This window comes from Pseudoalteromonas sp. Z1A2, assembly GCF_011378755.1.
Taxonomy (GTDB): Bacteria; Pseudomonadota; Gammaproteobacteria; order Enterobacterales; family Alteromonadaceae; genus Pseudoalteromonas; species Pseudoalteromonas distincta.
In genome coordinates this window covers 57,672-115,342 of record NZ_WTKX01000014.1, presented here as the reverse complement: position 1 = coordinate 115,342, position 57,671 = coordinate 57,672, and the positions used below count along the sequence as shown (strand labels likewise).

Below are 57,671 nucleotides of genomic sequence, written 5' to 3'. Positions count from 1 at the left end.
GGATGATGTTATTCAAAAGTACGCCATACCGACCCAAAGTTGCGTGCTCACCCATGTTACTAACACCATTGAATGTATAGAAGCTGGCGCACCAGTTGATTTGGTATTTCAGTCGATTGGTGGCACAGAGGCGACTAATTCAAGTTTTGGTTTTAATTTAAATACCTTGGCTGAAGCGCAAGATGCCGCTTTGAGTTTAAAGCGTGGCACTGTTGGCAATAATGTAATGTATTTTGAAACTGGGCAAGGCAGTTCGCTTTCAGCAAATGCGCATCATGAGCTTGATCAGCAAACGTGTGAAGCTCGCGCTTATGCCGTTGCTCGTAAGTTTAACCCGTTACTGGTTAATACCGTGGTGGGGTTTATTGGCCCTGAATATTTGTTTGATGGTAAAGAAATTACCCGAGCAGGACTTGAGGATCATTTTTGCGCTAAGTTACTAGGTATACCGATGGGATGCGATGTGTGTTACACCAATCATGCAGAGGCTGATCAAAACGATATGGATAACTTGCTTACGCTATTAGGTGTTGCTGGTTGCTCGTTTGTAATGGGAATACCTGGCTCTGACGATATTATGCTTAATTACCAAACTACGTCGTTTCATGATGCATTATATGTTCGCCGTGTACTTGGCTCTAGACCTGCCCCTGAGTTTGAAGCATGGCTAAGCAAAATGAAAATAATGCAAAGCACTGCCGATATTACACTTTCAGATACCTTGCCTCCCGCTTTTGCTAAACCTCTGGGTGCAATTACTGGAGGTGGCTCATGAAATCACGTTTAAAACAGAGCACTCCTTTAGATGACTCAGTAAACAAGCATAAAAATAACGGTAATGTAGTGCACAATCCTTGGAGTGATTTACGCCGTTTTACCGACGCCCGTATTGGGCTTGGGCGTGCGGGTATAAGTTTGCCAACCTCAGAAATGCTGGCTTTTCAGCTATCTCATGCACAAGCGCGCGATGCAGTGAGTTTTCCGCTTGATATTAACGAAATGACTGAGCAACTAGGCAGTATTAGCGTATTAAAAGATGTTGCCCCTCCCCTGCATTTACACAGCCAAGCTGTTGACAGGGTTACTTACCTTCAGCGACCCGATTTAGGCCGCAAGCTTGATGAAAATGGTAGGCAAATACTTCTCAGCTATATGAATAAACAAAAGCACACTACACAGGCTAAATACGATTTAGCGATTGTAGTGGTTGATGGACTCTCCTCGTTAGCGGTACAAAAAAATGCATGCCCATTTATAACAGAGCTATTAGCGCACCTTACAACAGACAAGCAATTTAAAATTGCCCCCATTACTTTGGTTGAACAAGGTCGAGTAGCAATTGGCGACGATATAGGTGAGTTGCTAAATGCGCAGGTGGTTATGGTGTTAATAGGAGAGCGCCCAGGACTTAGTTCGCCAGATAGCCTTGGCTTGTATTTAACATGGGAGCCTAAAACAGGACTTAACGATGCATGTCGTAATTGCATATCGAATATTCGCCCAGCAGGCCTACCTTATACAGAAGCGGCTAGGCGTGCGCTGTACTTATTACGTGAAGCTAAAAAACTAAAACTAACTGGGGTTAATTTAAAAGACCGTACACAAGACGATGTAATTGAGCATCAGGTTTCAACCACTAACTTTTTAATTGCTGAGTAATTTTAATTAAAAACACATGAAATAAAACAATAAAAACTAAACATCAACGGAGAAGGGTTATGTCTACTAATAATACAGAGTACCTTGCTAAAAGACAGTTAAAACGAGGTACTGCGGGGTGGTTATTACTCGCAGGTTTGGGTGTGTCGTATGTAATATCGGGTGACTTTGCAGGTTGGAACTTTGGTATTGCCGAAGCGGGTTGGGGTGGCTTTGCCATTGCTGCAGTGTTAATGGCAGTTATGTATTTAGCGCTGGTATTGTCGCTTGCTGAAATGTCAGCTGCAATACCTGCAGCAGGCGGTGGTTATAGTTTTGCGCGCCAAGCTATGGGGCCTGCGGGAGGCTATTTAACCGGGCTTGCGGTATTAATTGAATACGCCTTAGCACCCGCTGCTATTGTTATTTTTATAGGCTCTGCAGTTGAAGCCCTCACCGGATTTAATGGCCCATGGGTATATGCATTATTTTACTTACTATTTGTGGGCATTCATTTAGCAGGCGTAGGAGAAGCACTTAAAGTAATGATGGTAATAAGTGGTTTAGCAGTATTAGCTATTATTGCAACGGCTTTTGTTTTAATTACAAATTTTGATGCATCACGCTTATTTGACGTCCCCGTAACCGATGCAGTGGGAGCCAGTGAGTTTTTACCTTTAGGTTGGTACGGGGTTTGGGCTGCATTACCGTTTGCCATGTGGTTATTTTTAGCGGTTGAAGGTGTACCGCTTGCTGCAGAAGAGGCAAAAGATCCCGCTAAAGATGTGCCAAAAGGCATTATTGGTGCAATGATCTTTTTGTTATTTACTGCTTTTTTAGTTGTTGTTTTAGTGCCTGGCGCTGGCGGTGCTGCTGCAATGGGCGCAAGTGCTGTACCTTTGGTTGATGCATTAAATGCATCGGGTAGTGAGGGCTTAGCAACCGTTGTAAATATATTAGGGCTTGCGGGGTTAGTCGCTTCGTTTTTCTCTATTATTTATGGTTATAGTCGCTTAGTGTTTGCTTTATCTAGAGCCGGTTATTTACCGCGTTCGTTGTCTATTACTACTAATCGCAAAGTGCCAGCACGTGCGTTGATTGTACCTGCCGTATTTGGTTTTTTAGTATCACTTAGTGGCGAGGGTGATTTAATACTTGCAATGGCTGTAGTGGGAGCAACGGTATCGTATGCATTAATGGCGCTGAGCCATATTTTGCTACGCGTTAAACAACCTGATTTACCTCGCCCGTATAAAACCCCAGGGGGCGTAGTAACGTCAAGTATCGCTTTAGTGCTTTCGCTTATAGCATTAACCGGTGTGTATGCGTTCGACCCTCGTGCATTTTTATACACTATAATGCTGTTTATTGTGGGCGCCGTATATTACTTTGGCTACAGCTCAAAACACTTAGTTGCTAAAAGCGCTGATGAAGAGTTTGCAATGTTGGCAGATGCAGAATCTGATTTAGAGATGGCTAAGTAAATATTAATAGTTATTATAAGTGAGGCTAACCCTCACTTATATTTTTATACAAGCAATACGGTGTAAAAATAGTGCATGCATGTAAATATCAAGCCCCTTATCTACTTTATTAATATCATTTAAAGCTAAAACTTTATGCTGCCGCGTAGCGCTTTGTTTTGCCCATGCTTGGTCTTTTTGTCCATGCGCTTTCGCTGTGAATTACGGCTGGGCTTGGTGGCTCGACGCGCTTTATTAACTACCGTAGCACTAAGGATTAAATCCTTTAAACGCTTAAGGGCATCTTCTCTGTTTAGCTCTTGGGTACGGTGGCTTTGCGCTTTAATGATTAAGACGCCGTCTTTGGTAATTCTTGTATCATTTAATGCAAGTAAGCGTTCTTTGTAGAAGTCAGGTAATTTAGAGCGGTTAATGTCAAAACGTAAATGAATTGCACTTGCTACTTTATTAACATTTTGACCACCGGCACCTTGCGAACGAATAGCTGTGAGCTCTAGTTCCCATTCATCGATAGTGACAGTATTTGAAATTGTTAACATTGTGTTCAGCTCTATTTGTCAAAAATACATTATATCATCAGTACATTAGCTTGTGGTGAATCAACTAAATTCTTAGAACTTAAATAAATTCTCATAAATTGTACTATAAATCAGCCAATATTTTATTTTGTGTTGGCAAGTGTTGCTTATTAGTTTCTAATTGGCACTACTTTAATACTAGGAAATGCTCAATGAAAAAAATACTTGTATCACTTAGCTTATTAGCGATGAGTTTCTCAAGCCTTGCAGAGGATATTAACGAAGGTCAACTTCAAAGCTATATGAAAGCACTGCCAGCTGTGACTAGCTGGGCAAGCAGCCAAGAGTCGTTAAAAGACTTAGATTTAGCAAGTATGCTAGGTGGTTCTGCAGATCAAAGTGTTGGCGAACAAAGCTCTTTAGCTAACAGTGCATTAAGCATGATTAAAGAACAAGACCTATACAAAAGCTTTGCGAGTGTTACAAACCGTTACGGTTTTACGCCAGAGCAGCTAGTAACTGTAGGTTCTGAAGTATCAATGGCTTATATCGAAAATCTTAAGTCGGGCCTTTCTGCTGATAATCAAGAAACTGCTAATAAAGTAATGGGCGGTTTTCAAAGTATGAAAAGTGCTAAAGATAAAGGCGCTAGCTCATTAATGGGTTCGTTTGGTAAATCGTCAAGCGCAGCTGAGGAGTCTACAGAATCTTTAGTAAGCGAAAACAACCTTGAACTTGTGAGCGAATATATGCCACAACTACAAAAGCTTTTTGCACTTTTATAAGTTTTATTGCTTTAAAAAAAGCGGGCTTATCTAGCCGTGAAATTAAAACGCATAAAAAACGGGGGAGTATCCAATACTCCCCCGTTTTTATTTAGCGTACAGATTATTTAAGATCGAACCTGTCTGCGTTCATTACTTTTACCCATGCATTTACAAAGTCATGTACAAAACGTTCTTTATTATCGTCTTGTGCATAAAACTCACTTAGGGCACGTAAAATAGAGTTTGAACCAAACACTAAATCTACGCGTGTGGCAGTCCATTTAATGGTGCCTGTTTTGCGCTCAACAATATTATATATACCTGGCTCTAGTGGCTTCCAGTTGTTAGCCATGTCGGTTAGGTTTACAAAAAAGTCGGTAGATAGCGTACCTACATTATCAGTAAATACACCATGTTTAGTGCCTGCGTAGTTTGTGCCTAGTACACGCATGCCGCCCATAAGTGCAGTCATTTCTGGTGCTGTTAAGCCCATTAATTGGCTGCGCTCTAACAATAGCTCTTCTGAGGATACGCTAAAGTCATTTTTAAGGTAGTTTCTAAATCCATCATGAACAGGCTCAAGCGGATCGAACGATTCTGCATCAGTCATTTCGTCTGTTGCGTCTCCTCGTCCTGGTGCAAATGGTACTGTTACATTAACACCGGCTTGTTTTGCAGCTTGCTCTACAGCCGCTGTGCCACCTAATACGATTAAATCAGCCATGCTTACTGGCTTAGATAAACCCGCTTGTACTTTTTCAAGGGCACTAAGTACACTTGCTAAACGCGCAGGTTCGTTACCTTGCCAATCTTTTTGTGGTGCTAAACGAATACGTGCGCCATTTGCGCCACCGCGTTTATCAGAACCACGATACGTACGTGCACTATCCCACGCTGTATTTATTAAATCACTTGCGCTTACACCGCAATCAAGTAGCTGTGCTTTTAAGCTTGTGATTTCATCGTCTGATAATGTGTAATCAACTGCTGGAATAGGATCTTGCCAAATTAGGTCTTCGCTTGGTACATCTTTACCTAAGTAACATGCTTTAGGACCTAAATCGCGGTGAGTTAGCTTAAACCATGCGCGTGCAAATACATCAGAGAAGTATTCAAAGTCGTTATAAAAACGCTCAATAATTTTACGGTACGCAGGGTCCACTTTCATGGCCATATCGGCATCGGTCATCATTGGGTTTAAACGAATTGATGAATCTTCTACGTCTACTGGTTTGTCTTCTTCTTTAATATTTACAGGTTCCCACTGATGAGCGCCAGCTGGGCTTTTTGTTAATTCCCATTCGTAATTTAAAAGTAAGTGGCAGTATCCGTTATCCCATGTTGTTGGGTGTGTGGTCCATGCGCCTTCAAGGCCTGAAGTTACAGTATTACGACCAAAGCCGCCTTCTTTGGTGCTGTTCCAACCTAAACCTTGCTCGTGTACGTCTGCTGCTTCTGGCTCTGGGCCTAAATGCTCTGCTTTACCATTACCATGAGTTTTACCCACTGTATGGCCGCCCACTGTTAATGCTGCTGTTTCTTCGTCATCCATTGCCATGCGAGCAAATGTTTCACGTACATGAGCCGCTGTTTTAAGAGGATCTGGTATACCATTAACACCTTCAGGATTAACGTAAATTAGGCCCATTTGTACTGCGGCTAATGGGTTTTCCATGGTGTCTGGTTTTTCTACATTGTCGTAGCGTTCATCACTAGGTGCTAACCATTCTTTTTCTGCACCCCAGTAAATATCTTTTTCTGGATGCCAAATGTCTTCACGGCCGCCCGCAAAGCCATAAATTTTTAACCCCATTGATTCGTATGCCATGTTACCTGCAAGAATAAATAAATCGGCCCATGAAAGTTTGTTACCGTATTTTTTCTTAAGTGGCCATAAAAGTCTGCGTGCTTTATCTAAGCTTGCGTTATCTGGCCATGAATTTAAAGGCGAGAAACGTTGGTTACCGGTACTTGCGCCACCACGACCATCAGATAAACGGTAGGTACCCGCTGAGTGCCATGCCATACGAATCATTAAACCACCGTAATGGCCCCAATCGGCAGGCCACCAATCTTGGCTGTCGGTCATAAAGGTTTTTAAGTCGGCTTTTACTTCGTCTAAATCTAGAGATTTAAATTCTTCTGCGTAGTTAAAATTAGTGCCGTATGGATTTGATTTAGTATCGTGTTGATGAAGAATGTCTAAGTTGAGTGTGTTTGGCCACCAATCGGTGTTTACTTTAGAAACAACTGAATTACTACCGTGCATAACAGGGCATTTACCCGCTGTTGGCTTGCTCATTGTGAAATCCTTAAAATAGAAAAATAAAATACTTAATCAATCAGTATTATTGCTTATACGTTTATAACTTTTTAAAAAGTAACGGTTATTTTTATTTAATAGGCTTACTTTTTACTCAGCGTGCCTACCTAAGTGCTTACGTATCCTTAATATAGGCGTATAAATTATGCTACGCCAGCCTCAACATACTATTTAAAACGATTGCTCCAATTTATATTTTTGATTGCCCTTACGTTAATGATGTATTTAACAATAGGCTTAAAGTGGCGTTTAAAATAATAGTAAAAAAGTCAGATGGCGCTCATATAAAGTATTACGCAAAATAAAAATTTAAAAATCGGTGAATTAACCTTAATCTTTTTACTAGACCTGTGATCGAATTGAAAAATTTCGGCGTAATGGTATGTGAAGGGTTTGAAAGTGGCTTTAGTTTACTAAAGCGCACATTGGAATACCCCCCTTCACCATGAAATTGTAGTTAGATAGTTATAATGATAAAGGTGCATTACTTAAGCCCAATGCACCTTTACTTTATAAACCGAATACTTTGAGTATTCTTATATTTTTAACTAGTTGAATTGAATTAAGTATTTGTTCATAAAGATTCAGTTAGTATGAAGTTGTTCTCCTGTGAATCCCTACGACATATTGTTGTTTTAAGCAGTTTTTGCCAGCTCACCTTGAGCTGGTTTTTTTTTGCCTATTTTTACTCAAATTACCTGAGCATGGGTAATATGCTCACGCTGTACCCTATTATTGCTAAGCTCACTAGGCTAAATAAATTTTACAACTATTGCTCCTATCTAAATTAGGTCAATTTTAATCCACAAAGAACAACACGCCCTAGTGCCATTAAGCCCTGCATGTTAAAGTTATTACAGTAATTAATTTAATTAGGCGTACCAATGCGTTATTACCTATCTGTACTTTTTGTTTGTTTAACTTTGTTTTCAGGCATAGTGAACTCTGCTGAAAAGCAACCAGCTTCACCTACAGCACAACAAGAGCAACAAGCTCTTCAACAACTCAAAGAGCCTATGTATAAGCCGCTAATGGAGCGCTACATATTAGATGAGCTAAAAGCAGTTAGGCAAGATCAGCAAAAGCTTCGTGAAGATGTAACTAAGCAGGTTACTCATGCGCAGCTTGATACTGCCGATCGCGCATTAACGTACACTACAGATACCATTAATAATGTGTTTTTTATAATTACCGCTACGGCGTCGATTTTAGTTTTAGTGGGTTGGAACTCGTTGCGCGATGTTAAAAACAAAGTAGAAGATATTGTAAATACGCGTGTGAGTGTAATTACAGACGAGTATGAAGACCGATTAAAAATTCTTGAAGAAAAACTACGCGTTCGCTCAGAAGAAATACTCAGCAACCAAGAGCGCATATCGGTGACTAACGAAGTTCATTCGTTGTGGATGCGCGCAAACCTAGAAAGTGATTTTGCAAATAAAATTGAAATTTTTGATGAAATACTCAATCGCAAACCTGAAGATGTTGAAGCCATTGCTTATAAAGCCGATGCACTACTAGAAATTAATGAAACAGCACAAGCCATTGAGCTGTGTAATCAAGCTATTGATATAGATAGTGACTATGGTTATGCCTATTGGCAACGAGCATGTGCTTATGCACTAACACATAAGCATGCTGATGCATTAGCCGATATTAAAATGGCACTTGAATACTCTCCAAACTTACGTAATGAATTATTACACGAGAGCGCATTTGCAAGCCTGCATGACAACGACAGCTTTAATACGATAGTGGCTGGTGAAGTTGTTTAAGCACTCAGAATTTGGCCTGTATGATTAGGCGCAACACCATAAAAAAGGGCCTTGGCCCTTTTTTTGTTTTTAAAGGTAAAGTTTGTTGTGTAATTAGAAGCTTAACTGCGCTCTACAAACTCAGCTCTAGCGTAGAGCTAAGATCAAAAGTGATTAATTCACAAAGAGGTTTAAAGACGCTGCGCTTTTAGAGAAGAGCTTAGAAGTTAAAATAATAAAAACAATCAGAAACTGTGCTTCTAACATGAGCAACAAGTCATACTCTAAACTTGGTATAAACACAGCTATTCGCGCAGGTTACAAGCTTTTAAAGCAACGCTTGTACTTTTATAATGCCGAGTCAGCATTGGTTTTGCTCTTCTCATTTGCTCCTCCTTTTCTTCTCTGCGTGCATATTGTTTTTTAGGGCTGTTATACACAAATAGGTTTAGAGATGCTGCGCTTTTAGAGTAGTTAGCTTAAGTGCTTCTCGCGCGAGCAAGCTTAGTGCCTACCTGAGAAACTTACACTCAGCAGTTTAATTTACCTGTAGACGCGCTGCTTGCAGGCGTTTAAAAACGTAGTTTTTAGGATGGTTGAATTAAATGCTACCCATTTTCTTCAGGCATAAAAAAAGCCGCATAAAATGCGGCTTTGGAGGTTAGTCTCACTTCACTTTGGGCGTGTCTCCAAAACTTAGTGAATACGTTACCAAGGAACTGTTATGTATTATTTAAGCTATTGACTCTAATGCAATTTTAACCATTTCGTTAAACGTGCTTTGACGCTCATCAGCAGGTGTTGCTTCACCGGTGATTACGTGGTCACTTACTGTAAATAATGCCATTGCATTTGCGCCGTATTCAGCTGCAACGCCATATAAACCGGCTGTTTCCATATCTACTGCTAGCATGCCTAACTTGTCTAAGTCTTTGTAGAACGAGTCGTCTGCTTGGTAGAAAGTGTCGGTTGTAAATACGTTACCTACTTTTGCTTCTATTCCTAGCTCTTTAGCGGCGTTTACACCGTTTAAAAGTAGGTCAAAGTTAGCAATAGCAGAAAAATCGTAGCCACGAACACGTGCACGGTTTACGTTTGAATCTGTGCTTGCACCTTGTGCAAAAATTACGTCACGGATTTTGATATCTGTGCCAATACCACCACACGTACCAATACGTATAATATTTTTAACGCCAAAGCTTACAATTAGCTCACGTGCATAAATAGACATTGATGGAATGCCCATGCCTGAACCCATGATGCTTACTGGCTTACCTTTGTAAGTACCAGTGAAACCGTACATGTTACGAACACCTGTAACTTGTACTGCATCATCTAAAAAGTTTTCAGCAATATATTGCGCACGTAGCGGATCGCCTGGCATTAATACTGTTTCGGCGAAATCACCAACGTTTGCACTGATATGCGGAGTACTCATTAATTGTTTTCCTTTTTATTTGGCGTTGTTAGCTCATTTAAAAAGCTGTCGCCGTAATCAAGCGCAGATAAGTTAAACCACTGTGCCAGTGTTTGACCGATATCTGCAAAGCTGTTGCGTTCACCTAGTGGTGTGTTACTCATACCTGGTTTATATGCAATAACCGGTACGTATTCGCGAGTGTGCTCAGAACCTGGAAAGGTTGGGTCACAACCGTGATCTGCAGTGATCATTAATATATCATCTGCGTTTAACTGTTTTAGTATAGTTGGTAAATAGTCATCAAATTCTTTTAATGCTTTTGCATAACCTACTGGGTTACGGCGATGACCAAATTTTTCATCAAAATCAACTAGGTTAGTAAAGATTAAGCTATGATCTGGTGCGCTTTTCATTACTTCGCTGGTTTTTTCTAGCAAGTTCATAAGCCCAGGTGCTTTATGCTTTTGGGTTATGCCCTGATGCGCGTAAATATCTGAAATTTTACCAATACTAATTACTTCGCCGCCGTCTTTTGCTAACACATCTAGCAATGTTGGTGCTGGCGGAAGCACTGAATAGTCGCGACGATTACCTGTGCGGGCAAAGTCTTGGCTATTTGAACCCAAAAATGGCCGCGCAATCACTCGTCCTATATTCATTTCATCAAGTAGCGCCCGTGCGATTTCGCAAACTTGATAAAGCTTCTCTAGGCCGAATGACTCTTCATGCGCGGCTATTTGAAACACGCTATCAGCTGAGGTGTAACAGATTGGTTTACCTGTTTTTACGTGCTCTTCACCTAGCTGTTCTAAAATGGTTGTTCCCGATGCATGGCAGTTGCCTAAAATGCCAGGAATACCAGTACGAGCTATAAACTCGTCTATAAATTCTTGTGGGAAACTTGGCTGTGTTTTTGGGAAATATCCCCAATCAAATAACACAGGTACTCCTGCCATTTCCCAATGACCTGATGGCGTGTCTTTTCCGCTAGATAATTCTTTAGCGTAACCCCATGCCCCTTGAGAAGCTTGGCGGTCTGAAATTAAACACGGTTCTCCACCGGCAGCTTCACATGCATCCACTAACCCAAGTTTTGATAGGTTAGGAAGCGATAATGCAGCGCCTGTTTCGTCGTAATATGCTTTTAGTAAGTGAGCGAATGTATTAGCCCCAAGATCGCCGAATTTATCTGCATCTGGTGCTGCACCGATTCCTAGGCTATCTGCCATTAAGATAATTGCTCTTGCCATTTTGACCTCACTTTGATTCTAGGTGGTTACTTTATCCGCTGATCGATTTTTCCGTACAGGACAAAAGTCCTGTTTCATAAAACCTAAACATTATAAATTTGCATTCTTAAGCGAAGCAAAAGAGATTAATCGTGTCTTTTTTGCTATTGTGATCTACCAACAATATATCCTTCTGTGTGGGTGAGAACTTTAGTGACACGAACTACTATTATAGCTATTGCAGGCGCGTCTGCGTCGGGCAAATCTCTTTTTAGCCAAACTATATACAATGAATTGGTTAATGAACTTGAACCAGGCGCTATCGCCATTATTGAAGAAGATGCTTACTACAAGGATCAGTCGCATTTACCGATGGCGCATCGTACGCAAACGAATTACGACCATCCTGATGCATTTGAACATGCGTTAATGCTTGAGCATTTAACACAGCTTCGTAGTGGAAATTCAGTTGAAGTACCAACGTATGATTATGCACAGCATACACGTAGCGAGAAAACTCGCCGAGTGCCTGCTGCTAAGATACTCATTGTTGAAGGTATTTTATTATTGAGTGACAAAGCGCTTAATAAAGAATTTGATATTAAGGTGTTTATAGATACGCCTTTAGATATTTGCTTAATGCGTCGTATGCAACGTGATATGGAGCAACGAGGCAGAACATTACAATCTGTTGTTGAGCAGTATCAAGCAACTGTTAGACCGATGTTTTATCAATTTATTGAGCCTTCTAAGCATAATGCAGATTTAGTTGTGACTCGAGGCGGTATGAACCGCGTTGCGATTGATATAATAAAAAGTAAGATAAAATATTTACTACAAGAATAACAACGGGAAACATTTGTATGACAACATTTATGAGCTTAGTGGGCATGTGTGTGCTACTAAGCATTGCCTTTGCGGCATCAACTAATCGCAAGGCAATTAATTTAAGAACCGTTGGTATAGCATTTGCGATGCAAGTAGTTATTGGCGGTTTTGTCCTGTTTTTTGAAGCAGGAAAAAATGTGTTAACGAGCATGTCAGCAGCCGTATCGTCGGTTATTGGTTATGCAAACGACGGTATTGGGTTTTTGTTTGGCCCACTTGCCTCACAAGACACATTAGGTTTTATTTTTGCGATTCAAGTTTTGCCCGTTATCGTGTTTTTCTCAGCACTTGTTGCTGTGTTGTATCACCTTGGCATCATGGATTGGATAATTAGGATTTTAGGCGGCGGTTTACAAAAATTATTGAAAACCTCTCGCACAGAATCGCTTTCAGCGACAGCAAATATTTTTGTTGGCCAAACTGAAGCACCGCTAATAGTTAAGCCATTTATAGCAACAATGACTAAATCGGAATTGTTTGCAGTGATGGTAGGTGGCTTAGCCACTGTGGCAGGCTCTGTAATGGCCGGTTACGTTATTATTGGCGTAGATCTTAAGTATTTAATAGCAGCGAGCTTTATGGCTGCTCCAGGTGGTTTTTTAATGGCCAAGATGATTGTGCCAGAAACTGAAACGCCTAAAGATAACTTAGCTGATTTAGATTTAGATGACGAAGATAAGCCTGTAAATGTAATTGATGCAGCTGCATCAGGTGCAGCAAACGGTATGCATTTAGCACTTAATGTAGGTGCAATGTTACTTGCTTTTGTAGCGCTAATTGCACTACTAAACGGTTTATTAGGTGGTATTGGTGGGTGGTTTGATTACCCAACATTAACGCTTCAAGAAATATTAGGTTATGTATTTGCTCCTGTTGCATGGTTACTAGGTGTGCCATGGGATGAAGCAATTATAGCCGGCAGCTTTATTGGTCAAAAGATAGTAGTGAACGAGTTTGTTGCTTACTTAGACTTTATAAATTATCGCGATACGTTAAGCGCGCACACACAAGCAATTGTTACTTTTGCTCTATGTGGCTTTGCTAACTTATCATCGATAGCCATTTTACTAGGTGGGTTAGGCGGTATGGCGCCTAGTCGGCGGAAGGATATCGCACGCTTAGGGCTCAGAGCAGTGTTAGCAGGATCTATGGCTAACCTTATGAGCGCAGCAATTGCTGGGTTTTTCCTCTCGCTAGCTTAGAAACTTATTGAGATGAACACCGGTGTTGCAAAACAAGAGGATAGCGCTTTAAGGGGTTAAAGCTCTATCTGACTTGAACGATACTTCACCAAGGGCCGCAAGGCCCTTTTATCGTTTTAGGCCTTCCACATTTATACACTCCCCCACCTTTAAGCTATTTAACCTTATTTATGGTTATATATAACTCAAATAAACCAATATCTTAGTAACAAATTCACATAAATATTTTTTGTGTTTTTCGTATTTTCAGCCACACTTATATTACTTAAGCTAACCGACTAACGATCCGCTATTGTGAAATATATTCTTTATTCTCTTTTTTTAATTTGCTCTGTGTATGTTCAAGCAAAAGAACCCATCCTTGTTGTTACAGAGTTAGCACCGCCAAACCAGGTGTTGATTGATGGTGAGGTAGCAGGTGAAGGTACTCAATTTATTAGAGATATATTTGCTGAGGCTGATCTAACACCTAACATTCAAATGTACCCTTGGGCACGTGCTTATAAAATTGCAGATGAGCTTAAAAATACCTTTATATACAGCCTTGCACGCACTGTAGAGCGAGAAGACAAATTTTATTGGATAGGACCTGTCGGACGTTTTGAACTAGGCTTTATTGGCCTATCAGAGCGAGATGATCTTATTATAAACACTACTGAACAAGCCAAAGTGTACAAAATTGCTATGCAGCGCAATGATTTTTCAACACAAACCCTCGCAAAACTGGGGTTTGAAGTTGTTTTAACCTCTGATATTCAAAAGTCATACTCTTTACTACTCGCTAAAAAAGTAGATTTAATTGTAGACGATCCTTTATATATGCAGCAGATGAGTGATTATCTAAAGCTCAAACCAGCACACTTAAAGTTTATTTATAAAATAGATGAGCTAACAATTGATGCTTATTTAGCTGCGAATAAAAAAGCAGATATGCATTTAATAGAATCACTGCAAGCTGCATTTTTAAAAATAAAGCAAAAGAAAGGGCTGCCTTACTGGTACTAACATTAGCGCTTATAACGTTTTTTATAAGCCGAAAAGTTATCCTTCTTTTTAAGCTTTTCAAACTCCCTATTAAAACGCTCTACAATGTAATTGGGTACTGATTTATTAAACGCGATGTAGTTACCTGCTATCTCAGGTAATGGTAATTCCTGCAGCCTAACGACATCGTCTTCACTATACCCAAAAGGCGAAAGTTGATAACCAATGGTGTATTCAGAGCCTAAAATCAAATCTATTTTACTATTTAAAAACAAGTGCATATATTGCTTTTCATCACCTATGGACAAAAGGTTTTTACCTGCTTCAAACCCTACTTTTTTAATTATGGATTCGTAAATATCCCCTCTTACGATAGCAAGTGAAAACTGCTTTGCTTCATTTAAGCTATTCATTTTTAACTGAGTATTTTTTTTAAGTTTATAAAAAAATGTTTCACTGGATGCCAAAGGCCCTACCCAATTAAAAATAGGCGTTCTTTGAGATGTTTTAGCGATAGAGATAATACCTGAATGCTTATCTTTTTGGGCTAGGCTGTAAGCACGTTTCCAAGGAAGTATTTTAAATTCACAGGTAATGTCTGACGCAATGCATACATCTTTTACAATATCGAGATTTATGCCAACAAGTTGACCCGCTTTGTTTTCAAAATTGTATGGCGAAAAGTGCTCAGTGTAGACCGTGAGCTTGAAACCTTCAGCTTGTGCGTAATGACTGATAAATATAAAAACAAGTATAAGGAAGGATTTAATGATAACGATACCTACTGATGAACTTACATTAATAATAGGTGCAGCTTAGGTTGAGTCAAATTTCAGACACAAAAAAAGCGCCTTAAGCGCTTTTTTTCATTTTACTTAAAAAGTAAAATTATACAGCTGTGATGTTATCAGCTTGTGGACCTTTTTGACCTTGTGAAAGAGTGAACTCTACACGTTGGCCTTCAGCTAAAGTTTTGAAACCTTCGCTTTTGATTGCTGAGAAATGTGCGAAAACGTCTGGGCCATTTTCTTGCTCGATGAAACCAAAACCTTTAGACTCGTTGAACCACTTAACTGTACCTGATACGATGTTAGACATTGTAATATCCTGATATAAAATAAAAAATATGCTCATAAGAGCGGGTGTAGCAAAAAATGAGATGGTACTTTAAAAACTTCAGGACGGTACTACAAGTATTACTTATACAACATCGAAATGGAGATTTATAGCTTACATGCTTTCTTTCTAGCTGCAGCCCACTATATAGATTTTTTAAAATATGTCAAGTACCTATCTATAATCAGAGTGATAAACAACCAAAACCGCTTTCCTTGGTTATTAAAATTCAAATTCTAATGCGAGCCTAAAACTATGATTTTTTTCTGATTGGCTTATCTCAGTGATAAAACCCGCTTCCCATTTTAACTGCTTTTGTCCATCAAAACGCTGCAAACCTATAAACCCAGGCCCTATGCCAACAAAGTCCTCTCCTACATAAACTTCAATAGACGGCTGAAAAGCTGAACGATAGCGATAGCGGTATTGTGCTCTAAACTCACTTTCCCATTCATTTTGAATATCCTGCCCCCACTCGTAAACTAAAAAGGCATTCATAGTTAAGCTTGTTTTGCCAAATTCTTTTTCGATCACAAAACCCGACGTTGCTTCATATACGTCTTCGTTGTGTTTTTTTTCAAGCTCGAATAATGCGCCCCAATCAGCCCATAACTTACCTTGCTCAATTAGTTGCCAGCGCAACTCAAGCTCGTAAGCTTCTAAGCCAAAATCGCCGTTGTCATCTCGCTCACCAACTATGTAACCTTCTAGTGCAATTGTATCGTTTATAGCTCCACCACCACCCAAACGCTGCGCGAGTATGTTGCCACTATCTGTTTGGTGCGACACTAACCGCCATTCTAACTCTCGCTCAAAAGGTAAAACATAGGGGTGATAAACCTTATCAACAACGATTCCATCAGCCTTTGCTGGGATTGAGAACACCAATAAATAAAAAACGGTAAAGCTAAGCGCTAAATATAGGTTGAGTACTTTCATACACGTTCCTTAGATATTGAAGCCGTAATAACGTAACAAAGTAATAAAAATACCACACTGCTTGTACTATATATAACTACACTCATTAAATCAGGGGTTGCCTCATAACCAATAAGAGAACGAAGTACGCGCCCTAGCTCAGAGTTTTCGCTTAATGCATCACGTAAATCCCATACGGTTGCGGTGTTGGTAATTAAATCTATTTGGCTTGCTAAATCCAGTGCAACCAATAGCTTAGCCGCACTGTTAAAAGCAAGCAAAGTAAAAAGCGGATACATGCCAAAACGGTGCTTAATTGCATTCATTAAAAAGTACAGCAATACGCTAAAACTTAAGCAAATCCCAACACCTAATAAAGTGCCAATAAATAAGCTTTGCCCTGCATCATTACTTTGCCAAAAACTGGTGAGGTAAATAATATAGTGGCTTAAATACAATGTTATTGTGCTTATAACAGCAATATAAAATGCCGCTGATTTTTGTTTTATTGCAAATACTAATACGGCTATAAATATAGTAATACATAGCCCTATTTGTGAGTACTCTAGCCCTTGATGTTCAAACCACTGGCTCACCCATGATGCACTTTGCATGTACATAAACGACATGAGCGCGCCAATCAGTAAAGCAGATCCTATTTTTAAAGCGCTTTGTTTTTTAACCACTTGTAGTAGCACTAATAAAATAGCCACAGGTAGCAATTGATTAAGACTCATGACTAAACTAGTTATTAGCATGCTGCGCCTCCTCATCACCAACTATTACAACGCCCCTTGCTGTATTGGGCGAAAACTCACCAAAAAATTCGTAATACCCTTTACTAAGCGGCCCTATATAAATAATGCTTTTACGGTTTGGGTAGAGTACTTTTTCTCTGTTTAGATCAAAGCTATCAAACTCTTCTGGTGTGCTATCTTGGTTTTCTATCAATAGTTTTACTTTTTTATTCGCGGGAATGGTAATTTGCGAGGGATAAAACAAATGATCTTTTAAAATAATAAGGTACTCTTTACTCGCCGCATTGAACGACAAAAATAGCAAACAACAAAGGCACCGATTAAATAAACGTTTAGTCACTTTTCACTCCTGTAAAAGTAACCTTAACGGTTAGTCCGCCTAAAGGGCTATTCGCTAAATGAATAGTTGCGCCATAAATAGCAATTATGTGTTGAACAATCGCCATACCTAAACCGGCACCTTGCTCGCCTGATGGATGCTGATCGCCACCTACGCGATAAAAACGATTGAATATTCGCTCTTTTTGCTCTTCAGTCATACCCGCACCAGAATCATCAATTTGCCAACTAAAGCCGTTATTACTTGATACTAATTTAATTATAATTTGACCATTTTTGGGTGTGTACTTTATGGCGTTGCTAAGTAAATTAGCGATGAGTGTGGTTAATGTAAACTCATCACCATTAATAATAAAGTCATCGCCTTCAAGACTAATGGTTTGGTTTTTTTCATCTATTTTGTCGTATTGCTCCGATACGACTTGCTGAGTAATCGTTAGTAATGATTGTTCGCTAAACTGCCTCTGCCATTGTTCAGGCTGGGTGCGCCCTAAAATTAGCATTTGTTCAACAATATTACTTAAACGATTAATGCCCTGCGACATAGCTTGTAATTCTTGATGGTCTTGCAGATTACTTTGTTTATTAGCCAAATTATGTACGTTAATTTTTAAACTACTAAGTGGAGTACGTAATTCGTGAGCTGCATCTGAGGCAAAAAATCGCTCCCGTAAGTAGGCTGTTTCTACGCGTTTAAATAAGTCGTTTAAACGATTAATAACAGGTTTAATTTCTTCGTCAGTTACTTGCCAGTTAATTGGCGTAAAGTCGTTAGCTTGGCGAGACGCCAACTGCTTAGATAATCGAGTAAGAGGGGCTAATGCGTATTTAACAAAAAAGCTAATAAAAATAGCAAGCAGAGGGACTGCCCATAGCATAGGTAACATTGCAGATAAAATAACGGCTTCAGCTAATTCAAAACGCTTTGCCATAGGTTCAGCAACGATGATTTTACGGGTGTTTTTACTCATCACAAATACCCGCATACGCTGCCCTGCTACATTGGCCGTTTGAAAGCCCTCGCTAAAACTAATTTGGTTATTCGTTAAACTCGATGAGCCACTAAGTAAATTATTATTTTGCCAAATTTGATACAACAACTGAGCGCTATTATTACTTACTTGTACTGCATCTGTGCTTAGTGCCAATGGTTGCTCAATTAAAACGCCAGCTACTATTTTAAGTTCATCATCAAGCAAACTTTCGCCGTGGTGCATACTTTTTTGATAGCCTTTTACTAATGCTAAAAAGCAAGTTAGCACCATCATTGAAAGTAAAATTAAGGTCAGACGTTTACGAATAGACATTTTCAACCTCGAAAAACAAATACACTCTAACGCTTACCAACCACGTAGCCAATGCCACGTAAGGTTTTAATAAAATCACTAGGGAATTTTTTACGAAGATGATGAATATGCACCTCTATGGCATTAGAGCCAACTTCTTCACCCCATTGGTAAAGTTTGTTTTCGAGTTGTTGTTTTGATTGTACCCTTCCCTGATTTTCCATCAGCGCTTTTAAAAGCATGTATTCTCTTCGCGGTAGCGTAAGTGACTGCCCACTTAGTTTAACTGTATGAGCAGAGGTATCCATTACTACATCACCACAGCGCAATAAGCTTGACTGAGTTTGGTTAATGCGCCGGCTTGCTACACGTAATCGAGCAAATAACTCAGCAGGGTCAAACGGCTTTGCAAGGTAATCATCTGCCCCCATATCGAGCCCTTGGACTTTGTCGTCAATACTGCCGCGAGCAGTTAAAATAACCACAGGAATAACTTTTTTTTGCGCTTTAATATGCTTTAAAACTTGCGAGCCGTCGCCATCAGGCAATCCTAAATCGAGAATAACAAGCTCAATCTCACCACTAGAAAGGCACTCTAAGGCGTGCTTTACTGTGCCACTGTGCTCTACGCTGTAGCCCTCTTGGCGCAAAGAGCGAATAAGCCCTTGCGCCACTAAATGATCGTCCTCAACGAGTAATAAATGCATTATCTGTTTATCTTTTTAATTTTTTATCTACTTTTGCCAATAGCTGACTTATTGCTTGTTGACGATATTTATCTGCTTTTGCCCGAGTATCACGAATCCCAGCAGCTTGTGCTACAACTAGTCGCACTTTAGCTTGTTTATAATCGCCTTCGTCATACAAGTATTCACCGTATAAGTAATTAGTATCAATGCCTTCGAGATTAAAAGCGAGCGCTTGTTTAAATAATTTTTCAGCTTTGTCGTCATCACCAAAACCAATTGGCCAACCAGGTACTTTGCTATAAAGCGTTGCAAGGCTTGCGTAAGCTGAGCCATTTAATGCAGTGCCATCAATCGAGAGTGCATTTTCGAGTGACGCTTTTGCTTCTTTTGCTAAACCAAGTGCGCCCAAGCCCCCTTTTGCGCCAGCAAAACTAGCTAACACAATGCCATTCCAAATATGTGTTTGCGCTGAGCTTGGATAGTTTTTAACAAATAATGCGCTTTGCTCACTTAGTTGCGTAAACGCGTCTATTTGCGCATCGTCTTCAAGTTCGTAATTAGCAATTGCCCACTTTTGTTGAATATCGGTTAAGTCTTGCGCTTCATCTGCGTGTACTGCAGTTGCAAATACAGAGGTTAGTATTAAATAAAATGTGAGTGTAAATTTATACATAATTTTGCCCTTGTGTGTTTGTTAACTTAAAAAACGTTTAATTTTAGGAAGTTGCTTTGCAATAGCGTTATCAACAACGCTTGGAAATACGCCATTTATGCGTGCAAATAATTTTTCAGGGAAACCAATAAAGCGCCTTGTTTGGTTTGAACTTATAAGTGCTAATAACTCTTGAGCAACTAATTCTGGCGAGTCCATTTTATTGCCGAGCTCTTTATTCATTGCCCGCGCTTTACTGCTATTAATAGATGTATCTGTTGCTCTTGGTGCTAAATAGGTCACTTTAATGCCTGAGCCGTTAAGCTCACGAGAGAGCGCTTCTGTAAAGCCACGTAAACCGAATTTACTGGCGCAATAAAGCGTTTGAAACGGGTAGCCAATACTGCCAAACGATGATCCCACGTTAACAATAGTGCCTTTGGTATACGCTAACTGCCCTAAAAATAGCTGGCATAATTTAATAGGCACCGACAAATTAGTAATGAGCATATTATCTATTTGCTCATTACTTGTGTGCTCAAGGCTTTGCATTGTATTTATACCTGCGTTATTAATAAGTAATTTAACGCCGCCGAGTTGCTTGGCTTTTATTGCTAGGTTAATACGTGTTGTATCGTCGGTTAAATCGCCCGTAAATATTTCACTGTCTGGGCATGCACGGCTCAGTTTTTCAAGGGCTTGGGTATTTCGCCCTACAAGCAGTAACTTCCACCCTTTTGCATATAGGGCTTTAGCAATCGCTTGCCCTATTCCGCCTGTTGCACCAGTGAGCACACACAAAGAACTACTCATACCAATTTGCCTTGTACACGTGCTTTAAAAAATGGTTCGTCATCGAGTCCACGAAATATATCGCCGTATAAACGATAAAAGCGCTTTGCACCATGAATTATGGCTTGTTGATCCGTCTCGTCTGTTATTTGATTCATTAGGTTTTCAAAAAACTTTACATGCTCTATATCAAGCGCGCCGTGAGAGGTTAAATAACTAAATGCTTTTTTAGGTAAGCCCACAGCATTTGCAATGTTTGAAGCCGCGCCATCAGCAAGCGCTATAGAAGTGCCTTCAAGCACATGCACCATGCCAAAAAAGCTCAACGGATTTTTACGTGCAATGGAGTCGTACGCATACGACACCATCATTTCGGTAGCAAATTGCGGCTGACTACACCGTACTGTTTCTTTGTCAAAACCACATGCTGCAATGTCATTAAGTACCCACTCTTGATGACCAATCTCTTCTTCAATATATTCTGCGACGGCTTCGCGCAGCCATTCTTGATCGTCGGTTAATCGCGCACCAACCGACATCATTAATGGCACGGTGTGCTTAACATGGTGATACGCTTGCGCTAAAAACGAGGCGTATTCTTCAAGTGATGCTTCGCCTTTAAAAACACGCTGAATAATAGGCGCTGCAAGCAGATAGTTTTGCTCTTGTTTAGTTTGCTCTTTAAGGGTGTTAAAAAAATCACTCATTAATTACTTCTCCAAGTCGGTAAAATTGCTCAAACACAGCATGGTACTGCTTACTTATGGCATCTCGTTTTGGGCGATTATTTGTTGTTAATAATCCTTGTTGCACACTTAATGGGGCAGCTAAACGATGCCACTTTTGAATTCGTGCATAGTCGGGTAGTTGTTTATTAATTTCGTTAATGTACTGCGCTAACACTGGGTTACTTAGCTTTGTATCGGCGTAAATAATGGCACTGAGAAAAGGTCGCCCCTCACCAAACACAACGGCTTGTAAAATACCGCTTTGACTGAGTAATAGTGATTCAGGCCACTCGGCACTGATGTTACGACCCATGCTGGTAATAATTAGGTTTTTTAATCGGCCTTTAATAAATAAAGTATTTTGACGCTGCTCGACTAGATCGCCGGTTGCATACCACTGGTTTTTGTTGTGAGGTTGATGGTTTAAGTAACCTGAAAACAAATCGCCTTTTATAAAAAGCTGACCATTTTCAATTTTGGTTTGAATATGAGGTAACACAGAGCCTGCACTGTGGATGTTATCGTTTGTGGGTGTATTTAAACTAACTACAGATGCCGCCTCAGACAGCCCATAGCCTTGGTATACCGGTAAATTTAAGCTACGCGCTTTGGTTAATAGCATTTCGCTGACAAGCGCACCACCTACTGCAATAAACTGTAACGAACTAGGCGGTTGCCACCCATCTTCTGCAAAAGTAACTAAGCATGCTAATAGTTCAGGCACTAAAATAAGCGTATTTGGCTTAACTTTATCAATAGCAGCTATAAGCTGTGCGGGCTGTTTTAATGCAGTACCAACAAAGCCTAATTCATTTAACGGCATTAAATGCACTGTACCGCCACTTTTTAAAGGGGCATACACACCGGCTATATTTTCAAGCAATACAGCAAGTGGTAATAAACACAAATGAACAGGCTTTTTAATGTTAATTTTATCGCACAGAGATTGCGCTACCTGCATTTGGCTCTTTGCAGATAAACACACGCCTTTTGGTTGCCCGGTTGATCCTGATGTAAATGTTACTTTTTGAGTTTCTGGAAAATAACTGCCGGGGTTAGCTACAACGATTTCGTAAATATATAATGTGTAACACTCAAATAAAGTAATTGATGCAGTCGGATCCCCAAATAAAGGGTTTAGCGTGTCGCTCATAAATACATTAGCGCCGCATTGCGCTAGTACATATTGAGTTTGTTGTTCACTAAAAAAGTGAGCAATTGGCACAGCCACTTTATTCGAAACCGCAGTAGCGGCATCAATAACAAGCCAAGCTGGCGTATTATCGAGCTTATAAGCAATACATTTGCCGTTAAAGCTATATAGTATTTTTACTACTTTTTGTATTTGCTGGTTAAACTCATCACCGTTAATTTCAAGTGTTTGCTCTTTATTGTGGGCAATAATTAATGGCGATACTGAATGTGCATTATAGTAGTTCATACATTCACCAATGCATTTACCAAAGAATTGATATTTGAGTGATTTTGCTGCATCAAACTATAAAGCATTGGGGTATTTAATACTTGTTGGTGAGCTTGCTCTAAACTCACAACGCATACGGTAGGCTGATTAGCGTAGTAACTTCCCCAACTTAGCGGATGCTCAACAACAAAACTGTTTGCCACAGCAATTTCAGTGCAGTTAACGCCTAATAAGCGCAGCAGTGCACGCACTTTTTTAGTGGCGCAAAATACTAAATGTTTTGCTCCTACACTTTGCAGGGCTTCATTAACAACAATAAAATGCCCAAGCGTTGCTTTGCGATGTGTAGAGCATAGATTGCCAAGCTCAAATACTTTATTACGCTGTGTGTTCTCAGGTAAAAAATGCTCAATGGGCTGTGCTAAGTATTGCTCTATAAATAGAGGAGCTGTTGCTTGCCTTAAACCCAATGTGCATTGCCCTTCGTTTGTCGTGTATTGGCAAAGTAATGGCATAAAAGAGGTAAGCGTGGCGTTGTAAGCGACTAAAAACCCTTCTTTAACTGTGTTTTCTAACGCACTTCTATGCTCATCATTAATGCGAGCACTAACAAAGCGTGAGTTATTTTGAATATAAACGGGTGATGAAGGTAGGTGTGCTAATTGCATAAACATCGCTCATATAAAGTGTATGTTTGTAACTTAGCGAGCGAAACTTAAAGAAAACTTAAGAAACCTTAATTTAAATAAAAAAGCGCCTTAATTATTAAATTAAGACGCTTCAGGATGAAAACTGTTTAAAAGCTTAATAAGCTAAGCTATTAAAAATTATAAGCTATCGACATTTTAAATTGCGTAGGCGCCCCCGGATAAACCCACAAAGCGTTGTAACTACTTTGAGCATAGTCTTCATTAAAAATGTTATTAATACTCATATTTAGCTCTGTTTTATCTGTTAAATTTAATTGACCAAACAGGCCGACCAATTGGTAACTTGGTAGTCTAAAGCTCAAATCTGCGGCATCACCTAGGCGGCTGCTGGTATATTGGTAACTTGCACCAAATTCAAGCTCTTTACCCATTAATGCTGTTTGATGGCTAAGTGTAAGGTTTAGATTGTTTTTTGGTACATTTACCAGTGGGCTGCCTTTTTCTATTGGCACGCCCCAATCGGCATTAATAATGTCGTTTGCTGTGGTGGCATCTATATAGGCGTACGATAAGTTAAATGCTGTTGCATCGGTAATATAGGTATTTAAATCAAGCTCAAACCCTTTGCTATCAGCTTTACCAATGGGAGCCGAAAAACCAACGTTTACAGGATCTGCCACTAACATATTACTTTTAGAAGCATCAAAAAGTGCCACAGTACCGTTTACATCTAAGTATTCAAACTTAGCACCAACTTCAAACGAGTCGCTGTACTCAAAGCCAAACGGGTCGCCGTTTGCATCAGTACCGCTCAGTGGTAAAAAGCCTTCAGAGTAACTGCTGTAAAAGGTTATTGTATTATTTAGTTCGTACACTACACCAACGCGTGGGCTTATTTGGCTCTCAGAACTGGTTGAAAACACACCGCTGTTGGTTTCTAAAATATCTTGGTCTACGCCATCTAATCTAAGACCAAGTAAAAGTTTAAACTTATCAGTGATATCCATTTGATCTTGAATGTAAATACCGTAAGCGTTTTGCTCTTCATCATTTTCATAAAGTAGCGAAACAGCAGGACGTTCACCAGAATAATCAGGCTCAAAAATATCAATAGTATAAGTGCCATTACCGCCACGATAACGAGAAAGCGCTGTGCGCAAATCGTATTTATATGCATCAATACCTATTAATAAATGATGCGAAATGCCGGCTGTATCTAAACTTCCACTAACTTCAAACTTTACACTTAAATCTTCTACTTCGTAGTCGCGATAGCGCTGCTGGCGGGTAAGTGTGCGGCCATCGTCAAATAACGATTGGCGTGACGGTGCAAGTTCTGCATCTGACGAAAAACCCGTTAAGCTAGAGTCTCGATAATTTGCACCTACAACGAGTGACCATTCATCGTTAATATCGTGATTTAACGTAATTTGGTGGCCTCGAGAGTAAACCTGCGTGTCTCCATCGTTTGGGTTACCTAAATAGCGCGAGCTTGGTACGGTGTCAAAATCGTTATCGAGTACGACAACACCACGGTCGAATAGCTGAGCTAAATCTACGTATTCAAACTCATAAGTTACACTGGTCGATGCGTTTATTTGATGATAAATAGACGGCGTAATCACCTTTTTATTGGTGTATACCTCATCGCGGTAGCTGTCACTATCTTGCCATGCGCCATTTATTCTAAACGCGGTGGTATCGTTAATGCCTTGAGTATAATCGCCTTCAACGCGATTAAAACTGTCGCTGCCTAAGCTTAGTTTTAGCTCGCCTTGTGAATCAAACTGTGGCTTTTTAGTTACAATATTTACAGTACCGCCTGGCTCTGATCGCCCATAAAGTGCTGAACCTGGGCCCTTTAGTACTTCAATGTAATTAATGTTAGATACATCACGCGGGCCGCTAAAACCACGCCCACCGCTAAAGCCATTAACTAAATAGCCCGATGGCATGTTTTCGTTACCCGAAAGGCCACGAATAGAAAAGCTATCCCACAATGCACCGCTATTGTTTTTACGTGAAATACTAGCTGAAAAATCAAGCGCATCTTGTAGTTGAGTAATTCCTTTTTTATTAAGCTCAGCACTATTAATACTAACTATAGATTGTGGCATTTGCTTTTGAGGAATATCACCGCGATAAGCTTGTTTATAAGTGACAGATATTTTTTCGATTTCTTCTTTTTGATCTTGCGCAATACTGGGCGCACTAATTCCTAGGCAGGCTAAATAAATTAAAGAGTACTTCATGTGATTGATTAACTAAGCAAGTGTTATAATATAACAAAATTGTAGCATGTGTTACTTTATAACAAAACTTCTTTTTAAAAAATCACTGAGCGATTAATTAATGCACTAGCGACTGCCGTGTCATCACGTTAGTATAGTGTTCTACTTAAGTTACATAACGATAATTACATGAGCATAAAAACAAACGCGTTAATTTACTTTTTAGCTTTTTGCAGCGGTTTTTGCATTATGGGGATTGAACTTTTAGGAGGGAGAATTCTCGCCCCTTTTTTTGGTAGTAGCGTACATATTTGGGGCAGTATAATTACAGTATTTATGCTTAGTTTATCTTTTGGGTATTTACTTGGCGGTAAACTCAGCACTAAAAATGCATCACTTACCAAATATGGTTTAATATTTTTAATAGCCAGCATTATGGTGGTGCCTATTACATTATTTTCGCAGCCAATAATGGAATTTATATTTACCCATATTGAAGATAGCCGCTACGGCTCACTCTTAGCGTCAACTGCTTTATTTTTTATACCTACCGTTATTTTAGGCATGATCTCGCCCTACTCTGTGCGCTTACTAGTAACCGATAGAGATAAAAGCGGCCAAGTGGCTGGGCGTTTATACTTTGTAAGTACGCTTGGTAGTGCACTGGGTACTATAATTACCTCGTTTTACTTTGTACTCGCGTTTGACGTAAATACTATTATTAGCGCCTTTGCTCTAACGCTTGGGTTACTGGGTTTAGTCGCGATTGTAATTAATACCTTGGCTAATAATAAGGAGCTTGCTCATGCTTAAATATCTACTACTGCCGTTAATTGCATTTTCGGGTTTTGCGTGCAGTAAAGTTATCCACGAAGAGCGCTCGCTTTATCGCAATATTATTGTTGAAGAAACGAGCGACTTACGTTGCCTTAAATTTAATACTAAAAGTAGCCAAACAAGCCAAAGCTGTATGTATAAAAACAATCCCGACAAACTTGTTTTTAATTACACTAAACTTACTTTTGCGAGCCTTTTAGTAGCCGATAATCCTAAAAATGTACTTATTATAGGATTAGGAGGCGGTACGCTTTCTAACGTTATTCATGAGCTATACCCCACTGCAAAAATTCATAATGTTGAAATAGATCCCGCAGTAACTAAAGTTGCACGCGATTACTTTAACTTTATAGAAAACGATTTAGTGACATCAAGCGTGCAAGATGGCCGTATTTTTATAAAACGTGCCGCAATTAAAAAACAAAAGTACGATTGGATTATTTTGGATGCATTTAACGGCGACTATATTCCGGAGCATTTGCTTACTAAAGAGTTTTTTGAAGAAGTACAAAGCGTATTAGCCGAAGGCGGTGTTATAGCTGCAAATACGTTTTCAAGTAGTAAACTTTATCAGCATGAGTCGGCAACTTACCACGCTGTATTTGGCGACTTTATAAATGTAAGTCGCGAAAATCGTAGTAATCGTATTATTTTAGCGGGACTTAAATCAATGCCGAGCGAAGCGCAAATTAACACGCGTGTAAATGCTCTCGCCCCTAAATTAGTAAAATACGGTATAGACATAAAAGCGATTAGCCAATTTATGCAATTTACTAAAAACGACCAAGATTGGCCCGCAAATACAAAAGTACTTACCGATCAATACTCCCCTGCTAATTTACTTAACTTTTAAACTCCTGCTAAACCTCACCATTTCTACAAGTGAGGTTTAGCAAATATTTTACCATTTCCCACTCTTTCATATATTTACTTAGCAAGCTAAGTAATGATAAAATAGTTAGCTTGCTAACTATGTTGGGATGGCTATGCCTACACACAAACCTTTTCACGAAACACTCGATTTAACTGTTATCGGTAATATGGGCCGAGTTCATCGCTTATGCCGCGAAGCGGTAACCATTGCAGTTGAGCCTTTAGGGCTTACTCAATCGCGCTGGACTGCACTAATGCATATTAGTATGCGTGGTGAGGGACTAACACAACTTGAGCTTGCTAATAGCTTAGGGATAGAAATGCCTTCATTGACTCGTACGCTTAAGCAATTAGAGGAGCAATCGTTAATTGTTCGCCGTGTAGACAAACATGATAAGCGCAGTAAAAGACTCTATTTTACTGAGCAAAGTGATGCCATTTTACATTCATTGCAAGAGACTATTTCCGATATAAAAAATCAGTTATACAGCGGTTTATCTGTTGAGCAACTAGATGCGATTGCATTTGGTTTGATCAAAATAGAGCAAAACGCCCTTAAATGTATTCAAGTTAATAAGTAAGGCTAAAAATGACACCGGATCAAAAGTTTGCACGCTATGTAAGGTTTTCTCTCATAGGGTTTATCTTAGTATTTATTTACTATTTAGTGGCCGATATGGTTTTGCCTGTGACACCACAAGCACGTGTTTATCACCCTGTTGTGCAAATATCACCGCAAATTAGTGGCCGAGTCACTAGTGTGCAAGTTAGTAATAACCAATCAGTTAAAGCAGGCGATATATTATTTAGTATTGATGAAGGCCCATATAATTTAGCTAAAGAACAAGCTCAACTCGCCCTTGATGATGCCAAATTACAAAATAAACGCCTTGATACCAATGTTAAAGCGCTTGAGGCACAAATAAGTGCTGCAAACGCTAAACAGCATGAGCAAAAACTATTAAAAAGCAGAGGCGAAAAGCTCTATAAGCAAAAGTCTATATCGGAGCAAGAACTTGAAAGCATTCGTGCTAATTTTGAAGCGAGTAAAGCAAATGTTGCAGCCCTTGAAGCGCAGTTAGCTGAAGCGGTTTTAGCTAGAGGTGACTCAGGGAACAAAAACTTAGCCATGCGCCACGCTGCTAACCAGTTAGCGCAAGCTGAGCTAAATTTATCCTACACAAAAGTGCGCGCATTAAGTGACGGCGTAGTTGCTAACTTACAATTATTAAACGGCGCATACGCAGTTGCAGGCAGCCCGTTATTAGCTATTGTTGCTAAAAAGGCAGATTTAGTTGCCGACTTTAGAGAAAAGTCACTCACAAATATGAAGCAAGGCACCCAAGCGCGCGTAGTATTTGATAGCCGTCCAGGTGAAGTTTACGACGCAATACTTGAAACATTTGAAGCAGGCGTTAGCAGTGGTCAACTTAGTGCTAATGGTTTACTAAGTACAACAGAAACCAGTAATCGTTGGGTGCGTGATGCACAGCGTCAACGCATTCACTTAAAGCTCATTAATCATCAAGACTTAATAGCAAACATGCCTAGTGGCTCACGTGCAACAGTACAATTATTACCAGAATCAACAATTGGGCAATGGTTTGGCTCTGCACAAATCAGGTTTATTAGCTGGTTACACTACATTTATTAATGGAGGCTTTATGACTCAAATTGTTAGCCAAGGCCCACAATTAGACTCCAATGGCCTTCGCCAAGCACTGCGCATTGCAGGTGGGTGTACCCTTGGCTTTACTATTAGTGAATTAATGAACTGGCCCAATGGTATATTTTTTACCGTTTATCCTATGTTGATATTGGGCATGGTACCTACGTTAAGTCGTGGGCTTATAAATCAATTTATAGCATCTGCTGCATTTAGCGCACTTATAGTGCTGATAATGCAGGGATTATTTTCTCACTTACCAGTCGTTATGACATTGTTAGTGTTTGGTGTTTTCTGCTTTTTATTTCATAAAATGAGTAGCGGTAGTGCCTTTTTATTTGGCGCTTTAGGCGTGATCAGTCTTTCTATTCAGCTGCATTTTTCCAGCTATGTTGATCAAGGAAGCAGTATTTATCCATTAATTTTAACTAATGGTTTGGCTATATTTTTAACCGTTATTATTGGAGCATTAATGCATGGCCTATTTCCTGATGTAACCGCAAGGCCCGGGCGAGTAATGCCAGCTAAAGCAAAAGAAAGTATTCGCCATGAGGTATTGTTATGCTCAACCGTGGCTACGCTCTCTTTTGTTGTTTTTCAGGTTCTTGATTTACAAGACTCAATATCTGCGCAGGCAGCTTCTGTGCTTATTTTATTTTCGTTGTGCTGGAAAGCCGCAGGTATGGCCGGTTGGCAGCGAGCAATTGGAACGCTTATAGGCTGTAATGCAGCGTTACTATCGCAACTATTTTTGTATAGTCACTCTGATTTTTTACTTTTTCCGATGGCTATTTTATGGATACTTTCGTTTGTTTTTGCGCGCTTTCATATTTTAGGCGGAGGCATACCTGGCATTGGTTTTGGTGTATTGACTACATTTGGTATTTTGTTTGGAAATTCACTCGGGCCAGGCCAAGATCTTGTTTATAGTGCAATGTACCGGTTTAGTTCGGTATCTGTGGCTATAATCTTAAGCTTATGTGTTGTGTATGTTATGCACCATATACTTAATCGGTTTAGCGTAACTCGCCATCATACTTATGATTAGGTAAACCCTGTTTGTAAAACTAAAGGCTGCAATTGCAGCCTTTTTAATAAGCTTGGTTAAACTATTTTAATCATCTATATGAGCAATAATTTCGCTTTACATATTCACAGTTTTTAGTCTTTCCTGGTGATAATAAGCGTTAGCACACCCGCTATAATCCCCCAAAAAGCAGACCCCACTGAAAGTAATGTTAAGTTAGATGCAGTTACTAAAAAAGTGACTATTGCGGCCTCAGTATATTCAGTACTACTAAGGGCTTGCTGCAAACTATTAGCAATGGTGCCAAATAGCGCAATGCCCGCCAAAGCTAAAATAAGTGCCTGGGGTAAACTTGCTACCAAGCCAACTAATGTAGCTGCGCACAACGCCATTAAAATATAAAATACGCCAGACGCTATACTCGCCCAATAACGTTTATCATGATTTTTATCCGCTTCATCACTCATACAAATAGCTGCGGTAATCGCGGCTAAATTAATAGAGTAGGCTCCAAAAGGAGCGCTAAGCATATTTACAAAGCCAGTAACATTAAGAGATGCAGATATAGGCGCTTTATATTTATGTGCTTTTAAAACCGCAATACCCGGTAAATTTTGCGAAGTCATGGTAACTATGTAAAGTGGTAAACCTATGCTAATGCATGCTTGTAAGTTAAAAACGGGTTCAATATAAGCAAATTCGCTCATTTTCCAGTGCAGCGCGCTGGTATCAATATGGCCCATTTGCCAAGCGAGTAATACGCCTATAATAAGCACGCTTAACATAGCAAAGCGGGCAAAAAAGCGTTTACCAATAAAGTACATAACGACCATTAAACCAATTACTAAAGGCATGTCGTTCATAAAATTAAACACATCGATACCAAAGGTAACAAGCACGCCGGCCAACATGGCGCATGCAAGCTCACTTGGAATACGGTTCATTATTTTTTCAAACCAGCCCGTAACCCCCGACAAAAACACGAGCAATGCACTGAGCATAAACGCGCCAATAGCCTCATTTAAGTTATACCCTTGGGCACTTGAAATAAGTAATGCAGCTCCCGTGGTAGACCACGCAATTAAAACAGGTACTTTGTAATAGTACGATAAACCAATTGACGTTGTGCCCATCACTAAACCGAGCATTAAAATCCAACTAGCTACTAAATCGGGCGTACCACCAAGGGTTATCACTACCTGATAAATTAATGCAATAGAACTCGAAAAACCAATAATTACAGCCACAAGTCCTGCTGTAATTCGGTTAAGCAACTGATCAGACACCTTCATAAATTCCTCGTAATGCATTTATGCAGCTCACAACATACGTGCCCAATAATTACATTGCAATTAGCGATTGGTTTACAAAAGGTGAAATAAATTCACTTTTTATTTTTCATTGTAATTAACGTCAAAAAGTCACTTTTAACCATTGTATTTAACTAAACAAACAAGTACCTGTAACTGCGCCAAAGCCCGCGTGAACACTACTAAAAACCAATACTAAAAAGAGCAAAAAACACACCAAAAATAAATATCCTTATATTTTATAAGGAATTATAAAATTAAGAAATAATTCTTTTCGGTTACATTTATTATCTTGATCTAATCCATTTAATAATATAAAACGTAACAAATAGTTAACCAAAAATACTAAAAGAGAAACAAATGAAGAGTTCTGTCGTCTTACTAATTGCTATACCATTATCGGCATTTGCAGTTTATGGGCTATTTTTTAATGCAGATGAAACGGGCGAACCTATCGCGCCTGTTGCTATTGATTTTGTTCCTATTGATTTACAAAAAACGCGCAATACGCATCCCCCTGCACCTATTGATATGAGTAAAGATCCAATTACTGTTAAACCCATTGCTGCCCCTGACAACAACTTACCGTTTGAAGAATTTGATGCCGTAAATCGCCTATCAGACAAAGCAAAGCAAGTGCTTATAAATGCAAAAGTTTTACCGACTGACTTACATAACGAGGCCTATATTGAGTTTGATTTAAATTCTTTACAGGCGTTAGAAACTGGCGAAAACTTTGATTTAGCTATTCCGCAAACAGCCGAAACATTCACCGCAGAAGTGACTAATGTGGTTGAGTCTGAAAATGGCGATAAGAGCATATTTGGTAAAATAGTGGGTGTTGACGGCCGCATGCATAATACCGTTTTAACGGTAGGTAAAGATGCCGTATATGGCCAATTTACTGCACCTTCTGGCAACTATGTATTCGAAAGTAAAGGTAAGTACGGATGGATTGCAGCAAAACGCGATTTATATAAAAGCCACATAGAGCATGAAGTAACCGCACCAAAGCCCAAATCAGATAAAAGCATCGATATATTTGCACCAAAAATTGATGGCTAACCAAAAAGTATAAAAAGCAATTAAAGCCGCACTATAAGGCAGCTTTAGTGTGTCTGCTTTTTATGATCTCAACCAAGTTAAAAACAGTTCCAACCACAACAAGAGTAAGGAAATACAATAATGAAAAAAGTAATCACAACAACCGCACTGGCTGCGGCATTATGTGCAGCAAGTGTTGCGCAAGCAGAAACAATCGATATCGGTATTTTATATACCGACCAATCAGCTGCTGCAACTAGCAATATTGACACTAAAATAAATCAACTAATTGCTTTTAGTAATCAGGTATATAGCCAAAATGGCGTTGATATAACACTACGCTTAGCTGGCAAACAAAACTTAGGTGACTACGCAGTAACGCCGTCTGAGGATTGGTTAGATTCGGTTACAAATAGCAGCTACGTAGATGGTTTACGCAGCGATTGGAAAGCCGACATGATCGCCGTATTAGGTACTGGCCAAAGTGCTGGCAATGGGCTTATTTCATGTGGTTTAGCGTGGGTTGGCCAAGGCACTAATGGCAATCTATATAGCTCAATGAGCAGCCGTATGTACTCAATCACTGCAATTGATTGTGGTGCAACTACATTTGTACACGAACTTGGTCATAACCAAGGTTTAGCGCATTCACGCAAACAAGGTGACACATCTGGCGGTGTATATGTAGATGGCATGGGTCATGGCGTACAAAATGAGTTTGCAAGTATTATGGCTTACCCGCACGTTTACGGTAGCGCAACTCAGTACGATTACTTCTCTAACCCTAACTGGAGCGTAAATGGTATTGCTTTTGGTATTACAAACCAAGCGTATGCAATTCGCACGGTTACTGCTACAAAAACAAGTATTGCTAACTTTAAATAAGTAGCGCATTAAAAAGTGGGCTAAATAGCCCACTTTAAAGTTTTAACATGTTCTTCTCTGCAGAGCGCTTACGCGCTCTTATAGATTAAGCTAATGCACAACCACTTTTTGCTTAATTGCCGGCATTAATGTTTTACCATTGCCATCTACTTTGTTTAACAATTTAAGCCCCATCACTTTTGCAAGTACTGGGTAAATATCAAGGTTACTCACTTCTTTAAGGCTTATACCTTGTTTAAATGCAGGGCCTACAGCAATAAATGATGCAGCCATATCCTCGGTATATGCATAACCGTGAGTCCCTAAATAGGTTGGTTTTTTACCATTGGAAAATACCGCTGGCGCTGTAGTTTGCACCACAATATCGCCTACACGGGTGCCTTTATTGTAATGGTACGCTGCTAACTGCTCGTCAGTTAATACTGTATAACGACCGTTTGCTGCTTTTTGTAAACGAGCTTTATAGCCGGCTATATCAGCATTTATTGCATCGGGTTGAGTGTATATGAGTAAACGTGGACCGGTGTTTTTAACTAAAAAGTTTTCATCTTGAGGCAGTGTGGTTACATCAATGCTTTTATCTGGATCTATACTCGCCATACCATGATCCGAGACAATAACTAAGTTTACCTCTTGCTCTAATTTACTTAAGCGAGTTTGTAATTGCCCCATTAATTCATCAAGCTGTTTAACTGCATCTCGCGTTTGTGGTGCGTCTGGTCCAAACTCATGGCCCATGCTATCAACTAGCGAAAAGTAACTCGCAATAAAACGCGGGCGCTGTGCTTTTGGTAAACTTAACCACTGAATAATTTGATCAACACGGCTTTGGTAATCGCTGTATTTAGAATAGTGATAAAAGTAATCTGGTGTCATGCCGTTAAATAATGCATCTGACTCAGGCCAAAAATAAGTAGCCGATTTAAGTCCCTGCATTTTTGCTAAATTCCAAAGCGGAATCCCCTTCACCCAAGTGCTATCGCCCAATGCTTTGCCCATGCTGTAACAGTCGTTTTTACGCGCTTTATCACAAAAGCTATTATCAACAATGCCATGGTTTACCGGCAATAAGCCCGTAATAATAGAAATATGGTTAGGAAACGTTTTAGTTGGATAAACAGGTATTAGTTTTTGTGCGCGAACACCGCGCTCGGCCATTGCTTTTAAATTTGGCGCACCGTGTTTTTCAATATAATCCCAACGCAGGCCATCAATTGATACAAGCACCACAGTTTGCTCTTTTGCAGCAAACGCGCTGTTCATTCCTAACATTAGGCAAATTGATACTGCCTTTAAAATCCACTGTTTCATTATAAACACCTATAAATGCACAACAATTACTCAAAAAATTATTTTAAAGCAAGTTGTTACTTTATGATACAAACTGATAGATTAAACCCTGTATATTAAAGACAAATGACTATGTGCTAAAAACTATGCCAGTCATCAATTGTAAAAAGGATAAGTATAAAGATGACCATAGATTTTAGTAAAAAAATAACGCCAGCACGAATGTATCGCACAACCTCCAACTTACAAATGGCGCTAGAAAGCGACCGTGGCCGTATTATTAACAGTGCCGCTATTCGCAGGCTGCAGCAAAAAACCCAAGTGTTTCCGCTTGAGCGTAACGCAGCTGTTCGTTCGCGCTTAACTCACTCGCTTGAGGTACAACAGGTTGGTCGTTTTATAGTGCAACGTATTTTTGCAAATTTAAGCTACCAACAACAAAAAGATTACGGCTTAACCGACCTAGAACGCCCCCTAGAAAGCTTAGTAGAAATGGCCTGCCTAATGCACGATATAGGCAACCCACCGTTTGGACATTTTGGCGAAGCTGCAATAAACCACTGGTTTAATAACAACCTAGCAAGCGTAACACCCGAGCGCTGCAAAGAGCCCAATACCGGTATAGGTGTTGTTTTTAAACACCTTGCGCTTGATATTTGTAACTTTGAAGGCAACGCTCAAGGCATACGTATAATTCATTCGTTGCAAACGCTTAATTTAACTTACAGCCAAAGTGCTGGTATTTTAAAATACACTCGACCTGCAGGGCTTGATACAAAAGATATACCGCAAAATAAAAACTACTTAATGAAGAAAGTGGGTTACTACTACAGCGAAAAAAACTTTGTTGAAGCGCTACAAAAAGAGCTCACTATTGAGCCATATTGCCGCCATCCAGCAAGTTATATAATGGAAGCCGCCGACGACATTTCGTATTGCCTAGCCGATATAGAGGATGCTGTTGAAAAAGGGATCATAAGCACCGAATTCTTATGTACACAGCTTAAAAGTCATTATAAAAAAGCACTCATAAACCTAACAATAGACGATACAGAGCACCAAACTTTTGTAGATAAAGCAGTTGACTACGCACATGAGCGCGCCAAAGCACAACCGTATAACTTTAATAGCGAATTTTTTATATACCTGCGCGTTGCACTTTTACATCCGCTAGTTGGACATGCTGCAAAACGCTTTATTGAAAATATAGAACCTATTTACCATGGCGACTTTAACCAAGCACTTTTAGAAGATAGAAGCCATCTACACGCTGTAACCAAAATGCTAAAGCAAGTGGCACTTGAGCATGTATTTTCAAACAAAGAAGTCGAAAAATTAGAGCTGCAAGGTTATAGAATAATTAATGGCTTACTCGATTGCTACAAACCGCTACTGCAATTGAACAGCGATGACTTTAGGCGCGCTCTAAATGGCGATTCACGTTTATTAATTGAGTCGCGACTTGTAAAAAAGCTCTCTAAAAAGCACTTAAATAGTTACCAACACGCAATAGATGCGATGCAAGAAGAGCCCGATCACTTTGCAGCGTACGAATTTTATTATCGCTGTAGATTAATTCAAGACTATATAAGCGGTATGACAGACCAATTTGCTTACGATGAATATCGCAGCCTTATGGTTATTGATTAGTCGTATTACTCTGGATAATTTTCAATTTTGCGCTTAAAATCAAACTATTAATATTTAAGCGCGCATAACTTTATGATATCAAAACTAATTAGATTTACCCTTTGCTTTGCCCTATTTTATAGTGCGCAAAGTGCTGCATACAACGAAGCTATGTGCATTTTAATTAAACAAGAAATGCAGCAAAATAGTAATAATAAAGCGAGTCAAAAATATCGTAAGGCAGCGCGTGATTACAAAAACAACTGTAATAAGCCAAAAGAAATTCAAGCACAACCAAAGCCACAGATAATAGAGCCAGAGCCGGCGATTATTACTCAGCCACAACCTAAAATTGTTGAACCTGCCCCTGTAATACAACTCACTGAAGAAGCTGTTAAAGATAGCATCAACGAGCAAACACTTAATTTAACTGATGATCAAAAACAACAAATTAACGATCAGCTAAATACCAATAGTAACGAAATAGTAATTGATGCAGAGCCAACAACAGCAGTACCCGAGCAAGTAGTTACAGAGCAAAAAAACGAAGCTGTGATAGAGCAAGTAAAACCGGCGACGCCAGAGCAAAACGTTCAACCTACGCCTGAAAAGTCTGTACCTGTAAAACCAGCACCGGTGTTAACTAAACCAGCGCCAGTTATTGCGCCGCAACCTATAGCACAAAGCCCAAGCTCGTTACTTTTACCCACTTTAATACTTGTTATAGTGGTACTTATTGGCGCTATGATAGTCGTGCGCCTGCGCCGTGCAAAACAAAGTAAAGTGATGGCAGAACCGACTATAGCGGCTCCACCTGAAGTTAAATCAGAAAAAATTGCTACGCCAGCTAAACCTGAAACTACAAAAGAGCCAGAGATTGAGCCTGTCGTCATCAACGAAGTAACTCAAAATAATAAACCAGTTGAGAGCAGCGTAGAGGCAAATGAAGAGCCTTTAGAGCCTACGAACACTACACAAAATGCTGATATTGAACATACACCACCGCAAATTTCAGATGAGCAAAACAACGTAGTTACACAAGTGCAAACAAGCGAAATTGAGCCTACACCGCTTAACTCAATTGATACTTTAGAGCAAACAAGTACCGCTACGTTTAACGAAGTAAAGCAAAAACCTGAGCCTAATACAGCCGAGTTTGAAGCAGCAGCAAAAACAACCTTAGAGCGTATTAAAAATGCCAGCAGCTTTAATGAGCCAGAAGTACGCGACTTTGATCCAGATGCAAAGCCTGTAAAAAAACAACGTAAGCACCATACAGCGCAAGTAACGGAGCCTGCGCCAATAGAAGCCGAACACAACACTGTAGAGCCGGTTATTAGTACTCCTGAGCCAGTAACAGCGAGTGAGCCGGTTGTAGATTTACACGCACCAGAGCAAATAGCTGACGCTCAATCGACTACATATACAACAGAGCAAGACTTTAAAGAACCAGAGGTACGTACATTTAACCCAGATGCACCATTACCTGGTGAAAAGCCGATGCCTAAAAAACAAAGCGCAACACCTGAGCAAACACAAACAACACCGCAAGTTGATGAGCCAGTAAGTGAGCCTAAAAAAGCAGACAGTCACAATCCATTTGCTAACTTGTCGTTAGACTCAAGCTGGGATCCTGACTCAACTGAAAAGCCCAAAATAGAAGAGAAAAAACGCGCGCCTAAATCGCAAGCATTAATAGATGCAGAAGAACGCGCTAAAAACATGCAAACCAAATAGTAAGTTTTAAAGTAGCGCCTCATATTTGAGGCGCTATTTTTCACCGTATTACTTATACTCTTATCCCATCCTAAAATGCGCCTTAGTTATTAGAAGCTTCGCTCCTTGCGCGAGCAAGCTCAGCGCCTGGCGCAATATTCAAGCTTGAGAGTGTTTTATAAGCTTACAACTTGTTGGCGCGATGAGTGCAGAGCATACATTTAACTGGTGGTATTTTTAGACTTGAGTTTAAGGCTACGTTATCCGCAGCCATAAATTAAAGTAACTTGGTCAACATGCCCTAATTAAAAGTCCTAGTTAACAGCCCTAGCGGTACGTTTATTTTTAAGCTTTAACCCGCCAATTAATAGCAGTGGTCCTATAAACATGGCAAGGCCATACACGCCACCGGTAACTGCGTATTCTGGTTTATTTAAAAAGCTAATAGCGATTAAAATAGCTAACGATGCATTTTGAATTCCAACCTCAATTGAAAGCGTCAGCGAATCAGTTAAATTTAATTTTGAACACTTAGCAATTAACCAACCAACAACCATTGAACCAATATTAAGCGCTATGCACGCCCAAAATACGTTGTTAAATGAGCTAACTAATAAATCGCGCTCTTTTATTACTAGTGCGGCAATCATCATAAGCATAAAAAACAACGAGAAGCGTCTAAAAAACGGCTCTGCTTTAATGGCAAAATCACTTTTAAAGTGACGCAACCAAATGCCTATAGCAACTGGCACTAAGGTAATAAAAAATAGCCCTAATGAAGTAGTTAAAATAGAAAAAGTAGCATCGTCCGCTGGGGCAAACTGACTCATAGCAAAGCCAATAATAAACGGTGTGGTTATTATACTAATTGCGGTAGAGGCAGCTGTTAAACTTACCGAAAGCGCTAAATTAGCTTTAGCAAGCTGGCTTACTACATTTGACATAGTACCGCCGGGGCAAGCAGCTAATATCATTAAACCAATAGCGATAGGCGTTGGTAGGTTTAGTAAATAACACAGCCCTAATGCTAATAAAGGCATTGCTACAAGTTGGCCTATTAAACCCATGACAATGCCAAGCGGGCTTTTAAATAAACGAGTAAAATCGGTTGTTGTGAGCCCAAGACCCATACCAAACATAATAAGTGCAAGGGCGAGTGGAAGTATTACTTCAGTTAATATAGATGCATTCAAATTAGACAGCCTCGTTTGTTATTGTTTTTAATTAGAGTGTTAATTTTTAAGTTAACTGTAACGCCCCTTTACAATAACTAGAAGTATTACTTATTTAAAATAGCAGCCACGTGCTTATCTAGTTCTGGAAGTACATCTTGTTCAAACCATGGGTTCTTTTTAAGCCATATATTATTACGCGGACTCGGATGTGGAAGCACTAAATAATTTGGCCAATACTCACGCCACGATTTTACTAACTCCGTAAGTGGCATTTTTTTAGTCTCTGGTAAATGATACGCCTGCGCGTATTTACCAAGCACTATTGTCAGCTCAATATTTGGTAGTGCAGCCAATAATTGCTCGCGCCATGCAGGGGCACATTCTTTTCTCGGTGGTAAATCACCCGACTTCCCCCTACCCGGGTAGCAAAAGCCCATAGGTAAAATTGCTATATTATTGGCATCGTAAAATTCATCACGTGTTAGCCCAAGCCATTCTCGCAGGCGGTTTCCGCTTGCATCGTTAAACGGCACACCTGTTTCGTGAACTTTGATTCCAGGTGCTTGCCCTGCAATTAAAATACGTGCGTTTGGGTTAAATTGTATAACAGGGCGAGCCCCTAAAGGTAAATGAGGTTCACAGATCACGCATTTACTAACTTGCTCTATTAATTGGTGACTATTCATGCTTATTTGGCCTTAAATGCTTAATATTTATCCTAAATGGCCATTTAGGATAAATGAGTTGGTAAAAAATCGGTTTATTTTAATTAAAACGAGCGTTAGTTAGTAAAATCGTGATCTTTAAGCTCATTCGCGCTACAAGCCTTGTAAAACCTAGTGTTGCTCTGCCCATACAGCAAATTCATTGCCGCTCGGCTCTGCAAAATGAAACCGGCAACCACCCGGAAATTCAAAAATAGGTTTTAATATTGTGCCACCATGGAGTTGTACTTTTTTATACGTAGCGTGAATGTCGTTACTATAAAAAACCAATAGCGCAGCACCGTTTTGAGTTAGCGATTTAAGCGGCGCATTAAAAAAGCCACCATCAAGCCCTTGGCCACTAAACGCCGTGTATTCTGGGCCGTAGTCAGTAAACTGCCAATTAAATACACGACTAAAAAAGGCCTTAGTTGCGGGTAAGTCGCATGCAGGAAACTCAACGTAATTTAGTTTTTCGTGATCGCTCATCGTTATTCACTCTTTATTTTTACTCAGTTTATTAACCTTAAGCTTTACATAGAGCCTGTGCAATATCATTAAACAATATCAGATCAGTATTTTACTAAGTAATTAAGTAAGCATAACTTACTTAAAAATTAAATATCACAAATGAGAATAACTATCTTTTGTATTTGTAACATATATAATAGCGCCTTTGTTTTATCCTCAGCTTTAAATAAAGGGATTAATTAACTATGCAGGCACCTTTGCACAGTGCGCCATTCGATAAGGTTAACGTGATTACGCTTATAGTAAAAAGCGTAAGCAGTTATCGAGTTTTGGTATTTTTACGTTTTTTTATTGCCATAATTGGTGGCTATGCTTTTACCTCTGCAAGCACTGCGTTATTAAGTTTTGTATTGCCAATAGCTAAACAAGACGCTGTGCTGTTTAGTGTTTCAATCAGCATTTTAATTTATGCCGTTGTATTTATTTATGCTTTTAGCGTTAAATCATTAAAAACAGTATGGATCAGTATTTTACTAAGTACAGGAGCGTTCATAGGATTGCTTGCATTACTGAAGGGTTGGGTATGAAAGACAGCTTTTTCAGATCGATGACTTGGTTGCACACTTGGGTAGGGTTACTCGTTTGTTGGTTATTATATTTAATATTTTTTGCAGGGACTCTTAGCTTTTTTAGAGACGAAATAACGTTGTGGAATCAACCAGCCATTCATAATGTGCAAGCCCAAACACAGCGTATAGAAGCGCAAAAACAACAAATAATTACAGGGTTCGATTACTTAGCTAGCCATGGAGCTCACTCATCAAGCTGGCGTATTACATTACCCGAGCCGCGTATTCCTTATTTAATTTATGGTTATGCAAAACCAAAAGAGACAGGCCAGCGCCGCAGCCGGTTTGAAAACACACAGCTAAACCCTAATACCATGCAAGAGCTTGAGCCCTTTGTAGATACTAAAGGCGGTAACTTTTTTTATCGGCTGCACTATGATTTACATTACATGGATGCAATAACCGCACGCTGGATTGTGTGCTTTGCTAGCTTTTTTATGCTGATTGCCATTATATCGGGGGTGGTTATTCATAAGCGTATTTTTAAAGATATGTTTAGCTTTAGGCGTAACAAAGGTAGCCGTACATGGTTAGATGCCCATAACTTAAGCTCTGTGCTTGCCCTTCCTTTTCATTTAATGATTACTTACACGGGTATAATTACACTTATATTTATGTTGTTTCCCTACCCTGCGCAAATCTCTTATGATGACGGCATGCGTGGCTTTTTTAACGATGTAACACCTCGCAATACCATGACCGATAAAGCCCAAGGCGAATTGCCAATGGTGCCAATACAACGCATTTTAGATCAGGTTTATACTAAGTGGCCTCATGCAGATATTACTCGCGTACAAGTTAACCAACCAAATATGGCAGCTTCAACAATTACCGTATTGGTAAGCGCAGGTAAAACACTACGTGACCAAGCACCACGCTTAATATTTAGTGGTGCTACAGGGCAAATGGTCGCTAAAACTGATGACGAGCTAACTAGCAGCAAAGCGCTTTACGAATCGCTTAATTCTATGCATACAGGGCGTTTAGCTACGTGGTTGTTGCGCTGGTTATACGTATTAGGCGGTATTGCAGGCTGTGTAATGATTGGCTCTGGCTGTATTATGTGGGCTAAACGAATTCGCGAGCGAACTAAAAATAACGTTAAACCTTCGTTTGGTTTAAAATTAGTTGAAGGGTTAAACCTAGCCACTATTATGGGACTTCCACTGGCAACGTGTGCATTTTTTATTGCTAACAGACTACTTAGCTCAACTACCGCAGAGCGCGCCGATAAAGAAATACTCGCGTTCTTTTTAACATGGCTAGCGGTTGCTCTTTTAGCACTTATAAAGCGCGACACACTGCAATGGCGAGTTATGGCAGCTATAAATGCTGTTGCATGTTTAAGCGTACCGGTTATTAATGCCCTTACAACTAACGGTAATCTAGTTAGCTATTTGATGCACAAACAGTGGGCTTTATTTACTTTTGATGCACTGTTTTTGTTATTTAGTATATTGTTTTTTATACAAACCGAAAAATTACGTACTGCTAAAAACAACTCAAAAATAATCAGCCCTAGTCAATCTAATAACCTTAAAAGGCAAAAACCATGATTGATTTACTTGGGTTTAGCCTATGCCTGCTCAGTTTTAACTGTTTTGCGCTGGCTAAGTATAATCATTTTAAAGATGTATTTAAAAAACGCCCTACAGAATCCCAACGTAAAAAGCTGCTATTAGTTGCTTGGATCAGTATTTTACTAAGCTTGGTGCTTTGTATAGTTACTCAAGATGGATATGGTGCATTACTATTTTGCGGATTTATGAGCCTAAGTGTCTTAATTATAATGGTTTTTTATAATTTTTTACTAGGCTACGTGAAGTGGTTTAGTGTTTTAAATAGCGTGTTAGTTGTACTAAGTGGGTTGTTTTTAGCATTAAACTAGCCTTAGTTAGTAAAAACGTGATCCGTTACTTTCCCATATATTAGGCAAAAAAAATGGCAAGCTATATAGCTTGCCAACAATAGGGGATATTCAGTGTTTCCAATACTTGCTGTCTCACGGCAAGTACACACAATATAACCATAATATATTTAAGTTACTTTACGGTTAGGTGACTCTTTTATTACTACTTTAAAAACGTATATAACTAACTGTAAACCCCCTTTACATAGTCTCTTGGTTTACCCAAATTATTTCATCGGTAGCAAAGCCCAACTCTTTAGCTTTAGTTAAAAAGTGTTCTTTAAGCTCTTTGCTAACCGTTGGTGTACGCGACAAAAACCACAAGTAATCTTTGTTGTAACTGGTTATAAATGCATATTGATAATCGGGTTGGTCAAGCTCAAAAATCACGTAAGCGCCATAAAATGGACCAAAAAACGAGACTTTAAAATGTCCTGTGTCGGTGCCCTCAACAAACTTGGCTAAGCCTTCGGCGTCATCCCATTTTTTATCATCCGTTAAATACCCTTTGTTAAGGACCTTTACTGTGCCGTCGTCGTTAATTGAATAAGTCGCGGTAACTTGCTCCATCCCTTCTTCGAATGAGTGATTAAGACGCGCTATTTCAAACCATTTGCCTTTATATTTTTGTATATCAAAGTTTTTAACGGGTGTTATTCCCTCAGGAGGGCTGGTGCAGGCACTAAGAAAAAATAACCCTGTAATAAGTAAACCGTATTTAATAGCCTTCATGTAAGCTCCTTTTTTAATTACATAAATCGTACGTATTATCTACATATAGATGGATATAAAGTTTGCTAGCCGATTAAAAAAATTTGCTATAGGATCATATTAATTCTAAAGCAATAAAAATGACCATAGCATGAAAATTTGGGTAGATGCAGACGCGTGTCCTGTTGTTATAAAAGAAATACTTTTTAGAGCTGCAGAGCGTATGAAAATCGAGACTATTTTAGTAGCGAATCACGCAATGCGTATTCCGCCGTCAAAATACATAAGCCGCGTTCAAGTATCGTCGGGATTTGATGTAGCCGACGACGAAATAGTAAAACGTGTTGAAAAAGGCGATTTAGTTATTACAGGCGATATTCCGCTAGCAAGTGAAGTAATTGATAACGGCGGGCAAGCACTCAACCCACGTGGCGAGCTTTATACCACCGAGAATATCCGCTCAATACTTAACGTGCGCGACTTTATGGATACCATGCGCTCAAGCGGCGTAGAAATGAGTGGTGGGCCGCCGCCACTTAGCCAAACCGATCGCCAAAACTTTGCAAATAACCTCGACCGTATTTTAGCGCAAAACAAGGCTAACTAACTTGAATACCCAATTAGTTGGCTTAGGTGATACGCAATTTAGCGTGGCGGTATACGTAGCAAAAGCGCCGCCCATGCCGTTTTTTGAAACACTTGAATACCTAGAACCGGTTATAAATGAGCAAATAAATACCATAAACCAGTACTGTGGTAATGGTTGGCGCAAAGTGTTTAACGTTTACGCCAAAGTGCTATTTTCCCTGCCAAGTGAGCATTATTCATTTGCTAAACAAGCCCCTACTTGGCAACAATATCGCGATGAGTATTTACTGCAAAAAAATAGTAAAACCGCCCTGCTATTTAGCGCGCCTGACACTACTATTACTTGCGCAGATAAAGCTACTAGCAATCAAAATCAGCTACACATAATTGCTGGGCGTACGCACGCTAAAAACTTATTACAACAAGGTAAGTTGCATGCACAATTTGATTGGCTCGACGACGAGTTTGCAATAGACACCAGTAACAACATTATTGTGTGCCCGTATTTTGATTACAGGCAATTAAGTAATATAAAAATTGCGAGATTAAGCGAGCTAGTCGCGCAGCTAAAAGGCACTAAATAACACATTGTAAGGAACGACCATGGCCGGAATTTTAGAGTTAAACGAATTATTAAAATCAATGCAGCCTGTGCTTAAACAAGGTGAATACATATTTTGCTGTTTGGCAGGGAAATTGGCTGATTATGTTCACTTAGAGCCACTTGCCACTTACGTTGAAGAGGAAGGCCTAACCCTTATTTTAAAAGCTGAAACCGCCGATAAAGCAGGTATTACTTACGAGGGTAAATATAATTTAATTACTCTTAATGTACATTCAAGCTTAGAGGCCGTTGGGCTAACAGCTGCGGTATCTGCAAAGCTAACTGAGCATGGCATTAGCGCTAATGTGGTAGCTGCGTTTTATCACGACCATATTTTTGTACAAACAGACAAAGCACAAGCTGCAATGAAAGCACTTGGAGAGATTGGTTAGGATTGCTGGCACAGTAATGATCTGAGTGATGTGGATATTAGAGCGTCGGGTGGCGCCTCACTTATCCGACCTACGCTTAGAGAAACTTCGGGGTGTAGAGAGGGTTATATAAAAACACCGAGTTTGTTCACTCGGTGTTTTTATTGGTGCTAAATAGCGGGTGCTTGTTTAGCTTGTGAAACTTAAACTACATATCCGCTAAAACCTAGGGCTTTAAAATACAGCTTCGGAATGCCAAATTTGCACTCGTTTAGTAGTTCGCTAAAGCGCATTCTATCAAGCGGGTAAAACTCATTTTCTAAGTCGTGCCCTGTTTGTGTTTTACCTGTTTCGGTTAAACCCAATTGCGCGCACGTTGTGAGCTGGGCTTCGCGCTCAAATGAAGTTTCGGGGCGCATTAAATCTGCAATAAAAAGGTTTGCGTCTTTTTTAAGACTTCCTTTAATTGCTTTTAATAACTCTTTTTTATCGCCGTTATCTTCTAAAAAATGCATTACTAATAAACATAAAACGGCATCGGCTTTAACCGATAACTTATCAACTGGGCCATTATGTACATCTACGCGGCTTGTTATGCCTTGTTCATCAAATTGCTGCTGTGCGATAGCAAGCATATCGGCTGATGTATCTTGCGCAGTAAATTGCCATGTAGGGTTTAGTGCAGCCAGTGCAAGTACTTCTTTGCCTGTGCCTGCCCCTACTACCAAAATATGCGCATTGTCGCTTAGCGTTGCTTGTAGTTGCGCATTAGTGAGCTGATGTAATAATTCATAACCAGGCACTAAACGGGTTATGCGGCTATCGTATTGTGTTGCTTGCTCGCCTGTAAACGTTGGCATTGTATCTCCTTGTTTTCAGTAATGTTGCTTATAAAACTTCAACTGTGGAATATCCACCTGGCTTTTTGGCTACATGCACTTGAGTGGCTACACGCTCGCTCATTTGTGTTACGTGCGATATAACGCCTACTTTTCTGCCTTGTGCTTGCAAAGAATCCAAAGCGTCCATTGCAATGCTTAGGGTTTCGCTGTCTAACGTACCAAACCCTTCGTCAATAAACAAAGAATTGATTTGTACTTTGTTAGACGAAAGCGATGCTAAACCAAGTGCAAGCGCTAGCGATACTAAAAATGACTCACCGCCCGAGAGCGTATTAACAGAGCGTTGCTCGTCGGCCATGTCGCGGTCGATAATTGCAATGTCGAGCGTTTGCGCTATGGCGGTTAATTCGTAGCGTTTGTTGAGTGTTTTTAAATGGCTGTTGGCATAGTGCAGTAATATTTTTAACGTTTGTGTTTGTGCTAAGTTACGCATGGTTTTACCCGTTGCATCGCCCAATACTTTATTAAGCAAGTGCCACTGCTCTACCTGTGTTTTAAGCGTAGTTAACTCAGCTTGTTTGCCTTCAAGCGCCTTTGCGTTTTGGTTGTGTTGCTCTATAGCGGTATTAGTTGCTAGTAATGAATTTTGCAGCTGCGTTTGTTGCTCATTTAAGCTGCTTAATTGCGTACTTAAAGCCTCTGCACTTTGTGTTGGCTTATCGCTACTGTTGTGTTTTTCAAGCGTAAGTTGCTGCTGTTTTAATGCGGCATTTGCATCTGTTAACGCTTGAGTTAACTGCTCGTGTTGATTTAAATGCGCTTTAATAGTCTCGCTACTTAGCGTTAGTAAAATTTTGATCTGTTCGTGCGTTACGTCGCTGTATTGCGCTTTAAAGTCAGCAAACCACTGGTTGTAACGTGCCTCAAGTGTTGCTAGTTCTTGGCTGTTTTCAAGTAAGCGTTGCTCCACATTTTTAAGCGTTATAGCGTGCTCATCTCGTTGTTTTATCGCGTCGTCATAGGCTTTTTGGCTCGCTTGAACCTGCGATTGTTTTTGCTCTTGCTCACTTGTGAGTTTTGCTTGGTAGTCGTCTGCGCTTATTTGCTCGTTATTAAATAAAGCTGAGCGCTCACTTTGTACAGCGTCTAATAGCTCTTTTGCTTTTACAAACTCTTCATTAAGTGCTTTTAACGATTGCTCGCTTTTACTAACAAGCGGGGTAAGCTGCTTTATTTGCTCATTAGCTGTGTCTTGGCGCTTTTGGCTTTGCTCAAGTTGCGTTTGAGTTTGCTGATACTGTGTAACCTGCTTGTTCAGCTCGGTAAGTTCAAGCGTATTGGCTTGTAGTTGCTGCCAAAAATCATTGTTTTCAAATTGATTATTGAGTGTTGTACCCAGCTCGTTAATTTGTGCACTAAGCTCGCTATGCTTACTCGTTAACTGGTTTTGCTGGTGTGTAAGCTCAAGGTGTTTATTACTCAGTTGCTGCTGTACTTGCTGCTCTGCTTTAAGTGCTGCTTGTAGCTCGTTTACTTTGGTTTGCAATGTACGTTGACGTTTTTGTTGCTCAAAGTATTGCGCTTTTTGCTGCGTTAATTGCTTATAAGTTACTTCAAGCTGATCAGGCGTTAAGTCGTTAAGCTCACTACGTGCACCTTGCATGGTATTTTTAATGTCGAGCTGTTTGGCTTTTGCTGTTTGTATTATTTGCTCAAGTTGTCCGTGTTCAGCAGTTAATACAGCATGTTGAGTTTGATGTTTATGCAGCTCGCTTTGTGCATGGTCAAATTGCTTTTTAGCGGTATTAAAAGCATTTTCAAAATCAGTAATTAAGTTATTTAATTGCTGATTTTGATTTACCGCATACGGATGCTCCGTTGCGCCGCACACTAAACAAGGCTCATTAGGGCGAAGCTCAGTGCGTAAATGCTCTACGTTTTCGCTGGCTCTTAAGCGCGCTTGGTTAAGTGCGTACTCGCTGCCTTTAAGTGCTTGCTCGCTGGTTATTAAATGCTGATTAAGTAAAGCATGGGCTTGCTGGCTTTCATTTAGCTGCTGATTGAGCACTTGCTGGCGTTGAGTGCTTTGTTTTAGCTCTGCGTTAAATTGCTTATAGCGCTCTCGCTGCTCTTTTAAGTAATCAATACTTTTTAGCTGCGCGTCGCAGTGCTCTGCATTAAATTCATTAAGCTGAGTATTTAAAACCTGCAAAGCTGACTGCTCGCTCGTAAGTAACGCCTCGCACTGCTGCACTTTATTATTTTGTGTATTTAATCGCTCGCTCTGACCTGCAAGCTCGGTATTAAGAGTTTGGCTTTGTGCAAGGTTTGCAGTTAATTGCTGCTGTGCATTTAAGTAAGTATTAAAGCTTTGCTGATAGTAGCTCCAGTCTTTTGCTAAAACGTGCAGCTGTGCATGCTCATTAAGCCATTGCTGGCTTTTAGTTGAGTCGGTATTAGCGAGCTCTAGCTCGTTATTGCTTTGTTTAAGCTGCTGTGTGAGCTCATCAAGTTGAGTTTGCTCTTTGGTTATTTGCGACTCTGTGCCTTTTACAGCTTGAGTTTGCAAAGCAATGCTGCTGTCGAGCTCTCTCGCTTTTGCTATAACGGGCGCTGCATTTTGTTTTTGCTCATTGGCGTTATTAAGTAGCTCAGTATGCTTAGCAAGCGCGGTGTTACGCTCGTTAATTACCGCTAAATGATCAACACTTTTAAGTGATGTTATTTGCTGATCTAACGCCGTATTTTGATCGGTTAATTGAGTAAAACGGCTGCGGTTATCTTTTATTTCAAGCGCCTGCTTGGCTTGTTTTGCTTGCTCGCTTTGATCAACGATACTTTCAAGCGCTGAGCTTGCTTGTTGCTGGGTTTGCTGTGCCTGCAGTAAGCTTTGCTCAAGCACTGTAGCTTGCTGATACCAGTTAAGTGCTTTTTCGGTTTTGGTTAGCTCTTTTTTAGTGTGTTCGGTTTGCGCTTTTAAATCGGTTAACTTGGTTTGTTGTAACTCAAGTTCATCGGTCGTTAATAAGGTATAGCTTTGAAGGCCTGCTTTGAGCGCTTCAAGCTTTGCCACTTGCTCTTTATGGCGCTCAAAAATACGCACACCAATACGGCTAAATTTATCGGTGCCTGTTAAGCACTCCAAAAGTTGCGCTCGCTCATCGCCAGTGGCTTTTAAAAATGCAGCAAACTCATGTTGCGCTAAAAGTACGGCACGGGAGAACTGCTCAAAGTTAAGCCCTATTTTACTCTCAACTTCTTTTATTGTGTGGCTTTTGTCAGCTATTAAGGTTTCGTCTGGCAGGGTTACTAAGGTGTGCTCTGCTACTTTAAGTTTGCCAGTTACCTTTTTATGAGTGCGTGAAACTGTATAACGCGCGCGGTAAAGCTGTTTATCTTGCCCTAAAAAGTCAACCTCGGCGTAGCCTTCCCATGTACCTCGGCGAAGTAGGTTCCGCGCATCATTAAGCTTAATGCTGTCGCCATTAAACTCAATTAAGTTACCTTTATCGCCGCGTAGCCTCGCTGTTTTTGTATAAAGGGCTAAACATATCGCATCTAAAAAAGTACTTTTACCAGCGCCGGTATCGCCTGTTATCGCAAATAAGCCTGCATCTTTTAATGGGGCTTGAGTAAAGTCTATTTCAGCATCAACTATTGAAGCTAAATTATGAATACGAACTGCGGTTATTTTCATAGTTGTTCTTGCTCCGTTAGCTCGTTTATCACGTCACTTAAAAGTGCTTTTAGCTCATCGGGTACACTTTGCCCAGCCATGTCTTTATCGTTTGCAAATGCTTGTTCTAATAAGTTAAGCGGGTTGAGCATTTCAACTTCGCTTAAATCTTCAAATACGGTGTTGTCGTCATTTTGCGCTGATTGCTCACGTACACGTTCAATACCACAAAATTTAATATGCTTGCCTTCAAGTGCTTGTTCTATTTGTTCTCTGAAGGTGGTGTCGGTATCGCTTGATTTAAGCTTTACACGTAAATAAGGCGCTATTGTATTTTGTGCAGTGTCGAGCGCTTTAATTTGCTCGCATAGTTCGCTTAATGGTACACACTCCCCTTTTGGTAAAATAATTACATCGGCAGAGCGCGGAATGTAAAGGGGGTTTACAGTTGTACTAATATGTTGTTTTTCATCAGTAATAAACTCAACAACATTTACTTGGTGCGTGTAGTTACGTTCTGAAAACGACATAGGGATAGGTGTGCCGCTGTAGCGAATAACATTACTTTTAGCGACTTGTTGCGCTTTGTGTAAATGCCCAAGGGCAACGTAGTTGGCTTGTTTACCAAATACATTAGCAGAAATAGACTCTTCACCACCTATTACTAAGTTACGCTCAGAATCACTTGAGATATCCCCGCCTTTTGCGTGTAAATGCCCCATAACTATTAGTGGTGAGTTTTGCTCGTTTATATTAGTAGCTTGCTCTAGTGCAAGTTCATAAGCTTTTGCAACGCCTTGAGCGTAACTAGGGCCGTTTTCAGTTTGGCTAAGTAAACTTACATCGCTTGCACGTAAAAATGGCATAGCGACGATTACAGCGCGTTTACCATTGGTATCTATGGTAATAACAGTTTCATCGGGTGTCGCGACATCAAAGCGCCCTACTACGTGTGTATCAAATTGCGCTAGTAATGGCTGAGCTGCCAAAATACGATTTGCAGAGTCGTGGTTACCCGCAATAATTACTACGTGTAATTGTGGGCATGCCTTTTTGGCGTCTTTAATAAATTGGTAAAGCTGATTTTCGGCGCTAGCGCTTGGAGTCGCGGTATGATAAATATCGCCAGCAACTAAAAGTAAGTCTATTTGTTGTTCAACAAGAGTGGCTAATAACCATGTAAAAAAGGCTTGATGCTCAACACGGCGGTCGTGTTCGTAGAATTGTTGGCCAAGGTGCCAATCTGAGGTGTGGAGGACTTTCATGTCGCGCTCTTAATTAAACCGTAAGAGCGCCAATATACCCAAGGCAGTTAAAGATGCAAGCCTAAGCCGTGTATTACCTTAGGTTAAACTGTACCAAGCTGAAAAAACAACCGGTAATGCTAAAAGTGCCATTAATAATGGAATTTTTAACGTTTTAGTTTGTTTTGCGTGTAGCGCCTTTAATGCATTAGTTTCGTTGCACGCTGCTACTTTATCGATATAAAAATAACCCGAATCGAGATACTGCTTACAGTTATTCTCACTTGCTGGAATCGCAATTAGTTCTTGTTGTTTTTTTAGGATGTAAAAATCCATAAGCCCACCGCATTTCTTGCTAGTAATCGATATTAATTTGAGGATAAATGTGACGAATTTATTTGCCTCAAATAAAAAGGTTGGCGATTTTAAATATAAACTGCACTAAAGATCAACCTAAAATTGCACTATTTATCATTTATCGTAAAAATAGCGAACATTAAGGAAGTTCGGCAATATTTGAGCCAATAATTCAGCTGTTTTCACTGTATTTTTGTTCAGTAGAGTGGGCTTTTAGCTCATTTTACTTGTTGGAAATTTGAGACACTTATACATAGGATTATTGGTTTACCTGATAATGTTAAAGCAATACTTTTTTAGCAAAGTAGGTAAAATTAATGTGCTTTTTTCAAGCTCTAAAACTTGTATTTAACAGCTCAAAACCATTATTAAAACCCACTTTTGTAAAGCCCCTTTACAGTTTTTATTTATTCGTATTTTGTTACAAAATAATTGTACTTTTCAATCTAATAAACTAAGTGAACATCACCCTAAAAATACGGTACTTGGTCGCTAATTTATTGAAGCTAACTGGTATATTTGTCAAAGTATGCTCACAAAATTATATTAGGACTAACAATGAAAAAAATAGGTCTTACGCTAAGTGCTTTTGTATTGCCTTTGGCAATATCTAGTGCGGTTATGGCGTCTTCGGTTGAGCAAACAAAAGGTACTTTTGTTGATAAATTTCGTCAATTAGACGAAGCGCTTCCTACACCCAACGTTTATCGTAGTGCCGCTGGCGAACCAGGTGAAAAATACTGGCAGCAACGTGTAAACTACGATATTGATGTAAAGCTAGATGAAAAAAAGCACCGTATTACCGGTAGCCAAAGCATTGAATATAAAAATAACTCTCCGCATACACTTAAATATTTATGGTTACAGTTAGATCAAAATATTTTTAAAAGTGATTCTATTGCCGAAACAACTAAAACGTTTAAAAGCACTTTAGAAAGCCTACCAGCTCAAAAGCCTGCTAAATTAAGTTTAGGTGACTTACGCCGTCAGCAATTTATGAGCGACAACGAACTGGGTTATACAATCAGTGGCGTAAAGGATGACGATGGTAAAGAGCTCCGCGTAACTGTAGTTGATACTTTAATGCGCATTGATTTAAACGAGCCATTAAAACCAGGTAAAGAAGTAGAATTTAGCATGAACTTTGCCTTCAACATTGTTGAAGAAGATGCTGTAGGTGCACGTTCTGGTTACGAGCACTTTGAAGAAGATGGCAACGACATATTCTTAATTGCTCAGTGGTTCCCTCGCTTAGCGGCTTATACCGATTACGAAGCATGGACAAACAAGCCATTTTTAGGTTCTGGTGAGTTTACGCTTGAGTTTGGTGATTACGATGTTGAGATTACTGTTCCTGCGGATCACATTGTATCGGCAACAGGTAAGCTTGATAACGCGAGTAAAGTACTTACAAGTACTCAGCGCAAACGTTTAAAACAAGCTGAAACATCTAAGCGTCCTGTGTTTATTGTTAACGCAGAAGAAGCGCTAGAAAACGAAAAAGAAGGCACCGACAAAACTAAAACGTGGCACTTTAAAGCGCAGAATGTTCGTGACTTTGCTTGGGCGTCGTCTCGTAAGTTTATGTGGGATGCAAAAGGTTATCAACAAGGTGGTGACGTTCAACCTTTAGTTATGGCAATGTCGTTCTTCCCTAAAGAAGGTGGTGACTTATGGAAAAAGTACTCAACTGAAGCGGTAGTACACACAATGGAAGTGTACTCTAAGTATTCTTTTGATTACCCGTACCCAACTGCACAGTCGGTTAATGGCCCCGTTGGTGGTATGGAATACCCAATGATCACCTTTAACGGTCCGCGTACTAAGTTACAAGATGACGGTACTCGTACTTATTCTCAGGCTGAAAAGCGCTTTTTACTTGGCGTAGTTATTCATGAAGTTGGTCATATTTACTTTCCGATGATTGTGAATTCAGATGAGCGCCAATGGACGTGGATGGATGAAGGCTTAAACAGCTTTTTAGATGGTGTTGCTGGTCGTGAATGGGATCCTACAATTCCTTGGGGTGTTGAGCCTCGCGATATAGTGAGCTACATGAAGTCTGAAAACCAAGTACCTGTTATGACTCAGTCAGACAGTGTATTACGTTTAGGCCCTAATGCTTATACTAAACCTGCCGCAGCCCTTAATATTTTACGTGAAGTAATTTTAGGCCGTGACTTATTCGACTTTGCATTTAAAGAGTATGCTCAGCGCTGGAAATACAAGCGCCCTACCCCAGCTGATTTTTTCCGTACAATGGAAGAAGCCTCTGGTGTTGATTTAGATTGGTTTTGGCGTGGCTGGTTTTACACCACAGACCATGTTGATATCTCTTTAGATAAAGTATATCAACTACGTTTAGACACTAAAAACCCTGATATTGATTACAGCCGTTTACGTGATATTGAAGCAGACAAGCCTACGTCATTATTTGTTGAGCGTAACCGCGCCGAAGGTAAAAAAACATGGGTTGAGCAAAACCCTGATGTTACCGATTTTTATGACGAAAATGACCGCTTTACTGTAACCAATAAAGAACGTAACTCGTACAACAAGTTTTTAAAAGGCTTAGAGCCGTGGGAGCGTAAAACGCTTGAACGTGCTTTAGAAGAAGATAAAAACTACTACGTTATGGAATTTTCAAACCTTGGTGGTTTGGTAATGCCTATATTACTTGAGCTAACATATGAAGATGGCACAACCGAAGAGCGTTATATTCCTGCTGAAATTTGGCGTCGTAATTATAAAAATGTTCAAAAGCTAATTGTTACCGATAAAAACAAACCGCTTGTATCAGTTACTGTAGATCCTAATTGGGAAACTGCGGATGTAGATATTGAAAATAATAACTACCCTCGTCGCATTATTCCTTCACGTATTGAAGTGTTTAAAAAGGAAAAGAGTAAAGCTAAAGTAAGTCGCGATATCATGCAAGATATTAAAACTGAGCTTAAAACTGATGAGAAGAAAGACGAAAAAGATAACGGTGAGGAGCCGCAATAATGCGCTTTTTGCTTATTATTGTTTGCCTTTTAGTTGCTGCGCCGAGTATGGCGCATCAACTAAAATCGTCAGTTACAACCGTGCTTTTTAATAAACGAACGCATAATGTTGAGTTAATGCATCGCTTTTATTTACATGATACCGAACACGCCGTAGGAACATTATTTGAAGGCAAAATCGATATTATTAGTAATAAAGCCGATCAGCAACGTTTTGCTAAGTATGTTGAATCGCATGTTGCTCTACAAACGTTAAGTGGTGAACCTTTACCACTTAACTTTGTGGGAGCACAAGTTGATGGTAAGTTTTTTTGGGTTTACCAAGAAGCACCAATTCCTGAAAACATTGAAGGAATTAAAATGAGCAATGGCGCGCTTCGTGATTTATGGCCATCTCAGGTAAATATGGTAAACGTTGAGGGCAAAGGTAAGATTAAAACTTTAAACTTTGCACAAGATGATACTTGGCTCGAAGCCCGCTTTGAGCAAAATTAACAGTTAAAACTTCCCCAACCAACGCGCACTGCAGTTAATGTGCGCGTTTTCTTTATACGTTTAAACTGCGTTCATTTTTGATCTGGTATATGTAAATTTACGTAAAAATTGGTAGTTCAATTTGTATATTTACCATTTTTTGCGCATGCTACAACTACCAATTATATTTACTGTATTATCAATAGATTGATAGCAGTGCAAATAAATAATTTAAATATAGTTAGTTTCATTTATCCCTTTAGCTATAACTGGCTTGGGCATAAGCAGTAGAGAATTTTATGTTTAAATTTTATTTAGTAATAACTAAATTCAGGGAATGATATGACTACTCAGGTTGAGGCTATTTTTGGAGTAATTTTTGATTTAGATGGAACATTAGTTTCATCCGAACTAGATTTTACATTAATTAAAGCCCAAATAGGTTGCCCTTGCGAGCAAGACTTACTTGATTACATTGCTCAGTTGCCCTCACCGTATATGCGTGAAGAGGCAATGAATATAGTTCACCAACACGAATTAATAGACGCACAACATGCCAGTATTTTACCTGGGGTGAGTGAAGCTATTAATGCTTTAAAGTCTAAAAATATACCGATGGCAATTGTTACTCGCAATTTTGATAAAGCAGCGGCAATGAAATTACAAAATAATCCACTCCCTATCAGCACAGTTTTAACGCGAAGCGATGCCCCAGCAAAGCCAGATCCCAGCGCTTTAAATGCCATTGCTACACTTTGGAACATTAACGCCAGAAATTTACTTTATGTAGGCGATTACCTTTACGACATTCAAGCTGCGCACAATGCAAATATGCGTGCATGTTTATACGCTCCAGAGTTAACGCCAGCTTACGCCGATCAGGCCGATTACGTTTTACATGACTTTGCTGACTTAGTGACATTAGTTGAGAGTTATTCTGAAAAAATAGAGTTATGTTAAATAGCATACCATTTGATTTATTCTGAAATGAGTATGTAGTTATAAAAGTTTTTATTAATCAAGTTTTGCCCATTGCGGAGCTAGCCCAATACGTTTTGAATTGGTAAAATACCGCAAAACGTAACGTATTCATTAGGGGCACAAAATGGGCAGAGCATTTGTAGTTCGTCAAAGTTCTATGATCAAAACAGCCAATGCAAAAACAAAAGTAAACTCAAAGTACGGCAAAGAGATTTACGTTGCAGCAAAAAGTGGTGTTCCCGATCCCGAAGTAAACCAAACACTTCGCCGTCTAATCGAAAAAGCTAAAAAAGACCAAGTACCCGCACACGTTATCGAAAAAGCAATTGAAAAAGCAGCCGGTGGCGCAGGAGAAGATTACTCTGTTGCCCGTTATGAAGGCTATGGCCCTGGTAACTGCATGGTTATTGTTGACTGTTTAACTGACAATCCGAACCGTACTATCAAAGATGTACGTTTACCATTTACTAAAACAGACTCAAAAATTGGTACTCCTGGCTGTGTAGCGCATATGTTTGATCATTATGCGGTACTTGGCTTTGCAGGCGATGACGATGAAGTCGTATTAGAAGCATTAATGATGGCTGATGTTGATGTAAGCGATGTTGAAGCCGAGGATGGTAAAATATCAGTATTTGCACCGCCAACAGAATACTTTAAAGCTAAAACTGCCCTTGAAGACGCATTTGAAGGCATTAACTTTGAAGTAGACGAAATTACGTTTATTCCTCAAGTCAATATTGAAATTGAAGACGAAGAAGTTATTGCTAACTTTGATAAGTTTATAAATATGCTTGAAGATTGTGACGATGTACAAAATATTTATCACAATGCCATTGTAAAAAATTAAACGCAAACGGTTAAAAGCTTTAAAAAGCGTGTTTTGTGTATGCAAAACACGCTTTTTTACGTTTAAATAAATGTTAGATATTCATGTGTATTATGCTTATTTGAATATATATTTTTAAAATGCCTTAAAAGTGCTGTTATTCTAATTTTAGGCGATAAAAAACCAGCTTTAAAGCTGGTTTAGTACTTAATTTTAACTTTGATTAAGCAGTTAAAGCGTATTCGATTTTTGTGCTTTATATTTTATACGGTAGCTATGTAGTAGTGGTTCAGTGTACCCACTAGGTTGCGTTACGCCCTCTAAAACTAATGCCGTAGCGGCTTGATACGCAATGCTGTTATTAAGGGTTTCTTCGCTTGGTGCCATAGGTGTATACGCAGTGTCATGCTCGTTTTGTCCATCAACCACTTTGGCCATTTTAGCCATTGTTGATTTTATTTGCGCTTGTGAGCACACGCCATTTAGCAACCAATTAGCCATATGCTGGCTTGAAATACGCAGTGTGGCTCTGTCTTCCATTAAACCTATATGGTTAATGTCAGGTACTTTTGAGCAGCCTACGCCTTGATCAATCCAACGTACAACGTAACCTAAAATACCTTGTGCGTTATTTTCTAGCTCACTTTGAATATCTTCTTTTGAAAGCGTTTTAGGGTCTGCCATTAGCGGCGGTGTAAGCAGGTCATTAAGGCTCGCAATAGTACGTTTAGCTATACTTTGCTGCTCAGTAAATACGTTTATATCGTGATAATGCATTGCATGCAGGGTAGCGGCTGTAGGGGAGGGCACCCATGCAGTATTAGCGCCTGATTTAGGGTGCGCTTGTTTTTGCTCCATCATTAATGCCATTTTATCTGGCATTGGCCACATGCCTTTACCTATTTGTGCTTTATGACTTAAGCCACAAGCAAGGCCAATATCGACGTTGCGATCCTCATAAGCTTGTATCCATGGTTGCTGCTTAATCTGTGCTTTTGGAAGCACAACGCCCGCTTGCATAGAGGTATGAATTTC

Annotated in this window: 55 protein-coding genes (2 of these 55 cut by a window edge); 27 read left to right on the top strand and 28 right to left on the bottom strand. The window is 39.7% G+C overall.

From position 1 onward, the window contains the following. The 3 genes in view from GQR47_RS11510 to eat are tightly spaced (at most 59 nt apart) and all read left to right on the top strand, a layout consistent with a single transcriptional unit that may run on beyond the window. Positions 1-775, top strand: the 3' portion of a protein-coding gene (locus GQR47_RS11510; protein WP_024594888.1) for an ethanolamine ammonia-lyase subunit EutB. 632 nt of this gene lie to the left of the window's left edge; 775 of the gene's 1,407 nt are visible here — the last part of the coding sequence; its start codon lies beyond the left edge, outside the window; it ends in the stop codon at positions 773-775. Then, positions 772-1,659, top strand: a complete 888-nt coding sequence (eutC, locus tag GQR47_RS11505; RefSeq protein ID WP_024594887.1) for an ethanolamine ammonia-lyase subunit EutC — start codon at positions 772-774, stop codon at positions 1,657-1,659. The genes GQR47_RS11510 and eutC overlap by 4 nt, the downstream gene beginning before the upstream one ends. A 59-nt stretch (positions 1,660-1,718) precedes the next feature. Continuing rightward, positions 1,719-3,122 carry an ethanolamine permease gene (eat, locus tag GQR47_RS11500; protein WP_154902838.1) on the top strand — a complete coding sequence of 468 codons (1,404 nt, stop codon included), beginning with the start codon at positions 1,719-1,721 and terminating at the stop codon, positions 3,120-3,122. Positions 3,123-3,247: 125 nt separating this feature from the next. Here the strand turns inward: eat and arfB are convergent, their stop codons facing one another. Further along, on the bottom strand, positions 3,248-3,661 hold the full coding sequence (gene arfB, locus GQR47_RS11495; RefSeq protein ID WP_002959105.1) for an alternative ribosome rescue aminoacyl-tRNA hydrolase ArfB: 414 nt from the start codon (positions 3,659-3,661) through the stop codon (positions 3,248-3,250). A gap of 191 nt (positions 3,662-3,852) precedes the next feature. Between arfB and GQR47_RS11490 the strand changes: the two genes are divergently transcribed. Next, positions 3,853-4,425: a hypothetical protein gene (locus GQR47_RS11490; protein WP_002959106.1), complete on the top strand. Its 573-nt coding sequence runs from the start codon at positions 3,853-3,855 to the stop codon at positions 4,423-4,425. A gap of 103 nt (positions 4,426-4,528) precedes the next feature. Here GQR47_RS11490 and katG read toward each other — a convergent pair whose 3' ends face one another. Continuing rightward, positions 4,529-6,709 (bottom strand): catalase/peroxidase HPI, encoded by a 2,181-nt coding sequence (gene katG, locus GQR47_RS11485; RefSeq protein ID WP_165723809.1) that lies wholly within the window; start codon positions 6,707-6,709, stop codon positions 4,529-4,531. Positions 6,710-7,614: 905 nt separating this feature from the next. On the opposite strand from katG, the gene GQR47_RS11480 reads away from it, so the two are divergent. Then, complete coding sequence (locus GQR47_RS11480) at positions 7,615-8,505, top strand: tetratricopeptide repeat protein (protein ID WP_002959108.1); 891 nt, start codon at positions 7,615-7,617, stop codon at positions 8,503-8,505. 712 nt (positions 8,506-9,217) lie between these two features. Here the strand turns inward: GQR47_RS11480 and deoD are convergent. Continuing rightward, positions 9,218-9,922, bottom strand: a complete 705-nt coding sequence (deoD, locus tag GQR47_RS11475) for a purine-nucleoside phosphorylase (protein WP_007376638.1) — start codon at positions 9,920-9,922, stop codon at positions 9,218-9,220. Next, positions 9,922-11,154 (bottom strand): phosphopentomutase, encoded by a 1,233-nt coding sequence (locus GQR47_RS11470; RefSeq protein WP_024596282.1) that lies wholly within the window; start codon positions 11,152-11,154, stop codon positions 9,922-9,924. Before GQR47_RS11470 ends, deoD begins: the two co-directional genes overlap by 1 nt. Before the next feature lie 192 nt (positions 11,155-11,346). Here GQR47_RS11470 and udk point away from each other — a divergent pair, with 192 nt between their 5' ends. The 3 genes from udk (at position 11,347) to GQR47_RS11455 (ending at position 14,228) form a co-directional block, all read left to right on the top strand. Further along, positions 11,347-11,979 (top strand): uridine kinase, encoded by a 633-nt coding sequence (gene udk / locus GQR47_RS11465; protein WP_024596281.1) that lies wholly within the window; start codon positions 11,347-11,349, stop codon positions 11,977-11,979. A 17-nt stretch (positions 11,980-11,996) separates the two neighbouring features. Beyond that, on the top strand, positions 11,997-13,223 hold the full coding sequence (locus GQR47_RS11460; RefSeq protein WP_039488805.1) for a NupC/NupG family nucleoside CNT transporter: 1,227 nt from the start codon (positions 11,997-11,999) through the stop codon (positions 13,221-13,223). 294 nt (positions 13,224-13,517) lie between these two features. Further along, positions 13,518-14,228 carry a transporter substrate-binding domain-containing protein gene (locus GQR47_RS11455; RefSeq protein ID WP_182725018.1) on the top strand — a complete coding sequence of 237 codons (711 nt, stop codon included), beginning with the start codon at positions 13,518-13,520 and terminating at the stop codon, positions 14,226-14,228. A 2-nt stretch (positions 14,229-14,230) separates the two neighbouring features. Here GQR47_RS11455 and GQR47_RS11450 read toward each other — a convergent pair whose 3' ends face one another. The 13 genes from GQR47_RS11450 to GQR47_RS11390 form a co-directional block, all read right to left on the bottom strand. Then, positions 14,231-14,944 carry a transporter substrate-binding domain-containing protein gene (locus GQR47_RS11450; RefSeq protein ID WP_310736855.1) on the bottom strand — a complete coding sequence of 238 codons (714 nt, stop codon included), beginning with the start codon at positions 14,942-14,944 and terminating at the stop codon, positions 14,231-14,233. 151 nt (positions 14,945-15,095) lie between these two features. Continuing rightward, on the bottom strand, positions 15,096-15,305 hold the full coding sequence (locus tag GQR47_RS11445) for a cold-shock protein (RefSeq protein WP_002959120.1): 210 nt from the start codon (positions 15,303-15,305) through the stop codon (positions 15,096-15,098). A 240-nt stretch (positions 15,306-15,545) separates the two neighbouring features. Next, complete coding sequence (locus GQR47_RS11440; RefSeq protein ID WP_165723808.1) at positions 15,546-16,262, bottom strand: hypothetical protein; 717 nt, start codon at positions 16,260-16,262, stop codon at positions 15,546-15,548. Continuing rightward, a complete protein-coding gene (locus tag GQR47_RS11435) occupies positions 16,259-16,999 on the bottom strand; it encodes an iron transporter (RefSeq protein WP_165723807.1) in 741 nt (246 codons plus the stop codon). Before GQR47_RS11435 ends, GQR47_RS11440 begins: the two co-directional genes overlap by 4 nt. Beyond that, a complete protein-coding gene (locus tag GQR47_RS11430) occupies positions 16,986-17,339 on the bottom strand; it encodes a cupredoxin domain-containing protein (RefSeq protein WP_138490154.1) in 354 nt (117 codons plus the stop codon). Before GQR47_RS11430 ends, GQR47_RS11435 begins: the two co-directional genes overlap by 14 nt. Continuing rightward, positions 17,332-18,645, bottom strand: coding sequence for an ATP-binding protein (locus GQR47_RS11425; RefSeq protein WP_165723806.1), 1,314 nt, complete (start codon positions 18,643-18,645; stop codon positions 17,332-17,334). The genes GQR47_RS11430 and GQR47_RS11425 overlap by 8 nt, the downstream gene beginning before the upstream one ends. A 26-nt stretch (positions 18,646-18,671) precedes the next feature. After that, positions 18,672-19,331: a response regulator transcription factor gene (locus GQR47_RS11420; RefSeq protein WP_024595841.1), complete on the bottom strand. Its 660-nt coding sequence runs from the start codon at positions 19,329-19,331 to the stop codon at positions 18,672-18,674. A 7-nt stretch (positions 19,332-19,338) separates the two neighbouring features. Next, positions 19,339-19,986 (bottom strand): hypothetical protein, encoded by a 648-nt coding sequence (locus tag GQR47_RS11415; protein ID WP_165723805.1) that lies wholly within the window; start codon positions 19,984-19,986, stop codon positions 19,339-19,341. A 21-nt stretch (positions 19,987-20,007) separates the two neighbouring features. Then, positions 20,008-20,778, bottom strand: coding sequence for an SDR family oxidoreductase (locus tag GQR47_RS11410; RefSeq protein WP_002959137.1), 771 nt, complete (start codon positions 20,776-20,778; stop codon positions 20,008-20,010). Beyond that, a complete protein-coding gene (locus GQR47_RS11405; protein WP_165723804.1) occupies positions 20,775-21,464 on the bottom strand; it encodes an iron-containing redox enzyme family protein in 690 nt (229 codons plus the stop codon). Before GQR47_RS11405 ends, GQR47_RS11410 begins: the two co-directional genes overlap by 4 nt. After that, positions 21,457-22,926, bottom strand: a complete 1,470-nt coding sequence (locus GQR47_RS11400) for an AMP-binding protein (RefSeq protein WP_165723803.1) — start codon at positions 22,924-22,926, stop codon at positions 21,457-21,459. Before GQR47_RS11400 ends, GQR47_RS11405 begins: the two co-directional genes overlap by 8 nt. Further along, entirely contained in the window at positions 22,923-23,576 is a 654-nt protein-coding gene (locus tag GQR47_RS11395; protein ID WP_007376652.1) for a thermostable hemolysin, read from the bottom strand. Before GQR47_RS11395 ends, GQR47_RS11400 begins: the two co-directional genes overlap by 4 nt. A 152-nt stretch (positions 23,577-23,728) precedes the next feature. After that, entirely contained in the window at positions 23,729-25,810 is a 2,082-nt protein-coding gene (locus tag GQR47_RS11390) for a TonB-dependent siderophore receptor (RefSeq protein ID WP_165723802.1), read from the bottom strand. Positions 25,811-25,978: 168 nt separating this feature from the next. Between GQR47_RS11390 and GQR47_RS11385 the strand changes: the two genes are divergently transcribed. The 5 genes from GQR47_RS11385 (at position 25,979) to GQR47_RS11365 (ending at position 30,213) form a co-directional block, all read left to right on the top strand. Further along, positions 25,979-26,602 (top strand): fused MFS/spermidine synthase, encoded by a 624-nt coding sequence (locus tag GQR47_RS11385; RefSeq protein WP_165723801.1) that lies wholly within the window; start codon positions 25,979-25,981, stop codon positions 26,600-26,602. Then, positions 26,595-27,479, top strand: a complete 885-nt coding sequence (locus tag GQR47_RS11380) for a fused MFS/spermidine synthase (RefSeq protein ID WP_165723800.1) — start codon at positions 26,595-26,597, stop codon at positions 27,477-27,479. Before GQR47_RS11385 ends, GQR47_RS11380 begins: the two co-directional genes overlap by 8 nt. Positions 27,480-27,612: 133 nt before the next feature. Beyond that, on the top strand, positions 27,613-28,080 hold the full coding sequence (locus GQR47_RS11375) for a MarR family transcriptional regulator (protein ID WP_024595849.1): 468 nt from the start codon (positions 27,613-27,615) through the stop codon (positions 28,078-28,080). Between the two features lie 8 nt (positions 28,081-28,088). Next, positions 28,089-29,153: an HlyD family secretion protein gene (locus tag GQR47_RS11370; protein ID WP_165723799.1), complete on the top strand. Its 1,065-nt coding sequence runs from the start codon at positions 28,089-28,091 to the stop codon at positions 29,151-29,153. A 10-nt stretch (positions 29,154-29,163) separates the two neighbouring features. After that, positions 29,164-30,213, top strand: coding sequence for a DUF2955 domain-containing protein (locus tag GQR47_RS11365; protein WP_024595851.1), 1,050 nt, complete (start codon positions 29,164-29,166; stop codon positions 30,211-30,213). A gap of 113 nt (positions 30,214-30,326) precedes the next feature. On the opposite strand, the gene GQR47_RS11360 is transcribed toward GQR47_RS11365, so the two are convergent. After that, positions 30,327-31,484, bottom strand: a complete 1,158-nt coding sequence (locus tag GQR47_RS11360) for a benzoate/H(+) symporter BenE family transporter (RefSeq protein WP_165723811.1) — start codon at positions 31,482-31,484, stop codon at positions 30,327-30,329. Positions 31,485-31,862: 378 nt separating this feature from the next. On the opposite strand from GQR47_RS11360, the gene GQR47_RS11355 reads away from it, so the two are divergent. Then, a complete protein-coding gene (locus GQR47_RS11355) occupies positions 31,863-32,567 on the top strand; it encodes a hypothetical protein (protein WP_024595853.1) in 705 nt (234 codons plus the stop codon). A gap of 120 nt (positions 32,568-32,687) precedes the next feature. Continuing rightward, positions 32,688-33,431 (top strand): zinc-dependent metalloprotease family protein, encoded by a 744-nt coding sequence (locus GQR47_RS11350; RefSeq protein WP_002959157.1) that lies wholly within the window; start codon positions 32,688-32,690, stop codon positions 33,429-33,431. 90 nt (positions 33,432-33,521) lie between these two features. On the opposite strand, the gene GQR47_RS11345 is transcribed toward GQR47_RS11350, so the two are convergent. Further along, a complete protein-coding gene (locus tag GQR47_RS11345) occupies positions 33,522-34,742 on the bottom strand; it encodes an ectonucleotide pyrophosphatase/phosphodiesterase (protein WP_165723798.1) in 1,221 nt (406 codons plus the stop codon). Positions 34,743-34,904: 162 nt separating this feature from the next. Here GQR47_RS11345 and dgt point away from each other — a divergent pair, with 162 nt between their 5' ends. Together dgt and GQR47_RS11335 are read left to right on the top strand one after the other, a co-directional pair. Next, positions 34,905-36,371 (top strand): dGTPase, encoded by a 1,467-nt coding sequence (gene dgt, locus GQR47_RS11340; RefSeq protein ID WP_002959159.1) that lies wholly within the window; start codon positions 34,905-34,907, stop codon positions 36,369-36,371. A 72-nt stretch (positions 36,372-36,443) separates the two neighbouring features. Continuing rightward, complete coding sequence (locus GQR47_RS11335) at positions 36,444-38,087, top strand: cell surface protein (protein WP_165723797.1); 1,644 nt, start codon at positions 36,444-36,446, stop codon at positions 38,085-38,087. Positions 38,088-38,380: 293 nt separating this feature from the next. Here GQR47_RS11335 and GQR47_RS11330 read toward each other — a convergent pair whose 3' ends face one another. The 3 genes from GQR47_RS11330 to GQR47_RS11320 all read right to left on the bottom strand — a co-directional run bounded on the left by GQR47_RS11330 (position 38,381) and on the right by GQR47_RS11320 (position 40,434). After that, positions 38,381-39,259 carry a bile acid:sodium symporter family protein gene (locus GQR47_RS11330; RefSeq protein ID WP_165723796.1) on the bottom strand — a complete coding sequence of 293 codons (879 nt, stop codon included), beginning with the start codon at positions 39,257-39,259 and terminating at the stop codon, positions 38,381-38,383. Positions 39,260-39,345: 86 nt separating this feature from the next. Next, a complete protein-coding gene (locus GQR47_RS11325) occupies positions 39,346-39,927 on the bottom strand; it encodes a uracil-DNA glycosylase family protein (RefSeq protein WP_138490136.1) in 582 nt (193 codons plus the stop codon). Positions 39,928-40,077: 150 nt separating this feature from the next. Continuing rightward, a complete protein-coding gene (locus GQR47_RS11320; protein ID WP_039488837.1) occupies positions 40,078-40,434 on the bottom strand; it encodes a VOC family protein in 357 nt (118 codons plus the stop codon). 227 nt (positions 40,435-40,661) lie between these two features. Here GQR47_RS11320 and GQR47_RS11315 point away from each other — a divergent pair, with 227 nt between their 5' ends. The 3 genes from GQR47_RS11315 to GQR47_RS11305 are packed head-to-tail and all read left to right on the top strand — an operon-like array spanning position 40,662 to position 42,933. Beyond that, positions 40,662-41,003 carry a hypothetical protein gene (locus tag GQR47_RS11315; protein WP_165723795.1) on the top strand — a complete coding sequence of 114 codons (342 nt, stop codon included), beginning with the start codon at positions 40,662-40,664 and terminating at the stop codon, positions 41,001-41,003. Then, positions 41,000-42,601, top strand: a complete 1,602-nt coding sequence (locus GQR47_RS11310; RefSeq protein WP_165723794.1) for a PepSY-associated TM helix domain-containing protein — start codon at positions 41,000-41,002, stop codon at positions 42,599-42,601. Before GQR47_RS11315 ends, GQR47_RS11310 begins: the two co-directional genes overlap by 4 nt. Next, positions 42,598-42,933, top strand: a complete 336-nt coding sequence (locus tag GQR47_RS11305; RefSeq protein WP_165723793.1) for a DUF3325 domain-containing protein — start codon at positions 42,598-42,600, stop codon at positions 42,931-42,933. Before GQR47_RS11310 ends, GQR47_RS11305 begins: the two co-directional genes overlap by 4 nt. Before the next feature lie 222 nt (positions 42,934-43,155). Here GQR47_RS11305 and GQR47_RS11300 read toward each other — a convergent pair whose 3' ends face one another. Then, positions 43,156-43,686: a lipocalin family protein gene (locus GQR47_RS11300; protein ID WP_024605217.1), complete on the bottom strand. Its 531-nt coding sequence runs from the start codon at positions 43,684-43,686 to the stop codon at positions 43,156-43,158. A gap of 130 nt (positions 43,687-43,816) precedes the next feature. Between GQR47_RS11300 and GQR47_RS11295 the strand changes: the two genes are divergently transcribed. The 3 genes from GQR47_RS11295 to GQR47_RS11285 are packed head-to-tail and all read left to right on the top strand — an operon-like array spanning position 43,817 to position 45,249. Then, on the top strand, positions 43,817-44,272 hold the full coding sequence (locus tag GQR47_RS11295) for a YaiI/YqxD family protein (RefSeq protein ID WP_002959175.1): 456 nt from the start codon (positions 43,817-43,819) through the stop codon (positions 44,270-44,272). Position 44,273: 1 nt separating this feature from the next. Next, on the top strand, positions 44,274-44,837 hold the full coding sequence (locus tag GQR47_RS11290) for a hypothetical protein (protein WP_024596053.1): 564 nt from the start codon (positions 44,274-44,276) through the stop codon (positions 44,835-44,837). A 19-nt stretch (positions 44,838-44,856) separates the two neighbouring features. Next, entirely contained in the window at positions 44,857-45,249 is a 393-nt protein-coding gene (locus tag GQR47_RS11285) for an ACT domain-containing protein (protein WP_024596052.1), read from the top strand. Positions 45,250-45,431: 182 nt separating this feature from the next. On the opposite strand, the gene GQR47_RS11280 is transcribed toward GQR47_RS11285, so the two are convergent. The 4 genes from GQR47_RS11280 to GQR47_RS11265 form a co-directional block, all read right to left on the bottom strand. Beyond that, the gene (locus GQR47_RS11280; protein WP_024596051.1) at positions 45,432-46,088 is read right to left on the bottom strand and encodes a class I SAM-dependent methyltransferase; all 657 of its coding nucleotides are present in this window, start codon (positions 46,086-46,088) and stop codon (positions 45,432-45,434) included. A 28-nt stretch (positions 46,089-46,116) separates the two neighbouring features. Continuing rightward, a complete protein-coding gene (locus GQR47_RS11275; RefSeq protein ID WP_165723792.1) occupies positions 46,117-49,767 on the bottom strand; it encodes an AAA family ATPase in 3,651 nt (1,216 codons plus the stop codon). Beyond that, complete coding sequence (locus GQR47_RS11270) at positions 49,764-51,011, bottom strand: exonuclease SbcCD subunit D C-terminal domain-containing protein (RefSeq protein WP_165723791.1); 1,248 nt, start codon at positions 51,009-51,011, stop codon at positions 49,764-49,766. The genes GQR47_RS11275 and GQR47_RS11270 overlap by 4 nt, the downstream gene beginning before the upstream one ends. 78 nt (positions 51,012-51,089) lie before the next feature. After that, positions 51,090-51,326: a hypothetical protein gene (locus GQR47_RS11265; protein ID WP_002959190.1), complete on the bottom strand. Its 237-nt coding sequence runs from the start codon at positions 51,324-51,326 to the stop codon at positions 51,090-51,092. 579 nt (positions 51,327-51,905) lie between these two features. Here GQR47_RS11265 and GQR47_RS11260 point away from each other — a divergent pair. The 4 genes from GQR47_RS11260 to GQR47_RS11245 all read left to right on the top strand — a co-directional run bounded on the left by GQR47_RS11260 (position 51,906) and on the right by GQR47_RS11245 (position 56,657). Next, positions 51,906-54,353: a M1 family metallopeptidase gene (locus GQR47_RS11260; RefSeq protein WP_165723790.1), complete on the top strand. Its 2,448-nt coding sequence runs from the start codon at positions 51,906-51,908 to the stop codon at positions 54,351-54,353. Further along, positions 54,353-54,847 (top strand): DUF6702 family protein, encoded by a 495-nt coding sequence (locus GQR47_RS11255; RefSeq protein WP_165723789.1) that lies wholly within the window; start codon positions 54,353-54,355, stop codon positions 54,845-54,847. Before GQR47_RS11260 ends, GQR47_RS11255 begins: the two co-directional genes overlap by 1 nt. A 321-nt stretch (positions 54,848-55,168) precedes the next feature. Continuing rightward, positions 55,169-55,786, top strand: a complete 618-nt coding sequence (locus tag GQR47_RS11250; protein WP_165723788.1) for an HAD family hydrolase — start codon at positions 55,169-55,171, stop codon at positions 55,784-55,786. A gap of 145 nt (positions 55,787-55,931) precedes the next feature. After that, entirely contained in the window at positions 55,932-56,657 is a 726-nt protein-coding gene (locus GQR47_RS11245) for a YebC/PmpR family DNA-binding transcriptional regulator (RefSeq protein WP_165723787.1), read from the top strand. A gap of 210 nt (positions 56,658-56,867) precedes the next feature. Here the strand turns inward: GQR47_RS11245 and GQR47_RS11240 are convergent, their stop codons facing one another. Further along, positions 56,868-57,671, bottom strand: the end of a protein-coding gene (locus GQR47_RS11240; protein WP_165723786.1) for a malate synthase G. The gene runs 1,386 nt beyond the window's last position; the window shows 804 of its 2,190 coding nt (coding positions 1,387-2,190); the start codon falls outside the window, past its right edge; it ends in the stop codon at positions 56,868-56,870.

Excerpts from the sequence above, each read along its gene's own strand:
- eutC (WP_024594887.1), top strand. The coding sequence starts at position 772 with ATGAAATCACGTTTAAAACAGAGCACTCCTTTAGATGACTCAGTAAAC.
- eat (WP_154902838.1), top strand. The coding sequence starts at position 1,719 with ATGTCTACTAATAATACAGAGTACCTTGCTAAAAGACAGTTAAAACGA.
- arfB (WP_002959105.1), bottom strand. The coding sequence starts at position 3,661 with ATGTTAACAATTTCAAATACTGTCACTATCGATGAATGGGAACTAGAG.
- GQR47_RS11490 (WP_002959106.1), top strand. The coding sequence starts at position 3,853 with ATGAAAAAAATACTTGTATCACTTAGCTTATTAGCGATGAGTTTCTCA.
- katG (WP_165723809.1), bottom strand. The coding sequence starts at position 6,709 with ATGAGCAAGCCAACAGCGGGTAAATGCCCTGTTATGCACGGTAGTAAT.
- GQR47_RS11480 (WP_002959108.1), top strand. The coding sequence starts at position 7,615 with ATGCGTTATTACCTATCTGTACTTTTTGTTTGTTTAACTTTGTTTTCA.
- deoD (WP_007376638.1), bottom strand. The coding sequence starts at position 9,922 with ATGAGTACTCCGCATATCAGTGCAAACGTTGGTGATTTCGCCGAAACA.
- GQR47_RS11470 (WP_024596282.1), bottom strand. The coding sequence starts at position 11,154 with ATGGCAAGAGCAATTATCTTAATGGCAGATAGCCTAGGAATCGGTGCA.
- GQR47_RS11460 (WP_039488805.1), top strand. The coding sequence starts at position 11,997 with ATGACAACATTTATGAGCTTAGTGGGCATGTGTGTGCTACTAAGCATT.
- GQR47_RS11445 (WP_002959120.1), bottom strand. The coding sequence starts at position 15,305 with ATGTCTAACATCGTATCAGGTACAGTTAAGTGGTTCAACGAGTCTAAA.
- GQR47_RS11440 (WP_165723808.1), bottom strand. The coding sequence starts at position 16,262 with ATGAAAGTACTCAACCTATATTTAGCGCTTAGCTTTACCGTTTTTTAT.
- GQR47_RS11435 (WP_165723807.1), bottom strand. The coding sequence starts at position 16,999 with ATGCTAATAACTAGTTTAGTCATGAGTCTTAATCAATTGCTACCTGTG.
- GQR47_RS11425 (WP_165723806.1), bottom strand. The coding sequence starts at position 18,645 with ATGTCTATTCGTAAACGTCTGACCTTAATTTTACTTTCAATGATGGTG.
- GQR47_RS11420 (WP_024595841.1), bottom strand. The coding sequence starts at position 19,331 with ATGCATTTATTACTCGTTGAGGACGATCATTTAGTGGCGCAAGGGCTT.
- GQR47_RS11415 (WP_165723805.1), bottom strand. The coding sequence starts at position 19,986 with ATGTATAAATTTACACTCACATTTTATTTAATACTAACCTCTGTATTT.
- GQR47_RS11410 (WP_002959137.1), bottom strand. The coding sequence starts at position 20,778 with ATGAGTAGTTCTTTGTGTGTGCTCACTGGTGCAACAGGCGGAATAGGG.
- GQR47_RS11405 (WP_165723804.1), bottom strand. The coding sequence starts at position 21,464 with ATGAGTGATTTTTTTAACACCCTTAAAGAGCAAACTAAACAAGAGCAA.
- GQR47_RS11400 (WP_165723803.1), bottom strand. The coding sequence starts at position 22,926 with ATGAACTACTATAATGCACATTCAGTATCGCCATTAATTATTGCCCAC.
- GQR47_RS11395 (WP_007376652.1), bottom strand. The coding sequence starts at position 23,576 with ATGCAATTAGCACACCTACCTTCATCACCCGTTTATATTCAAAATAAC.
- GQR47_RS11390 (WP_165723802.1), bottom strand. The coding sequence starts at position 25,810 with ATGAAGTACTCTTTAATTTATTTAGCCTGCCTAGGAATTAGTGCGCCC.
- GQR47_RS11385 (WP_165723801.1), top strand. The coding sequence starts at position 25,979 with ATGAGCATAAAAACAAACGCGTTAATTTACTTTTTAGCTTTTTGCAGC.
- GQR47_RS11380 (WP_165723800.1), top strand. The coding sequence starts at position 26,595 with ATGCTTAAATATCTACTACTGCCGTTAATTGCATTTTCGGGTTTTGCG.
- GQR47_RS11375 (WP_024595849.1), top strand. The coding sequence starts at position 27,613 with ATGCCTACACACAAACCTTTTCACGAAACACTCGATTTAACTGTTATC.
- GQR47_RS11370 (WP_165723799.1), top strand. The coding sequence starts at position 28,089 with ATGACACCGGATCAAAAGTTTGCACGCTATGTAAGGTTTTCTCTCATA.
- GQR47_RS11365 (WP_024595851.1), top strand. The coding sequence starts at position 29,164 with ATGACTCAAATTGTTAGCCAAGGCCCACAATTAGACTCCAATGGCCTT.
- GQR47_RS11360 (WP_165723811.1), bottom strand. The coding sequence starts at position 31,484 with ATGAAGGTGTCTGATCAGTTGCTTAACCGAATTACAGCAGGACTTGTG.
- GQR47_RS11355 (WP_024595853.1), top strand. The coding sequence starts at position 31,863 with ATGAAGAGTTCTGTCGTCTTACTAATTGCTATACCATTATCGGCATTT.
- GQR47_RS11350 (WP_002959157.1), top strand. The coding sequence starts at position 32,688 with ATGAAAAAAGTAATCACAACAACCGCACTGGCTGCGGCATTATGTGCA.
- GQR47_RS11345 (WP_165723798.1), bottom strand. The coding sequence starts at position 34,742 with ATGAAACAGTGGATTTTAAAGGCAGTATCAATTTGCCTAATGTTAGGA.
- dgt (WP_002959159.1), top strand. The coding sequence starts at position 34,905 with ATGACCATAGATTTTAGTAAAAAAATAACGCCAGCACGAATGTATCGC.
- GQR47_RS11335 (WP_165723797.1), top strand. The coding sequence starts at position 36,444 with ATGATATCAAAACTAATTAGATTTACCCTTTGCTTTGCCCTATTTTAT.
- GQR47_RS11325 (WP_138490136.1), bottom strand. The coding sequence starts at position 39,927 with ATGAATAGTCACCAATTAATAGAGCAAGTTAGTAAATGCGTGATCTGT.
- GQR47_RS11320 (WP_039488837.1), bottom strand. The coding sequence starts at position 40,434 with ATGAGCGATCACGAAAAACTAAATTACGTTGAGTTTCCTGCATGCGAC.
- GQR47_RS11315 (WP_165723795.1), top strand. The coding sequence starts at position 40,662 with ATGCAGGCACCTTTGCACAGTGCGCCATTCGATAAGGTTAACGTGATT.
- GQR47_RS11310 (WP_165723794.1), top strand. The coding sequence starts at position 41,000 with ATGAAAGACAGCTTTTTCAGATCGATGACTTGGTTGCACACTTGGGTA.
- GQR47_RS11305 (WP_165723793.1), top strand. The coding sequence starts at position 42,598 with ATGATTGATTTACTTGGGTTTAGCCTATGCCTGCTCAGTTTTAACTGT.
- GQR47_RS11300 (WP_024605217.1), bottom strand. The coding sequence starts at position 43,686 with ATGAAGGCTATTAAATACGGTTTACTTATTACAGGGTTATTTTTTCTT.
- GQR47_RS11295 (WP_002959175.1), top strand. The coding sequence starts at position 43,817 with ATGAAAATTTGGGTAGATGCAGACGCGTGTCCTGTTGTTATAAAAGAA.
- GQR47_RS11285 (WP_024596052.1), top strand. The coding sequence starts at position 44,857 with ATGGCCGGAATTTTAGAGTTAAACGAATTATTAAAATCAATGCAGCCT.
- GQR47_RS11280 (WP_024596051.1), bottom strand. The coding sequence starts at position 46,088 with ATGCCAACGTTTACAGGCGAGCAAGCAACACAATACGATAGCCGCATA.
- GQR47_RS11275 (WP_165723792.1), bottom strand. The coding sequence starts at position 49,767 with ATGAAAATAACCGCAGTTCGTATTCATAATTTAGCTTCAATAGTTGAT.
- GQR47_RS11270 (WP_165723791.1), bottom strand. The coding sequence starts at position 51,011 with ATGAAAGTCCTCCACACCTCAGATTGGCACCTTGGCCAACAATTCTAC.
- GQR47_RS11265 (WP_002959190.1), bottom strand. The coding sequence starts at position 51,326 with ATGGATTTTTACATCCTAAAAAAACAACAAGAACTAATTGCGATTCCA.
- GQR47_RS11260 (WP_165723790.1), top strand. The coding sequence starts at position 51,906 with ATGAAAAAAATAGGTCTTACGCTAAGTGCTTTTGTATTGCCTTTGGCA.
- GQR47_RS11255 (WP_165723789.1), top strand. The coding sequence starts at position 54,353 with ATGCGCTTTTTGCTTATTATTGTTTGCCTTTTAGTTGCTGCGCCGAGT.
- GQR47_RS11250 (WP_165723788.1), top strand. The coding sequence starts at position 55,169 with ATGACTACTCAGGTTGAGGCTATTTTTGGAGTAATTTTTGATTTAGAT.
- GQR47_RS11245 (WP_165723787.1), top strand. The coding sequence starts at position 55,932 with ATGGGCAGAGCATTTGTAGTTCGTCAAAGTTCTATGATCAAAACAGCC.